The organism is Paraburkholderia sp. GAS32, assembly GCF_050434225.1.
Lineage (GTDB): Bacteria > Pseudomonadota > Gammaproteobacteria > Burkholderiales > Burkholderiaceae > Paraburkholderia > Paraburkholderia madseniana.
Genome location: NZ_JBNPVS010000055.1, coordinates 1 through 55,532 on the forward strand (window position 1 = coordinate 1; position 55,532 = coordinate 55,532).

At 60.7% G+C, this 55,532-nt stretch carries 55 protein-coding genes and 3 pseudogenes (1 of these 58 running past the window's edge); 33 read left to right on the forward strand and 25 right to left on the reverse strand.

Annotated features, from left to right (window positions below):
- The first annotated feature begins 133 nt into the window (after positions 1 to 133).
- Positions 134 to 1,318, forward strand: a complete 1,185-nt coding sequence (prpF, locus tag P3T25_RS40695; protein ID WP_266238662.1) for a 2-methylaconitate cis-trans isomerase PrpF — start codon at positions 134 to 136, stop codon at positions 1,316 to 1,318.
- A 24-nt stretch (positions 1,319 to 1,342) separates the two neighbouring features.
- On the opposite strand, the gene P3T25_RS40700 is transcribed toward prpF, so the two are convergent.
- The gene (locus P3T25_RS40700; RefSeq protein WP_266238663.1) at positions 1,343 to 1,873 is read right to left on the reverse strand and encodes a GFA family protein; all 531 of its coding nucleotides are present in this window, start codon (positions 1,871 to 1,873) and stop codon (positions 1,343 to 1,345) included.
- Positions 1,874 to 2,057: 184 nt separating this feature from the next.
- On the opposite strand from P3T25_RS40700, the gene P3T25_RS40705 reads away from it, so the two are divergent.
- From P3T25_RS40705 to P3T25_RS40720, 4 genes and pseudogenes are all read left to right on the forward strand, one after another.
- Positions 2,058 to 2,951, forward strand: coding sequence for a LysR family transcriptional regulator (locus tag P3T25_RS40705; protein ID WP_429362894.1), 894 nt, complete (start codon positions 2,058 to 2,060; stop codon positions 2,949 to 2,951).
- A 112-nt stretch (positions 2,952 to 3,063) separates the two neighbouring features.
- Positions 3,064 to 3,813: an SDR family NAD(P)-dependent oxidoreductase gene (locus P3T25_RS40710; protein WP_429362896.1), complete on the forward strand. Its 750-nt coding sequence runs from the start codon at positions 3,064 to 3,066 to the stop codon at positions 3,811 to 3,813.
- Positions 3,814 to 3,938: 125 nt separating this feature from the next.
- Positions 3,939 to 4,307, forward strand: a complete 369-nt coding sequence (locus tag P3T25_RS40715) for a VOC family protein (RefSeq protein ID WP_154567158.1) — start codon at positions 3,939 to 3,941, stop codon at positions 4,305 to 4,307.
- Positions 4,308 to 4,517: 210 nt separating this feature from the next.
- Positions 4,518 to 4,733, forward strand: a pseudogene (locus tag P3T25_RS40720) (winged helix-turn-helix transcriptional regulator); the annotation flags it as partial.
- 117 nt (positions 4,734 to 4,850) lie between these two features.
- Here the strand turns inward: P3T25_RS40720 and P3T25_RS40725 are convergent.
- On the reverse strand, positions 4,851 to 5,489 hold the full coding sequence (locus P3T25_RS40725; RefSeq protein ID WP_154567156.1) for a dihydrofolate reductase family protein: 639 nt from the start codon (positions 5,487 to 5,489) through the stop codon (positions 4,851 to 4,853).
- Positions 5,490 to 5,824: 335 nt separating this feature from the next.
- Between P3T25_RS40725 and P3T25_RS40730 the strand changes: the two genes are divergently transcribed.
- Entirely contained in the window at positions 5,825 to 6,481 is a 657-nt protein-coding gene (locus tag P3T25_RS40730; protein WP_429362925.1) for a glutathione S-transferase family protein, read from the forward strand.
- Between the two features lie 208 nt (positions 6,482 to 6,689).
- Here P3T25_RS40730 and P3T25_RS40735 read toward each other — a convergent pair whose 3' ends face one another.
- Positions 6,690 to 7,601 (reverse strand): AraC family transcriptional regulator, encoded by a 912-nt coding sequence (locus tag P3T25_RS40735; RefSeq protein ID WP_266238666.1) that lies wholly within the window; start codon positions 7,599 to 7,601, stop codon positions 6,690 to 6,692.
- A gap of 111 nt (positions 7,602 to 7,712) precedes the next feature.
- Between P3T25_RS40735 and P3T25_RS40740 the strand changes: the two genes are divergently transcribed.
- Entirely contained in the window at positions 7,713 to 8,078 is a 366-nt protein-coding gene (locus P3T25_RS40740) for a nuclear transport factor 2 family protein (protein ID WP_266238667.1), read from the forward strand.
- Between the two features lie 8 nt (positions 8,079 to 8,086).
- Positions 8,087 to 8,317: an alpha/beta fold hydrolase gene (locus P3T25_RS40745; RefSeq protein ID WP_266259464.1), complete on the forward strand. Its 231-nt coding sequence runs from the start codon at positions 8,087 to 8,089 to the stop codon at positions 8,315 to 8,317.
- Positions 8,318 to 8,330: 13 nt separating this feature from the next.
- Here the strand turns inward: P3T25_RS40745 and P3T25_RS40750 are convergent, their stop codons facing one another.
- Complete coding sequence (locus P3T25_RS40750; protein WP_266238669.1) at positions 8,331 to 9,224, reverse strand: LysR family transcriptional regulator; 894 nt, start codon at positions 9,222 to 9,224, stop codon at positions 8,331 to 8,333.
- Between the two features lie 115 nt (positions 9,225 to 9,339).
- Between P3T25_RS40750 and P3T25_RS40755 the strand changes: the two genes are divergently transcribed.
- A complete protein-coding gene (locus P3T25_RS40755; protein ID WP_266238670.1) occupies positions 9,340 to 10,170 on the forward strand; it encodes an SDR family oxidoreductase in 831 nt (276 codons plus the stop codon).
- On the opposite strand, the gene P3T25_RS40760 is transcribed toward P3T25_RS40755, so the two are convergent.
- Entirely contained in the window at positions 10,167 to 10,898 is a 732-nt protein-coding gene (locus tag P3T25_RS40760) for a GntR family transcriptional regulator (RefSeq protein ID WP_266238671.1), read from the reverse strand. The genes P3T25_RS40755 and P3T25_RS40760 overlap by 4 nt on opposite strands.
- Positions 10,899 to 11,058: 160 nt before the next feature.
- Between P3T25_RS40760 and P3T25_RS40765 the strand changes: the two genes are divergently transcribed.
- Together P3T25_RS40765 and P3T25_RS40770 are read left to right on the forward strand one after the other, a co-directional pair.
- The gene (locus P3T25_RS40765) at positions 11,059 to 12,429 is read left to right on the forward strand and encodes a class-II fumarase/aspartase family protein (protein ID WP_266238672.1); all 1,371 of its coding nucleotides are present in this window, start codon (positions 11,059 to 11,061) and stop codon (positions 12,427 to 12,429) included.
- Between the two features lie 26 nt (positions 12,430 to 12,455).
- The gene (locus tag P3T25_RS40770) at positions 12,456 to 13,871 is read left to right on the forward strand and encodes a cation:dicarboxylate symporter family transporter (RefSeq protein ID WP_429362902.1); all 1,416 of its coding nucleotides are present in this window, start codon (positions 12,456 to 12,458) and stop codon (positions 13,869 to 13,871) included.
- Here P3T25_RS40770 and P3T25_RS40775 read toward each other — a convergent pair.
- Positions 13,848 to 14,053: pseudogene (locus tag P3T25_RS40775) on the reverse strand (transcriptional regulator); the annotation flags it as partial. The gene P3T25_RS40770 and the pseudogene P3T25_RS40775 sit on opposite strands and share 24 nt — an antisense overlap.
- 295 nt (positions 14,054 to 14,348) lie before the next feature.
- Positions 14,349 to 15,386, reverse strand: coding sequence for an HAF repeat-containing protein (locus tag P3T25_RS40780; RefSeq protein WP_166618366.1), 1,038 nt, complete (start codon positions 15,384 to 15,386; stop codon positions 14,349 to 14,351).
- Between the two features lie 507 nt (positions 15,387 to 15,893).
- Between P3T25_RS40780 and P3T25_RS40785 the strand changes: the two are divergent.
- A pseudogene (locus P3T25_RS40785) lies at positions 15,894 to 16,187 on the forward strand (GntR family transcriptional regulator); the annotation flags it as partial.
- Positions 16,188 to 16,431: 244 nt separating this feature from the next.
- Here the strand turns inward: P3T25_RS40785 and P3T25_RS40790 are convergent.
- Positions 16,432 to 17,433, reverse strand: coding sequence for an AraC family transcriptional regulator (locus tag P3T25_RS40790; protein ID WP_154567147.1), 1,002 nt, complete (start codon positions 17,431 to 17,433; stop codon positions 16,432 to 16,434).
- A 247-nt stretch (positions 17,434 to 17,680) separates the two neighbouring features.
- On the opposite strand from P3T25_RS40790, the gene P3T25_RS40795 reads away from it, so the two are divergent.
- The 9 genes from P3T25_RS40795 (at position 17,681) to P3T25_RS40835 (ending at position 26,496) form a co-directional block, all read left to right on the forward strand.
- Positions 17,681 to 18,736, forward strand: a complete 1,056-nt coding sequence (locus tag P3T25_RS40795) for a 3-keto-5-aminohexanoate cleavage protein (protein ID WP_266238673.1) — start codon at positions 17,681 to 17,683, stop codon at positions 18,734 to 18,736.
- Between the two features lie 153 nt (positions 18,737 to 18,889).
- Positions 18,890 to 20,209, forward strand: coding sequence for an MFS transporter (locus tag P3T25_RS40800; RefSeq protein ID WP_171926705.1), 1,320 nt, complete (start codon positions 18,890 to 18,892; stop codon positions 20,207 to 20,209).
- Between the two features lie 113 nt (positions 20,210 to 20,322).
- Entirely contained in the window at positions 20,323 to 21,303 is a 981-nt protein-coding gene (locus P3T25_RS40805) for a quinone oxidoreductase family protein (protein ID WP_266238674.1), read from the forward strand.
- A gap of 10 nt (positions 21,304 to 21,313) precedes the next feature.
- The gene (locus P3T25_RS40810) at positions 21,314 to 22,162 is read left to right on the forward strand and encodes a TauD/TfdA dioxygenase family protein (protein ID WP_154566722.1); all 849 of its coding nucleotides are present in this window, start codon (positions 21,314 to 21,316) and stop codon (positions 22,160 to 22,162) included.
- Positions 22,163 to 22,181: 19 nt separating this feature from the next.
- On the forward strand, positions 22,182 to 22,742 hold the full coding sequence (locus tag P3T25_RS40815; RefSeq protein WP_266238675.1) for an RBBP9/YdeN family alpha/beta hydrolase: 561 nt from the start codon (positions 22,182 to 22,184) through the stop codon (positions 22,740 to 22,742).
- 71 nt (positions 22,743 to 22,813) lie between these two features.
- Positions 22,814 to 23,170 carry a Rieske (2Fe-2S) protein gene (locus tag P3T25_RS40820; protein WP_154566724.1) on the forward strand — a complete coding sequence of 119 codons (357 nt, stop codon included), beginning with the start codon at positions 22,814 to 22,816 and terminating at the stop codon, positions 23,168 to 23,170.
- 42 nt (positions 23,171 to 23,212) lie between these two features.
- The gene (locus P3T25_RS40825) at positions 23,213 to 24,841 is read left to right on the forward strand and encodes a 3-(methylthio)propionyl-CoA ligase (protein WP_266238676.1); all 1,629 of its coding nucleotides are present in this window, start codon (positions 23,213 to 23,215) and stop codon (positions 24,839 to 24,841) included.
- A 92-nt stretch (positions 24,842 to 24,933) separates the two neighbouring features.
- Positions 24,934 to 26,079: a porin gene (locus tag P3T25_RS40830; protein WP_266238677.1), complete on the forward strand. Its 1,146-nt coding sequence runs from the start codon at positions 24,934 to 24,936 to the stop codon at positions 26,077 to 26,079.
- Positions 26,080 to 26,109: 30 nt separating this feature from the next.
- Complete coding sequence (locus P3T25_RS40835) at positions 26,110 to 26,496, forward strand: BON domain-containing protein (RefSeq protein ID WP_154566727.1); 387 nt, start codon at positions 26,110 to 26,112, stop codon at positions 26,494 to 26,496.
- 141 nt (positions 26,497 to 26,637) lie between these two features.
- Here P3T25_RS40835 and argE read toward each other — a convergent pair whose 3' ends face one another.
- From argE to P3T25_RS40855, 4 genes are read right to left on the reverse strand one after another with little or no spacing between them, the layout of a single operon-like run.
- Positions 26,638 to 27,801, reverse strand: a complete 1,164-nt coding sequence (gene argE, locus P3T25_RS40840) for an acetylornithine deacetylase (protein ID WP_154566728.1) — start codon at positions 27,799 to 27,801, stop codon at positions 26,638 to 26,640.
- Entirely contained in the window at positions 27,794 to 28,471 is a 678-nt protein-coding gene (locus tag P3T25_RS40845) for a DUF1028 domain-containing protein (RefSeq protein WP_154566729.1), read from the reverse strand. The genes argE and P3T25_RS40845 overlap by 8 nt, the downstream gene beginning before the upstream one ends.
- Positions 28,472 to 28,481: 10 nt before the next feature.
- Positions 28,482 to 28,919, reverse strand: coding sequence for a RidA family protein (locus P3T25_RS40850; protein ID WP_154566730.1), 438 nt, complete (start codon positions 28,917 to 28,919; stop codon positions 28,482 to 28,484).
- Positions 28,920 to 28,972: 53 nt separating this feature from the next.
- On the reverse strand, positions 28,973 to 30,331 hold the full coding sequence (locus P3T25_RS40855) for a flavin-containing monooxygenase (RefSeq protein WP_154566731.1): 1,359 nt from the start codon (positions 30,329 to 30,331) through the stop codon (positions 28,973 to 28,975).
- Between the two features lie 272 nt (positions 30,332 to 30,603).
- Between P3T25_RS40855 and P3T25_RS40860 the strand changes: the two genes are divergently transcribed.
- The 6 genes from P3T25_RS40860 (at position 30,604) to P3T25_RS40885 (ending at position 37,295) form a co-directional block, all read left to right on the forward strand.
- Positions 30,604 to 31,530 carry a LysR family transcriptional regulator gene (locus P3T25_RS40860; protein ID WP_097394262.1) on the forward strand — a complete coding sequence of 309 codons (927 nt, stop codon included), beginning with the start codon at positions 30,604 to 30,606 and terminating at the stop codon, positions 31,528 to 31,530.
- Positions 31,531 to 31,712: 182 nt separating this feature from the next.
- Entirely contained in the window at positions 31,713 to 32,876 is a 1,164-nt protein-coding gene (locus tag P3T25_RS40865) for an SRPBCC family protein (RefSeq protein WP_266238678.1), read from the forward strand.
- Positions 32,877 to 32,908: 32 nt separating this feature from the next.
- The gene (locus P3T25_RS40870) at positions 32,909 to 34,090 is read left to right on the forward strand and encodes an ABC transporter ATP-binding protein (RefSeq protein ID WP_266238679.1); all 1,182 of its coding nucleotides are present in this window, start codon (positions 32,909 to 32,911) and stop codon (positions 34,088 to 34,090) included.
- Between the two features lies 1 nt (position 34,091).
- Entirely contained in the window at positions 34,092 to 35,138 is a 1,047-nt protein-coding gene (locus tag P3T25_RS40875; protein WP_266238680.1) for an ABC transporter substrate-binding protein, read from the forward strand.
- 37 nt (positions 35,139 to 35,175) lie between these two features.
- Positions 35,176 to 36,429, forward strand: coding sequence for an ABC transporter permease (locus tag P3T25_RS40880; RefSeq protein ID WP_429362927.1), 1,254 nt, complete (start codon positions 35,176 to 35,178; stop codon positions 36,427 to 36,429).
- Positions 36,430 to 36,467: 38 nt separating this feature from the next.
- Entirely contained in the window at positions 36,468 to 37,295 is an 828-nt protein-coding gene (locus P3T25_RS40885; RefSeq protein ID WP_154566734.1) for an ABC transporter permease, read from the forward strand.
- Between the two features lie 141 nt (positions 37,296 to 37,436).
- Here the strand turns inward: P3T25_RS40885 and P3T25_RS40890 are convergent, their stop codons facing one another.
- Complete coding sequence (locus P3T25_RS40890; RefSeq protein ID WP_429362911.1) at positions 37,437 to 37,745, reverse strand: hypothetical protein; 309 nt, start codon at positions 37,743 to 37,745, stop codon at positions 37,437 to 37,439.
- Positions 37,746 to 38,211: 466 nt separating this feature from the next.
- Complete coding sequence (locus P3T25_RS40895; protein ID WP_266238682.1) at positions 38,212 to 39,864, reverse strand: FAD-dependent oxidoreductase; 1,653 nt, start codon at positions 39,862 to 39,864, stop codon at positions 38,212 to 38,214.
- 779 nt (positions 39,865 to 40,643) lie between these two features.
- Between P3T25_RS40895 and P3T25_RS40900 the strand changes: the two genes are divergently transcribed.
- Positions 40,644 to 41,363 (forward strand): phosphatase PAP2 family protein, encoded by a 720-nt coding sequence (locus P3T25_RS40900; protein WP_266238683.1) that lies wholly within the window; start codon positions 40,644 to 40,646, stop codon positions 41,361 to 41,363.
- Positions 41,364 to 41,770: 407 nt separating this feature from the next.
- Here the strand turns inward: P3T25_RS40900 and P3T25_RS40905 are convergent, their stop codons facing one another.
- Positions 41,771 to 42,598, reverse strand: a complete 828-nt coding sequence (locus P3T25_RS40905; RefSeq protein ID WP_308112570.1) for a cytochrome P450 — start codon at positions 42,596 to 42,598, stop codon at positions 41,771 to 41,773.
- A 74-nt stretch (positions 42,599 to 42,672) separates the two neighbouring features.
- On the opposite strand from P3T25_RS40905, the gene P3T25_RS40910 reads away from it, so the two are divergent.
- Positions 42,673 to 43,179, forward strand: a complete 507-nt coding sequence (locus P3T25_RS40910; protein ID WP_154566739.1) for a RidA family protein — start codon at positions 42,673 to 42,675, stop codon at positions 43,177 to 43,179.
- An 86-nt stretch (positions 43,180 to 43,265) separates the two neighbouring features.
- Here P3T25_RS40910 and P3T25_RS40915 read toward each other — a convergent pair whose 3' ends face one another.
- From P3T25_RS40915 to P3T25_RS40935, 5 genes are all read right to left on the reverse strand, one after another.
- Entirely contained in the window at positions 43,266 to 44,057 is a 792-nt protein-coding gene (locus P3T25_RS40915; protein ID WP_266238684.1) for a DUF2182 domain-containing protein, read from the reverse strand.
- Positions 44,054 to 44,713, reverse strand: coding sequence for a DUF1326 domain-containing protein (locus P3T25_RS40920; RefSeq protein WP_266238801.1), 660 nt, complete (start codon positions 44,711 to 44,713; stop codon positions 44,054 to 44,056). The genes P3T25_RS40915 and P3T25_RS40920 overlap by 4 nt, the downstream gene beginning before the upstream one ends.
- A gap of 349 nt (positions 44,714 to 45,062) precedes the next feature.
- Positions 45,063 to 45,506: a GNAT family N-acetyltransferase gene (locus tag P3T25_RS40925; protein WP_266238685.1), complete on the reverse strand. Its 444-nt coding sequence runs from the start codon at positions 45,504 to 45,506 to the stop codon at positions 45,063 to 45,065.
- A gap of 320 nt (positions 45,507 to 45,826) precedes the next feature.
- The gene (locus tag P3T25_RS40930; RefSeq protein WP_115109045.1) at positions 45,827 to 46,252 is read right to left on the reverse strand and encodes a GlcG/HbpS family heme-binding protein; all 426 of its coding nucleotides are present in this window, start codon (positions 46,250 to 46,252) and stop codon (positions 45,827 to 45,829) included.
- Positions 46,253 to 46,276: 24 nt separating this feature from the next.
- Positions 46,277 to 47,290 (reverse strand): zinc-binding alcohol dehydrogenase family protein, encoded by a 1,014-nt coding sequence (locus P3T25_RS40935; protein ID WP_154567962.1) that lies wholly within the window; start codon positions 47,288 to 47,290, stop codon positions 46,277 to 46,279.
- A gap of 97 nt (positions 47,291 to 47,387) precedes the next feature.
- Between P3T25_RS40935 and P3T25_RS40940 the strand changes: the two genes are divergently transcribed.
- Positions 47,388 to 48,326 (forward strand): LysR family transcriptional regulator, encoded by a 939-nt coding sequence (locus tag P3T25_RS40940; protein WP_171926709.1) that lies wholly within the window; start codon positions 47,388 to 47,390, stop codon positions 48,324 to 48,326.
- A gap of 248 nt (positions 48,327 to 48,574) precedes the next feature.
- Positions 48,575 to 49,024 carry a hypothetical protein gene (locus tag P3T25_RS40945; protein WP_166618371.1) on the forward strand — a complete coding sequence of 150 codons (450 nt, stop codon included), beginning with the start codon at positions 48,575 to 48,577 and terminating at the stop codon, positions 49,022 to 49,024.
- 234 nt (positions 49,025 to 49,258) lie between these two features.
- Here P3T25_RS40945 and P3T25_RS40950 read toward each other — a convergent pair whose 3' ends face one another.
- Positions 49,259 to 49,831, reverse strand: a complete 573-nt coding sequence (locus P3T25_RS40950; protein ID WP_266238686.1) for a GNAT family N-acetyltransferase — start codon at positions 49,829 to 49,831, stop codon at positions 49,259 to 49,261.
- A gap of 113 nt (positions 49,832 to 49,944) precedes the next feature.
- A complete protein-coding gene (locus P3T25_RS40955; RefSeq protein ID WP_266238687.1) occupies positions 49,945 to 50,433 on the reverse strand; it encodes an NUDIX domain-containing protein in 489 nt (162 codons plus the stop codon).
- Positions 50,434 to 50,898: 465 nt separating this feature from the next.
- On the opposite strand from P3T25_RS40955, the gene P3T25_RS40960 reads away from it, so the two are divergent.
- The gene (locus P3T25_RS40960; RefSeq protein ID WP_266238803.1) at positions 50,899 to 51,852 is read left to right on the forward strand and encodes a carbon-nitrogen hydrolase family protein; all 954 of its coding nucleotides are present in this window, start codon (positions 50,899 to 50,901) and stop codon (positions 51,850 to 51,852) included.
- Between the two features lie 95 nt (positions 51,853 to 51,947).
- Here the strand turns inward: P3T25_RS40960 and P3T25_RS40965 are convergent, their stop codons facing one another.
- The 3 genes from P3T25_RS40965 to P3T25_RS40975 all read right to left on the reverse strand — a co-directional run bounded on the left by P3T25_RS40965 (position 51,948) and on the right by P3T25_RS40975 (position 54,773).
- Positions 51,948 to 52,547: an NADPH-dependent F420 reductase gene (locus tag P3T25_RS40965; RefSeq protein ID WP_266238688.1), complete on the reverse strand. Its 600-nt coding sequence runs from the start codon at positions 52,545 to 52,547 to the stop codon at positions 51,948 to 51,950.
- Positions 52,548 to 52,623: 76 nt separating this feature from the next.
- Positions 52,624 to 53,601, reverse strand: a complete 978-nt coding sequence (locus P3T25_RS40970; RefSeq protein ID WP_266238689.1) for a zinc-dependent alcohol dehydrogenase family protein — start codon at positions 53,599 to 53,601, stop codon at positions 52,624 to 52,626.
- A 155-nt stretch (positions 53,602 to 53,756) separates the two neighbouring features.
- On the reverse strand, positions 53,757 to 54,773 hold the full coding sequence (locus tag P3T25_RS40975) for a zinc-binding dehydrogenase (RefSeq protein ID WP_266238690.1): 1,017 nt from the start codon (positions 54,771 to 54,773) through the stop codon (positions 53,757 to 53,759).
- 96 nt (positions 54,774 to 54,869) lie between these two features.
- Between P3T25_RS40975 and P3T25_RS40980 the strand changes: the two genes are divergently transcribed.
- Positions 54,870 to 55,532 carry the 5' portion of a TetR/AcrR family transcriptional regulator gene (locus tag P3T25_RS40980; protein ID WP_266238691.1) on the forward strand. 6 nt of this gene lie beyond the right edge of the window, so only the first 663 of its 669 coding nucleotides appear in the window; its start codon is at positions 54,870 to 54,872; its stop codon lies beyond the right edge, outside the window.

Genomic DNA, 55,532 nt, shown 5'->3' on the forward strand with positions numbered 1-55,532 from the left:
AGCTGAAATTCACGAAGCATTCTTGAAATTCGGCTGCGCCCTCGTCTGCTGGAACATCTTCAGGCGTACGGAGCAGCCTTTTTGAACTGGCCTCTTAAGGCTTTTGAGCCTCTCTCATCAGGACACTACTTTCATGGCTCACAAACCTCAGATCAAGATTCCGGCGACGTACATGCGCGGCGGCACTAGCAAGGGTGTGTTCTTTCGGCTGCAGGATTTGCCGGAGGCCGCCCAGGTGCCAGGCGCGGCGCGCGATGCGCTGCTGATGCGTGTGATCGGCAGCCCGGACCCGTATGGCAAGCAGATCGACGGTATGGGCGGCGCGACTTCCAGCACGAGCAAGACGGTCATTATCGCGAAGAGCAGCAAGCCGGATCATGACGTGGACTATCTGTTCGGGCAGGTTTCCATCGACAAGGCTTTCGTCGATTGGAGCGGCAATTGCGGGAATCTCTCTGCCGCGGTGGGGCCGTTTGCGATTAGCGCGGGTCTCGTCGATGCGAGCCGGATTCCGCAGAACGGTGTGGCTGTTGTGCGCATCTGGCAGGCGAATATCGGCAAGACGATCATCGGGCATGTGCCTATTACCGATGGCGCTGTGCAGGAAACCGGCGACTTTGAACTCGATGGCGTGACGTTTCCGGCGGCTGAAGTTCAGCTTGAGTTCATGGACCCGGCTGCCGAAGAGAAGGGCGCGGGCGGCGCGATGTTCCCGACGGGGAATCTGGTCGATGACCTCGAGGTGCCGGGTGTCGGCACGCTGAAGGCGACGATGATCAATGCCGGTATCCCGACCATATTCGTGGATGCGGAAGCGATCGGTTATAAGGGCACCGAACTACAGGACGCTATCAATAGCGACGAGAAGGCGCTCGCGATGTTCGAGACCATTCGCGCGCATGGTGCGGTGCGTATGGGCCTGATCAAGAACATCGATGAGATCGCGACGCGGCAGCATACGCCGAAGGTTGCGTTTGTCGCCAAGCCTGCCGACTACGTGGCTTCTAGCGGCAAGCGCGTTGCCGCGAGTGACGTCGATCTGCTGGTGCGGGCGATGTCGATGGGTAAGCTGCATCACGCGATGATGGGGACGGCAGCAGTTGCGATTGGTACGGCGGCGGCGATTTCAGGGACGCTGGTGAATCTTGCCGCGGGAGGTGGCGCGCGGGATGCGGTGCGGTTCGGACATCCGTCGGGGACGCTGCGAGTGGGGGCCGAGGCTCGGGAGGAAGGCGGGGAGTGGACGGTCACCAAAGCAATTATGAGTCGTAGTGCGCGAGTGTTGATGGAGGGGTGGGTGAGGGTGCCGGGGGAATGAGTCCAATGGCATCGAACAATCGCGCTACGGCAAAGCGCCGACCGGCCTGCTGAACAGCATGAACGGCCAGACGGCCAGGATCCGGACCATCATTGCGGGAGGGTATCCGGGATGGCTGGGCAAGCCGTCTTCGGCCTCCACTTCCGAGCGTTTGAATCGGGTGCAGATCCGCATTTCCACCGGCGGCGCATCCGCTCCGAAAGGGGTGCGGAACGCTGACACCCAGGGCCGCTTGTCGTCAAAGGCCATGTACATCGGTGTTGCGCAGCAACTCGCGATCATCCGTCTGGTCTTCGAGGGGGCGGTCAGCCTCATCGCCTGGAGTCGGTCTGCGCCCCGCGTGCAGGCAATGCGATCGCGGCGGAACACCATGAACTCCGTGCCGCCGTCGACGCTGGACGCTCGCCCTGAATTGGCGGATGCGGCGAGACGTTGGGCTGCCGTCTGGCAGTCGTCGCAGTAGCACGCATTGACCATAATGGGCTGACCCCAGGCGCTGATCTCGACCGCGCCACATTGGCAATGCGCCAGGTGTGATGGATTTTTTGTGGCCATAGGCTCCACTCAGTGAGGTTTGACTATCTCACACGCCGAGCTTTCCCAAGGTCACTACCTCATGCTTCGTCACAAGAGCCGCAAAACGGCCCGGAGAGGCCCCCTCAATTCCGGAATAGATTTGCCCATGATCATGCATGATCTATTCCTTAGTAAGATAGCCCATTCCCCGTAGGAGGATCGGATGGATCGGCTCGAAGGCATCAAGATATTCGTGCGCGTCGTAGAAAGCGGGAGCTTTTCAGCGGTTGCGCGTGAGCTTGGGACAGGGCAGCCGGCGATCAGCAAACAGGTTGCCGCGCTCGAAGAACATCTCGGTGCGCAGCTTCTTATGCGCACCTCCCGCAGCCTGAGCCTGACCGAGGCCGGGCGCGACTTCTACGAATCTGCCGTACGACTCATCAGCGATCTCGAGGCAGCGGAATCCCGCATCGGTTCGGGACAGGTCTCGCCGTCCGGCGTGGTGCGTGTCAGCGCCGCGCCCGCCTTCTCTCGACTCTATGTCGTGCCGCAACTCCCTGCGTTCCGCGTTCGCTATCCCAAGGTCGTTGTCGAGTCGCTCGTCTCCGAGCGGACGATCAATCTCGTTGACGAGGGCGTCGACCTCGCCATTCGCAATGGCGCCCTTGCGGACTCGAGCCTTATCGCACGCAAGATCGGCGAGTTCGCCCTCGTCGCCGTAGCGTCTGCGGACTATCTGGAACGCAGAGGAGTGCCGAAGCGACCGAGCGATCTCGACCGCCACGACGGCGTGTTTTTTGTCTCACGGGATGGACCGCGACCCTGGACCTTCGCCAGCCGCGCTGGGGTGGTATCCCATCAGGCGGCGGCATCGTTTCGCACCAATGATGGCGAAGAGCAACGCGCCGCGGTCCTTGCCGGCCTCGGTATCACCCAGGCGCCATACTGGCTTTTTGCGGCCGACATACGCGCCGGAACCGTGCGGCGAATCCTGCGCGATTGTGAGCCGGCCAGAATTCCGATCAGTGCCGTGCGACCCGCGTCCCGCAGTCTGCCCAGCAAAGTCGCCGTGTTTGTTGACTTTCTGGCTGAGCTGCTCGCCGAAATGGACGACTGATCCATTCCTCAATGGGATCGATGCTATCCAAAATTAACGTCTAGTCCGCGCCTGGTGGAATTGATAGATTTGCATCACCGACAAACGAGGTGTTCAAACGAGGTGATGCATCATGAAACGGCTCGACAATAAGGTTGCGATAGTGACAGGCGCTTCAAAAGGAATCGGAGCGGACATTGCAAAAGCCTTCGGCGCGGAAGGCGCGGTGGTGATCGTGAATTACGTGCGCGATCAAGCGGGCGCGGAACGGGTGGTGCGTGAGATCACCGGCAAAGGCGGGCGAGCTATCGCCGTGCAAGGCGACGTGGCGCAGAGGTCCGACGCGCAACGCCTCGTCGCGGAGGCGAAAAATACCTTCGGCCGTCTGGATGTGCTCGTGAACAACGCGGGCGTCTTCTCGTTTGCACCCTTCGAGCAGTTCAGCGAGCAGGAGTTTCACCGTCAGTTCAACACGAATGTGCTTGGCACGTTCCTCATGATCGAAGCCGCTTTGCCGGCCTTCGGTGCGGAAGGCGGCAGCATTATCAACATCGGATCGACGGAGAGTGTCGCTGCCGACCCGACCCTTTCGATCTACGTGGCGTCAAAGAGCGCTGTCGATGGCTTGACGCGCGTGCTCTCAAAAGAGTTCGGCCCCAAGAAAATCCGCGTTAACGCTCTCAGTCCCGGTGGAACCGAAACGGAGGGTGCGCAAGCGGCAGGCGTCATGGGAGCGGAGTTTAAGAAGCAGATAATCGCCAGTACTCCGCTGGGCCGCGTCGGCCAACCCGAGGACATCGCACGTGTGGCCGTATTTCTTGCCTCGGATGATGCGGGCTGGCTCACGGGAGAAATCATCTTCGCGAACGGCGGCAACAAGTAAAACGCCTTCTTGGTTAATAACGCGGGCTACGGCCCAAGGGTCTTCATTGGAATTTCGGTAATCGATTAACAAAGTAGGAGAACGATCGTGTCCGCATACATTGTCTTCACTAGAAGAGGAAAGCCATGATTGACCATATTTATCTCCCCGTCTCTGACCTGGAACGGTCGAGCGAATTTTACAAGAAGCTGCTTGAGCCGCTTGGCATCGACATGCCCTACAAATTCGATCAACTGCACGGTTTCGCGATCAATAGCAATCCGGGTTTCTGGCTGAAGAATGGCGAAGTCGCCAAAGACCTTTACGTCGCATTCACCGCCAGGAGCGCGGACGCTGTCAGGGCCAGCTACAAGGCGGCGATAGACGCGGGAGCTACTTCAAAGAAGGAACCGAGCCTTCGGCCCGAATGGCGTGCCGACTACTTCGCGGCGAACATCGGCGATCCGGACGGATACAACATCGAGATTGCCTATAAGCCTTGGCTCTACAAATAAAAGGTAAGAGATCTATGATCCCGTCATCGCGGCAATCTACAAGCAGCAGATGAGATAGACCGCGATACTGGAATTACCTTCGCTGATATTGCGTTTCGTCGCGGCCAAAGGTCCCGACAAGAACCGCCAACGAACATCGATCCTGCGAGGATTCTTTGGTGCTCTGAGCAGTCTTGATCGCAGCTAAGGCAAGACAGCGAATTCCTGATCCTGCGCGAGTTGAGAATGGGGAATGACCGCTTCGACGGCATTCAGGCACAGACCGGAATGTCGCCCAACCTGCTTACCCAGCGCCTCAAAACAATGGAGGACAACGGGCTCATCGATCGTCGGGTCTATCAGGAGCGACCCAGGCGGCACGCCTACTGCATCACTGACAAGGCGCGTGAGCTTGTCGGAATGATGCTGACCCTTCGTTTGTGGGGAATGCGGCACTGCGGGCTGGACCCGCCGGCTTTCCAGACGTGGAAAGCCGGTGCCCTACGAGGTCTGGCGCGTTTGAGGAAAATCGGACCGTCCGCGCAACCGATTGTCAGGCAGCCCTCACTGACGCACATAGCGCAAGTGTGTGGCGGCTGGACCATCAAGAACCCTGTCAATGCGAAACTGCGGCCCTGGCTCGCCCAGGTTCTCGAAGAGACGCCGCCCACCGCCGAACAACACGGGTGACAAGGCGATTTCCAGCTCGTCAACGACACCCATGGTCAGGTATTGCTGGATCACATCGGCTCCACCCGCGATACGAATATCACGACTGCCTGCGGATTCCCGAGCCAGCTCAAGGGCACGCTCCGGCCCGTCATTGATGAAGTGGAAGATCGTCCCACCCGGGCGCACCCAGGGTTCGCGTTTCTCGTGCGTAAGAACGTATACCGGTGTGTGAAACGGAGCCTCCTCCGGCCATGCGCGCTCGCCTTGCTCGAACATTCGCTTGCCCATAATGTTGGCGCCGATGCGCTCCGTGGTGCTGCGAAGCAGGTCATTGACCGGGCCGGTCTCTCCCCCTGGTCCGAGCTTGAGGTTCTGGCGGAAGTACTGTTGATTGAAGATCCAGGCCATCAGCGCACCCCACTTGGCGCCCCAGTTCTTGTACTCAGGCGTGTCCCAATTCTCCATGGTCATTCCTTCCGGTGCCATGTAGCCATCGAGGCTAAGTCCAATGTTGACGAATACTTTACTCATGATTCTCCTCTCGCTGAAATGCATAAAGCAGCATATCGGAGAATGGTCTGCAAATCATCCCTATGTCCGCTTTGGAGCGATTGATTGAATGTCGCCTGGTGGCCGGCCACGGTCCGATGCTGAATGGATGAGGCAGTCCCGCAGGTCGGCATGTATCAGGCACAAGGCGACCCTGACCCTCCGGCCACGAAGGTCGGCAATTGGGGCGTCTAATAAAATTAGTTCAGCGATGTCGATTTAGCCCGATCTCGAACGTCGAGTAGGTGAGCGCTGGAGTTGCGTATCCGGCACTCAACGAGACATCCAGCAAAGGAGAAATCACCGTGCCCCCTCCACTGACCCCCGTTATCACCGTCTTTGAACGGTCGCCCGATCGCGGCAAAGGACTGGCGCGTGACATGCGTGTTCGCTGGGCGCTTGAAGAAGTCGGCCAAGCTTACGAGGTTCGTCTTGTTTCGTTCGGTGCAATGAAGGAACCCGTGCATCGAGCGCTTCATCCTTTTGGGCAGATTCCGACCTATGAAGAAGGCACGCTTGTCCTGTTCGAGTCGGGGGCGATCGTGTTCTATATCGCAGAGCGCCACGCAGGCCTGCTACCTGACGATGCGAATGCCCGGGCACGCGCGATCGCATGGATGTTTGCCGCGCTCAACTCGGTTGAGCCGCCGATCCTCGATCTCCAGACCACCAAATTCATGGAGCGGGACAAGACCTGGTACGACGAGCGCCTGCTTATCGTCGAGGATCGCATCCGTGACCGGCTCGGCGAGCTGTCCGATCGCCTTGGCAACGCCGACTGGCTCGATGGTGCGTTCAGCGCGGGCGACCTGATTATGGTGTCGGTGCTACTGAGGTTGAAAGCATCGGGGCTGCTGGACGAATATCCGAACCTCTCCGCCTATGTCGCCCGCGGCGAAGCGCGGCCCGCCTACAAACGTGCTTTCGCAGCTCAATTGGCGGTTTTCGTCGCTAGCCAGTCACCGATCGCCTGATGAAGGTCAGCTCCAGGCTCAACGCCATCATCGGGCTTCGCCACGGCCCGCGCTGATACTTCGCTTGAATTGTGTCGTGGACACGCATTTCCACCGCACATCGATCCCTGCGAAGTTGAATGATGATCATGTAGTCGACCTCCTCGCCGCGAATATGCGGGTTCGGCGTCGGACCGGAATCGGCCGATTCTGTTTGCAAGGACTTCCCTCAGCGACAATCGAGTCTCGCGCGCCGATACTGAATCGGCGCGACGCCACGAGTCGATTTGAAGGCGCGGCTGAAGGAAAATTCTGACTCGTATCCAACGCGCGCGGCGATATCGCGAAGTCGCAGATCGGTCTGCTCGAGCAGTTGAGCGGCAATCCCCATGCGCCAGCGCGTTAGATAGCTGTGCGGTGGTTCACCTACTGAATTGCTGAAGTTGCGGGCGAACGCAGCGCGCGACAAACCAGCTTCTTTGGCGAGATCCTCCAGTGTCCACGCACGTTCGGGTGCTTCGTGTATGCGCGCGAGAACCCGTGTGATGTGCGGCGAACGCAGCGCCGAAAACCAATCGTTTGTTGCCGGAGATGCAGCGTCGGCCCAATCGCGCATGAAGTAGACGAACAAGGACGAGAGCAGGTTACGAACCACGATCTGATTCCCGAAGTTCGGCGTCTCCACTTCGTTACGAAGCATCCGCAACGTGTCGCATAGCGGTGAACATCCAGGTTCCATTCCAGCGCGGAGCGACACGGCTTGTGGTAGCGCCCGCAACGCGGGAAGCGCCAAGTGCTGATCTATGTCGAACTGGCCGCAAATCAGCGTGGTGGCCTTTGGGTCGCGGTCGACGACACCATCACGCATAGCCAGGAACGTTTCCAGCGGCATGGCTTTGCCTCGCCCAGAATGCGCCACTTCATGCGCACTGCCACGCGGGAACAAGACTAGTTCACCAGCCTGCAATTCCATCGTTTTCGTCTCGGGTTGGCGCACGAAAGCACGCCCTTCCGCCACGAAGTGGAACACCACGGCGTTGCGAGGTTGCACCTCGAACCCCCATGGGCCTGCCACGCGTGTGCGCACCAGCACCAAGCCGTCGGCACGGACTGCTTTCAACCAACCGTTCAACGCATTCATGTCCGTATCCTAGCAGAATGAGACGAATTGCTATGTTTTAGCACCATATAGGTATGGATCATCTTCCAAAGAACGCTTCCAATGAGGGCTACGAAACACGGAGGCGAAATCATGAACAGGGATCACGTCCTACAAGTGCTTGACACTATCTACGAGAAGATCTTCAACAAGGGCCAGGCGAACCTGTATCCGGATTTCGTGAGCGGGCCATATATTCAACACAATCCGCTTTTTCCAGATGGGCTCGATGGCATCTTGGGCTACATCAAGCAGGCCGGGCGCATTCCATGCGAGGTTAAACGCATTGCGATAGATGGCGATCTTGCTTTTGTGCACGTGCGCTACCTGGAATGGGCCGGTCAGGAAACTGCGGGTGTCGACATTTTCCGCTTCGATGCCGATGGCAAGATATTGGAGCATTGGGACGTATTGCAGCCGGTACCCACCTCTTCCAGGAACGCCAACACAATGTTCTAGGAAATCACATGCCTCCTTCATCACTCGGTCCGATCGACGACGCCGACCTTGTCGCGACGCTGCCAGGTTTCACGAACGCTTACGCCGAAGTCAACGGTATCAGCTACGACTTCCTCGCCGCTTTCCTTGGCACGGCTGCCCCTGACGCGACAGTGTTAAAGCTACCCAATACCGGGCACTGGATTCCAGATGAGCAACCGGAAGAAACCGTGCGGCATCTCAATAAATTCTTCGGATGAACATTCACACGCGCTAGTGATTGACCTCTCTTAGCACGTCTATGAACGCCCGCAGACCAGCAGGCACGTGGCGATGCCCGGGATAGTACAGGCAGAGCCCCGGGATGAACGGGCACCAATCTTCCAGCACGGTAACCAACCGGCCGTCGTCCAGCCAGTCGCGGGCCGTGGACTCCGGTACATACGCGAGGCCCAAACCATCGGACGCGGCCTCGACCATCAGACCGTTGTGATCCAGCGTGAGCACGCCGGGAACATCGATTGCCACCTCCTGCCCGTGCTTGCGGAACTCCCAGCGGTAGCGTTTGCCGCTCGGCAGACGTTGGCGAATGCAGTCGTGGCTACCAAGGTCGTCGGGCGTGATGAGTGGTGTTCGACCTGCGAGATACGAAGGCGCTGCAACGACTACGAAGCGAAGATCACCGCTGATGCGCACCGCCACCATGTCGCGCGGAATCGACTCGCCAAGCCGTACTCCGGCATCGAAACCTTGCTCGACGATATCGACGAGCCGTCCCTCTGCAACCAGATCGAGCGCCATGCCGGGAAAGCGCTTCAGGAAACGCGGCACCACCGTTTTCAATAACAGTCGCGCCGCACTCTCATTGGCATTGATCCTGAGCGTGCCGCTCGGATTGCCGCGCGCATCGGCGACGGCATCCAGTGCTTCGTCGAGATCGCGGAGCACGGGTGCAAGCCGAGCGAGCAATGCTTCGCCGGCTTCTGTCGGCGACACGCTGCGCGTCGTGCGGTTGAGCAGGCGTACGCCCAATTCGCGCTCCAAGGCGAGCATGGCGTGACTTAGCGAGGAGCGCGAAACGCCGAGTGCATCGGCGGCACGGCGGAAACTCCGATGCGTTGCGACAGCGGAAAACGCGGTGAGATCGGCAAGTGTCGGCTTGGTCATTGGTGGCGAATTTTCACGGGGTCATACGTACTATAGAGACTTCTCTGACCAATGACGGGTACCTAGACTGGTGATCAGGCAATGCCATTCCATCCACCCTGTGAAGAGACACATCATGATGAAGACCTGGTTTATCACCGGCACGTCGTCAGGCCTCGGCCGGCTACTCGCGGAGCGCCTGCTGCAACGCGGCGATCGGGTCGTCGCGACGCTGCGGCACGAAGGGGCGCTCGATGAGCTGAAACAACAGTACGACGACCGGTTGCATGTGCTGACACTCGATGTCACCGACATCCGCGAGGTGCACACGAATATCTCCGCCGCATTCGAAGCGATGGGCCGCATCGATGTGGTCGTGAACAACGCGGGCTACGGGCTATTCGGCGCGGCCGAGGAAGTGACCGATGAACAGATTGAGCGGCAGATTGCCACCAATCTCACAGGATCGATTCAGGTCATCCGCGCGGCGCTGCCTCACCTGCGCCGCCAGGGCGGCGGCCGGATCGTTCAGGTCTCGTCCGAAGGTGGACAGATCGCTTATCCGAATTTCAGCCTCTATCACGCTACGAAATGGGGCATCGAAGGTTTCGTCGAGTCAGTAGCGAAGGAGGTGGGGCCATTCGGCATCGACTTCGTGATCGTGGAGCCGGGGCCGACGAGCACGCAGTTCGGTGCCGGTCTCGATCACGCGGTGCCGATGCCCGAGTACGACGATACTCCGGCGGGCGACGTCAGGCGGGCAATCGCGTCCAACAGCTTTGCAATTCGGGGCGATGCCGGCAAGACGGTCACCGCAATGATCGTCGCGGCGGACCTGGCACATCCGCCGTTACGCCTGACGCTTGGCGGCGGTGCCTACGACTCGATCAGGGCTGCGTTGGCTGAGCGTCTGAGGGTGCTCGAAGCACAGAAGGACATAGCGTTTTCAGTCGACGCGATAAGCTAAGCGTCGGAGCGCTTCAGTCGCATCGAAACCGAGAAGCGTTCGGCCGGATGGACGCTAATCGACACCTCGAAGGTTTCCCCCGCGGAGTCGAGATAGCGCCGCACAATCTCAAGCGCCGCAGTCCCCTTCTTGACTTTCAGTCTTTCCGCCATCTCCTGCGAAATCAGAGCGGCGTGCACGTCCTGCTGGATCTCCGCGATGCAGCGACCATAGCGCGCTTCGATTAACGAACTGATCAGCGTATCCGGTTGAGCTCGTGCAGCCTCTGCGACTTCCGTATAAGCCGGGTCGATATATACGTCGGTCCAACCGACTGGCGGACTCTCTATGTCGCCGTCGATGCGCAGGCTCGACACGCGCAGCCATCGCGCACCGTCGGCACATTTCAGCGTCCTGGCGAGCTTGCCGCTTGCGCTGATCTCCTCCGTCGATTGCACGAGACGCAAGTGCTCTGAGCCGAACTGCACGAGATCGTCCACCGATGCGAGCGACGGCCGAAACTCGTTTTTCGGCTGCGCCGATTCGACGCGCGTTCCCGCGTTCTTGCGCCGCGACACGAACCCCAACTGCTGCAATTCATGCAGTGCTGCGCGAACCGTATGCCGGCTCGTCTGATAGTGGTCGCGCAGTTCAAGTTCGGTGGGCAGATACGAGCCCACCGGATAGCGGCCGGACGCAATGCCCTGAGTCAGGTCGCGGGCGATATCGGCGAAGTGCGGTCTGTTCATTTTTCGGTGGCGATGCAGTCGATTTATCAGAGGCCAGGGTAAATCATAGCTTGTTCAACATGTCCGGACATATTAATTTGTTTATGTCCGGACATATCGGTGATTTTTGCGATTGCCCCGGCCCTTTTAAACCGGTTTCCTGCACTTCCAAGAGGTCGTCATGACGAGTCGCACTATCCCTATGGCCAGCACCGTGGTCGATTCAATTCTGTTTCGTGACGCCTTCGGCACGGCGAAGATGCGTGCGCTGTTCTCCGATTACGCGCTCGTGCAGCGCTATATCGACGTGGAAGTGGCGTTGGCCAAGGCTGAAGCGCGCGTCGGCGTGATTCCGGCCGACGCGGCGGAAGTGATCGCCCGTCAATCGACGATCGACCGGATCGATTTCGATCACATGCGCGAGGAGACAGACATCGTGGGTTATCCGATTCTGCCGCTCGTTCACCAGCTCGTGGGCATGTGCGGCGAAGCGGGCCGCTACGTCCATTGGGGCGCGACGACACAGGACATCATGGATACGGCGGTCTCGCTGCAGGTGCGCGATGCGCTCGATGTGATCGACAGCGACATACGCGAACTGCGCGCGATTCTGGTCGATCTTGCAAAGAAACACCGCGATACGCCGATGGCTGGCCGCACACACTTGCAGCAGGCGTTGCCCGTCACGTTTGGCTACAAGGTCGCGATCTGGCTGGCGATGTTCGACCGGCATCAGCAACGCCTCGCCGAGCTGCGTCCGAGGGTGGCTGTCGTCGAATTCGCAGGGGCCGCGGGCACGCTGGCCTCGCTCAGCGACAAGGGTTTCGAGGTTCAGAAGGCGCTCGCCGATGAACTGAAGCTCGGCGTACCCGCAACCACGTGGCACGTGGCGCGCGATGGTTTCGCCGAAGCGGTCAACCTGCTCGCACTCGTAACCGGCTCACTCGGCAAGATCGCGCTCGACATCATGATCATGGCGTCGACGGAGTTCGCTGAAGTGTACGAGCCATTCGTCAAGGGGCGCGGAGCGAGCAGCACCATGCCGCAAAAGCGCAATCCGATTTCCAGCGAACTAATGCTTGCCGCGGCGAAAGCGGTGCGTCAGCACGCGGGTCTTATGGTCGACGCGATGATCCAGGATTTCGAGCGCGCCACGGGCCCGTGGCACGCGGAATGGATTGCGATTCCCGAGAGCTTCATCCTTTCGGCTGGTGCGCTGCATCAGGCGAAGTTCGCGCTCGGGGGATTGATCGTCGACACCGAGCGCATGAAACACAACCTTGGCATCACCAGAGGATTGATCGTCGCGGAGGCGGTCATGATGGGAATGGCGCCGTTCACCGGCCGCCAACAGGCTCACGATATCGTCTACGACGCTTGCCGTACCGTGAACGAGAAAGGCGGCACGCTCGCCGAAGCGCTAGCGGCCCTGCCCGAAGTCACCACGCATTTCGACCGCCGGGCGATCGATCGCATGACCGATCCAGCCAACTATCTCGGCCTCGCGCCGCACATGGTTGATCGCGCCGTCGAATTGTCCAGCGGCATCTGAGTGAAAGGCGTGGAGGAGCACACATCATGAACAACGATATCGCATCAAACGAAACGCCGGACGTTCCGCCACTCAGAAGACTTCCGTGGTACCGCAAGCTGGGCATGCAGGTTCTGGTCGGGCTGATTCTCGGGATTGCCGTCGGTCTGATTTTCCCGAAGGTGGGTGGGCAGCTTAAGGTACTGGGCGACATCTTCCTGTCGCTTATCAAGGCCGGTGTTGCGCCGCTGGTGTTTCTCACCATCGTGCGCGGCATCGCGTCGGCTGGTGACGTCAAGAGCGCGGGCCGCGTGGGATGGCGCTCGATCGTCTATTTCGAAGTGGTGTCGACCATTGCCTTGATAGTCGGCCTGCTGGCGGGCAACCTGCTGCAAACCGGAAAAGGCATGACGGCCGTCGCCGTCGGAGCGGCACCGCCGGTGGTTGCAAAGATGGAGTCACAAGGCTTCGTCGCGTTTGTCATGCACATCGTGCCGGACAACTTTATCGGCGCCTTCGTGAAGGGAGAATTGCTGCAGGTGGTGGTGCTGGCCGTGATGGTCGGTATCGGGATACTCGCGATTCCCGAACGCCGCCGAGTCAGGATCAACGAGGGACTCGATCTTGTTTCCGAAGTCCTGTTCTCGTTCATCAACCTGGTGATGAAGCTGGCGCCGCTCGGCACCTTCGGCGCCGTCGCTTATTCGGTGGGTAGCAACGGCACTGCTGTGCTGATTGCGCTTGCCCAGCTCGTTTTCAGTTTCTATGCGGTCGTGATCCTGTTCATCGCCGTGGTCATGGGAATCATCGCGAAGCTGGCAGGTTTTAGTCTGTGGCGCTTCCTGCGCTATATCAAGGACGAGATCTTCATCGTGCTGGGCACTGCGTCGTCCGAGAGCGCGCTGCCGCGTCTTCTGATCAAACTCGAGCGGCTTGGCTGCGCGAAGCAGACTGTCGGGCTCGTGCTGCCGACGGGTTATGCATTCAACCTTGACGGGACGTCCCTGTTCATGTCGATGGGCGTGCTGTTCATTGCTCACGCGTATGGCGTGCCAATTACGCTGCAGCATCAGGTGGGTCTACTTCTGTTGATGCTGTTGACCTCCAAGGGTGCCGCCACGGTGTCGGGCGGATCGTTTGTGGTGTTTGCTGCGACGGTGGCGTCGACCGGCATTCTGCCTGTCGAAGGGGTCGCGGTGATTTTCGGTGTCTACCGTTTCATGTCAATGGCGATTGCCACCTGCAACACGATCGGTAACAGCCTTGCTACGGTCGTGATTGCAAAGTGGTCGCATACGTTCGATGCGCAGGTTGCCGAGCGTCATTTCTATCCGGAGCGTTACCCGGCCACCGCGCATGCCGACGAAAGTCTTGCTGACGGTAACTTGCTCCCCGAGGACACGAGTGACGCGAATCCGCACCCGAGCGGCATTCCTATGAAAAGTGCAGGCACTGCGCGATGATCTGTGCCGCCTGGCCTCCGGCGCCCCGAGTCGGCCAGCAGCAAGGTCGTCTGATACAAGCGCAGTCGGTCCCATCGCGATGCCTATGCCGTCGTTGGCAGCCTGCAACGTCAGATAGAAGTGATCGAAGGTGAGGGTGCAGCCGGCCGGAGTGCGGAAATCTGTGCCCTCGCCAGCCAGTCCGAGGTTTGGGCTACGGTCAGGCCGGATGGTATCGGTCGCTGTCCGGCCAACTACGATCGCTGGCACCAACTTCCGCGCGGACATTCGAACGGCAGCTTCGCCCGGAAAACGGACCGTCGCACTTCCACGGCAACTGCCGCGTCGTCAGCCAAAGCATGCCGCCTGGATGCGAAAAGTAAGTGGCGGCCACTGACCGCTCCACACACAGCACGTCAGGGCGCAAGCGCTGCGAGACCACGCGCTATGCTCGTCCCGCAATTTCAACATGATTTGTGAACCACTAGAGACCGGCAGTCATTTTTCTCGTGTCCAAAGGATAGCGTGCGACGTGGAGTTACCCGCGATCTGGCCGCTCTCGGTGATCCCGACACCTTCGCTGAAGTTGTCCCCGGGGAGCGTGCCCAGGTCGGTCATCGCCCCGTGTTCAAACAGAAACGCGTGCGGCAAGTACGGGTTGGTTCCGGCATCCGATTCGCCGACCACCTGGCCGCGATTGTTGATCCCAAAAGCGTTACTGTCGTTGCGACCGGGGAGCGTGCCCAGGTCAGTCATCACCCCGTTTTCAAACAGAAAGCCGTGCACGTCCCCGCTTGCGGTAGACGATATGCCGATCACCTGGCCGCGATTGTTGATCGCCTGAGCATGGCTGCTGCCGTTACTACCCTGGAGCGTGCCCAGGTCAGTCATCACTCCGTGTTCATACAGAAAGGCGTGCGCGTACCCACCTGCGATGGACGAATAGCCGACCACCTGGCCGCGATTGTTGATCCCCAAAGCTCCGCTATCGCTGCCACCGGGGAGCGTGCCCAAGTCGGTCACCACGCCGTTTTCAAACAGAGCAGCGTGAACGTACCCGCGTAGGTTGGACGCTAAACCAACCGCCTGGCCGCGCTCGTTGATCCCGGCAGCTCCGCTGACGTCGCCGCCGGGGAGCGTACCCAGGTCGGTCATCACCCCGTGTTCGAACAGAAAGGCGTGCGAGTTCCCGCGTGCGGTGCTGGAGGAACCGACCACCTGGCCTCGATTGTTGACCGCGAAAGCTGTGCTATCGCTGCCACCGGGGAACGTGCCCAGGTCTGTCACCCCCCCTTTTTCAAACAGACAAGCGTGCGTGTTCCCGCCCGCGGTGATCGAATAGCCGACCACCTGGCCGCGCTCGTTGATCCCGAGAGCGTTGCTGTAGTTAAAGCCACCGGGGAGCGCGCCGAGATCCCTGATGATGAAACTTTGGCCTGCGGCAGGCTGGAATGCAGCGACCGCGATCAGAGTGAAAACAATCAGGGCGCGGCGAACATAGCGCACATTGCCAATCACCTTGCATGCGGATTGCATAGTGATCCCCTTTCCTGGAATAAAACCTGGATCGCGATAGATTCATATGCGGCACAACGGGGCACACCTTGCGTCTCGATATAGGCGCAGATCGAAATAAAGTCGAGTCTTTTGCAAATAAAAATCTGCTATATATGCCGTTCGCGCATCTGTATCAGGATAAATTGCGCTGGCTTGCATCGGAAAGCGGCCATGGTTAGTTCGGATTGCTGATCGGCACAACCAAGACGTTAGAGCTGATCCACCATGGGTCGCCGTGATCAATGACGAGATAGCCTGTTATCCGCTTCCCGTGTTGGAGATTAGAATAGGTATGCAGATAGAAGTTACGGACCACTCTAGTCTATGGAGTGCCTTTTTTCAACTTATTAAAGAGCGAGTCAAATTAATGACAATGCAAAATTGCGATGACTTGCCTTTGCTCGATAGCGGGTTAAACGATCGCTCGGGTTTGAGCGGTCGACTCGCTGGACCCATCTCCCAATTCCGGTTCCGACGACGTCGCAGATGAGTCCTCGATTGGCGCGGGTTGCAATGTTTGTGCGCACTCGCGGCATGGCTGCCGAGATCGGCGCGCGCCTGCGCGTGATGATCGATGAAGGCGAGTTGCCGTCGGGTGCCAGGATCGACGAAAAGGAACTGTGCATCACCTTCGACGTATCGAAAACGCCTTTGCGGGAGGCGCTGAAGGTGCTCGTCTCCGAAGGATTGGTCACGCATCGCCAGTACATTGGCTATCGGATCGCGCCGATCGATCTCGCCGATCTCAACGCAACGTTCGAACTGCTGCATGGACTCGAGACGAGTTATTAGCCGTTCGCGACCAGTGAAGGTTTATCCGTCTTGGCTCGCGCACCAGACGCTCGTGGGTGATGAACACGACTGTCTGGGTCGACAGGCCTCGTCGCACTATCTGCGCCGGACGAGTCGACTATTGAGCGGCGAATGTCTGCGCCGGTGTCCAGGCGATTTGTGGTGGCGAGCTTTCGGTGATTTGACGGCTGGCTTGCGACCGAAACCTTCGAAAGCCCAAGGCGCAGCGCGATCATTTCAAATGGCTGTTGCGCCAGTCACGCGGCGTCACGCCAAAGCGTGCGTTAAACCAGTTCGTGAAGGAACCCTGCTGTGAATAGCCTAGCAGTGCGGAGACCCGCCCGATGGGATAGCGTGGGTTGCTCATATAGCGCACGGCAAGTTCGCCCCTGACTTCCTCGACCAGACGCGAGAAGCTGGTATGCGCCAGTTCAAGTTGGCGCTGCATGGTGCGAACGCTCAGACATAAATGGCGGGCAACCCGCTCGACGGTGGCCTGCTCGAGGGGCAGCAACAAGTAGATCGCCTTGCGCACTTCCAGCGCGGTCGAATCGACACCCGTCACGTTGAGTGAATCCGCGAGGCTCTCGGCATATCGCACCAGTTCCGGGTCAGCGGCGGGATTCGGGTAGTCGAGATCGGCGGCTGCGCACACGAAGCCGTTGAAATCGCTGCCGAACTCCAACGGACAGCCGAAGAACCGTCGATGAAACGTCAGGTCTTTCGGTCCCTGATGCACAAAATGGACGGAGCGTGGTTTCCAGTGATCACCAAGCAGGGCGCTGGAGTGGCGCCAGAGGACACCGACCGCGAGTTCGATCGCCTGATTCGTTGGGGTGCCCGGTTCGACGACCAGTTCTTCCCGGATTGTGACCGTTTCGCCCGCGTCCTCGACGTACACCGCCAGGGCTTCGTTTAGCAGATGCCGGTATTCGGCAGTGGCCAGCAACACCTCGCGCAGCGTGCGTTTGTGCGCGAGCAGGACATTGACCACACCGGTACCGAACTTCTGCCGGGTCTCGGCCATTTGCAGCGCGAAAGTTGGGCATGACGCTTTTTCGGCCGTAAGTTCCAGCAGCCGGCACGCGGCGGCTGCCTGAATGCGATCGTCCGGATTCGCAAGCGCCGAGGTATCGATCCCGACCTGCTGCGCAAGCTCGACCGGGTTCAGTCCGACCCGCCGCGTCACATCGAAGTAGCCGTTCATGGCTACCGAGCTCAGCATCGATTCCATCGTTATGCCTCCGCACGCATCTTACGGGCAGCGCCTTACCGTCCGGTAATGCAAATGCCTCCCGCGCGCACATACTGGTGTTAACGCGCAGTGGCATGAAATCCTAAAAGGATGGCGCCCAATCACAAAAGTGTAATGCAGGATTGCCGTATCGTGCGATCTCAACGGTTCATCATGTTCCGACCAGTTTTGATGCGGCCAGCCGTGTCGCGAGCGTCGGAATACCGTCCCCCTATTGGAGAACACGATGCAATTCCTCGACGATTCGCTGCACCCCGAGAACCAGGACAAGGTTGTCATCACGACCGCTCCGTATGGCCCGGAATGGATGCCCGAGGACTTCCCGGAAGACATTCCGGTGACGATGGAGGAGCAGATCCAGAAGGCCGTCGATTGCTACAACGCCGGCGCGACCGTCCTGCACCTGCACGTGCGTGAACTGGATGGCAAGGGCTCCAAGCGCCTGTCGAAATTCAACGAACTCATCGCGGGTGTGCGCGCGGCCGTGCCGGACATGATCATCCAGGTGGGCGGCTCGATCTCGTTTGCACCGGAAGACGACGGCCAGGCCGCGAAGTGGCTGTCCGACGACACGCGTCACATGCTGGCCGATCTCGACCCGAAGCCCGATCAGGTGACGGTCGCGATCAACACCACGCAGATGAACATCATGGAGTTGCTCTATCCGGAATACCTGGAAGGCACGTCGCTGGCCAATCCCGCGCTCATGGCTGCCTACAGTGAAATGACGGTGCCCGCGGGTCCGGGCTGGGTTGAGGAACACCTGCGACGCCTGCAGGCATCGGGCATCCAGCCGCACTTCCAGCTCACCGGTATCCATGCGCTCGAAACGCTCGACCGCCTGGTGCGCAAGGGCGTCTACAAGGGGCCGCTGAACCTGACGTGGATCGGCATCGGCGGCGGCTTTGACGGTCCGAACCCGCACAACTTCTTCAACTTCGTCCACCGTGCGCCGGACGGTGGCACGGTCACGGCCGAGTCGTTGCTGAAGAACGTCCTGCCGTTCAACATGATGGCGATGGCCATGGGCCTGCACCCGCGCTGCGGCATCGAAGACACGATCATCGACCAGCACGGCAACCGCATGACCTCGGTGCAGCAGATCGAGCAGTGCGTGCGCGTGGCCCGCGAACTGGGCCGCGAGATCGCAAGCGGCAAGGAAGCGCGCGAGATCTACAAGATCGGCGTGCAGTACGAGACGGTCGACGAGACACTCGCGGCCAACGGCATGGCACCGAACCGGAAGGCAGGCGTTAAGAACCTGCCGCTGCGCGCGGCCTAAGGGATTGGAGCGCGGCTGACGCTTCGCGGAGGTCGGGTTTCAAAGGTAGGGCTCTCCGGTATGCAGGAGAGGGTTGCACGCTATCCATAAAGGCCGCTTTGCCCTGCAAGGCAAAGGCGGCCGCCAACGAGCTGGACACGAAGGAGACGACTCATGTTCACGCATGCTGAGCCCACGACGGCCGATGTTTCGACGACGCAAAAAGACGTGCGCGCGTATGCGTGGGTGGTATTTGCCCTGACGGTGGGGTTGCTGCTCTCCGACTACATGTCGCGGCAGGTGTTGAATGCGGTGTTCCCGATGCTCAAGGCCGCATGGAACCTTTCCGACACCCGGCTGGGTTCGCTGAGCAGTGTGGTCGCGCTGATGGTCGGCGTGCTCACCTTTCCGCTGTCGGTGCTCGCCGACCGCTGGGGTCGCGTGAAGAGCATTGTCCTGATGGCGGCGATGTGGAGTCTCGCGACGCTCGGGTGTGCGCTCTCGACGAACTATAACGAAATGCTGCTCGCGCGCGCCTTCGTCGGTATTGGTGAAGCCGCCTATGGCAGTGTCGGCATCGCGGTTGTGCTCAGCATCTTTCCGGCGCGGCTGCGCTCCACGCTCACCGCCGCGTTCATGGCGGGAGGGGCGTTCGGTTCAGTGCTGGGCATGGCGCTCGGGGGTACGGTCGCGGCTCACCTGGGCTGGCGCGCGGCGTTCGGCGCAATGGCGGCCTTGGGGATCGTGCTGCTGATTCTCTACCGGTTTGCCGTCACCGAAAAACAGCTGGCGCGGCTTCAGCCTGCAAGTGTGAGCAGGCAAGCGCAGGGCCACGGTGTGCGCATGAGCTTTCGCACGCTGATGAAAGGGCTCTTTTCGACGAAGTCAGTCGTGTGCGCCTACGTCGGCAGCGGTATCCATCTGCTGGTCCCAGCAGCCGTATGGGCATGGATGCCCAGCTTCCTGAACCGCTACTACGGCATGTCCACAGGCAAAGCGGCAATGAGCGCGGCAGTGTTCGTGTTGGCGACCGCGTTCGGCATGGTGGTGTGCGGAGTGCTGACCGACCGGCTCAGCAAGCATGAGCGGGAAAGGAAGTGGAGCACCGCCGTCGCCTTCTGCCTGATCTGCTTCGTGTTGCTTACGATCGGTTTCCGGATGCCGGCGGGTCCGGCACAGCTCGTCGTGATTGGCGCCGGCATGTTCTTCAGCGCAGGCGCGACCGGCCCCTCGGGTGCGATGGTGGCGAACCTCACGCCGCCGTCGATCCATGCGTCGGCGTTTGCCACCCTGACGCTGGCGAACAATCTGCTGGGGCTGGCACCCGCTGCCGTCCTGACGGGCATCGTGGCCGACCGGATCGGGCTGCTCGGCGCGTTGCAACTCGTACCGTTTGCACCTCTCGCCGCGGCAATCGCCTTCTTCATCGGCAAGCGGAACTATGGCGTCGACCTCGATCGTTTGAGTGCCCTTCGTGAACAGGCCGGGGGCTGACCCGACGGTCACCCGCGAGCTTTAGACCTGGCAAGTGCGCCTGAGAGCAGAACGGGCCACCCCTTCACAGGCCAAATAAATTTGCAGTTCGAGTAATGAATAGGAGATTTGACATGGCGAAGGCAGTGCGTTTCCATGAAACCGGCGGTCCCGAAGTTTTGCGCTACGAAAACGTTGAAGTGGGCGACCCCGGCCCCGGACAGGTTCGCTTGCGCCATGAGGCAGTGGGCCTGAATTTCGCCGACACCTACTTCCGCACTGGCCTGTACCCCGTGCCGCTGCCTGCGGGCATGGGTGTCGAGGCTGCAGGTGTGGTCGAGGCAATCGGTTCCGACGTGACCAACGTCGCAGTCGGCGATCGCGTGACCTACACGGGCTTTCTCAACACACTCGGCGCCTACAGCACTGAACGCCTGGTCCCGGCGGCGCCGCTCATCAAGCTGCCGGATGCGATCTCCTGCGAAACGGCTGCCGGCATGACGATGCGAGGCCTGACCTCGTCGTACCTGATGCGCCGCATTCATGACTTCAGGGCGGGCGACACCATCCTGCTGCATGCCGCGGCCGGCGGTGTCGGCCTGATTGTGTCGCAATGGGCGAAGCTGCTGGGTCTCACCGTGATCGGCACGGTATCGAACGAGGTCAAGGGCGAGGTGGCCCGTGCACATGGCTGCGATCACATCGTCTACTACAGCCGGGAGGACGTCGCGAAGCGCGTGCGCGAACTGACCAACGGCGTGGGCGTGGACGTCGTGTTCGACAGCGTCGGCAAGGATACCTTCGAGGCGTCGCTCGATTCGCTCAGGCGCCGTGGGCTGATGGTCTGCGTCGGCACGGCGTCCGGGCCGATCCCGCCGTTCAATCCACAGATTCTGGCCATGAAGGGCTCGCTCTACCTGACGCGCCCCGCGCTGGCGGACTATATCGCCGACCCCGCCGAGAAGGACGAACTCGCCGGCGAACTCTTCGGGCATGTCGCCGCGGGCCGCATCAAGATCGAACTCAACCAGCGTTACGCGCTCGAGGACGCGGCGCAGGCCCACCGCGACCTCGAAACGCGCAAGACGACCGGCTCATCGGTCTTCGTCATCTGAGGAGTGGGCCATGCGAGTCGAACAATTGACGTGTGCCATCGGTGCCGAACTGGTCGGCGTGAATCTCGCCGATGCCATCCACGATGACAGCCTGTTTGCCGGAATCCGGGCGGCGCTGCTTGAGCACAGGGTGCTGTTCCTGCGCGATCAGAATATCTCGCGCGCCGAGCACGTCGCATTCGCTCGCCGTTTCGGCGCGCTCGAAGACCATCCCGTCGCCGGCAGCGATCCCGAACATCCGGGCCTCGTGCGCATCTACAAGAACCCGGATCAGCCCAACGACCGGTATGAAAACGCGTGGCACGCGGATGCCACCTGGCGCGAGGCGCCGCAGTTCGGCGCTGTCCTGCGCTGCGTGGAGTGCCCGCCGGTCGGCGGCGACACGATGTGGGCAAACATGGTCCTCGCCTACGCGAACCTGCCAGACCACATCAAGACCCAGATCGCAGACCTGCGCGCCCGCCACAGCATCGAGGCGAGCTTCGGTGCTGCGATGCCGATCGAAAAACGGCTCGCTCTTAAGGCGCAATTCCCGGACGCGGAGCATCCGGTCGTGCGTACGCACCCGGAGACCGGTGAGAAGGTGTTGTTCGTGAGCGCCTTTACCACCCATTTCACCAATTACCACACGCCGGCGCGCGTGCGCTTCGGGCAGGACGCCAATCCGGGTGCGGGTGACCTGCTGCGCTATCTCATCAGTCAGGCCTACATTCCGGAGTACCAGGTCCGCTGGCGTTGGAAACCCAACAGCATCGCGATCTGGGACAACCGCAGCACGCAGCACTATGCAGTGATGGACTACCCGCCGTGTCACCGCAAGATGGAGCGCGCCGGAATTATTGGTGACAAGCCGTACTGATCAGGATGGAAACCGTTTCATGACTCTCGATATGACACCAACCATCCTGATGGTGCCGGGCTTGCGCGACCACGTCGCAGAGCATTGGCAAACGCTGCTGGAGCAAAAGTTGCCCAAGACGGTCTCGGTGCCGCCGCTCGAGCACGACAAACTCAGTTGCGCGGCACGCGTCGCGGCGCTCGATGCCGCCCTCGAGAAAATCGATGGCCCGGTGATCCTGGTCGCGCATAGCGCGGGCGTGATGATCACGGTGCATTGGGCCCAGCAGCACAGCCGCAAGATTCACGGTGCACTGCTCGCCGCTCCGGCCGACCTCGAGACGCCGCTGCCGCCAGGCTATCCGGCCTTCGATGCGCTCGCTCAGAATGGTTGGCAACCGATTCCACGAGAGCCGCTCCCGTTTCCGAGCATTGTCGGTGCGAGCCGCAACGATCCGCTCGCGCAGTTCGAGCGTACCGCGGCGATGGCGAAAGACTGGGGCAGTCGGTTCGTCGACCTCGGCGAAGTCGGTCACCTGAATCCAGCGGCAGGGTTTGGTGAATGGCCGATGGCGGAGGCGCTGATCCATGAACTTGAATGATCAGAAGCCACTCTCGCCGAGGTGATTGTCAGAGCTATGCTGTTGGCAGTCCGAAGATAAAGGAGCAGGCAATGTCACGTCAGATACCGGTTGGGGTGGTCGATGAACTCGCGCCAGGTCAGCGCAAGCTGGCTTTCGTCGATGGCCGCAGCATTGTTCTGTTCAACATTGATGGCACGATCCACGCAATCGACAACGCGTGTCCCCACAACGGGGCCTCGGTCGCAAGCGGTCAGCTTGAAGGGTGCGTGCTGCGCTGCCCGGCGCACGGTCTGCGTTTCGACCTGCGAACCGGCTGCATGCCGGGCGCAGGCGGGTTGAGCCTGACGACTTTCCCGGTTCGGGTCGTCGACGGGAAGCTGGTCGTGAGTCTTGAGGATCCGGTCACCAGTTCCGTGCAGGCACCGGTGTGCAATTCGGCACCGTGATCCGGGCCGCGCGGGAACATACAGCCATTCAGGGGAACAAGGATGCAAGGTTTGATGATGCAACAGCCGCTACTGGTCGCTTCGCTGCTCACGCATGCTGAACGCCATCATGGCGAACAGGAAATCGTGTCGCGACGGGTCGAAGGTGACATTCACCGGTATCGGTACCGGGATCTTGCGCAACGCGCGCGCCGCATGGCAAACGCCCTGGCAGGCCTCGGCATCAAGCCGGGAGAGCGGGTAGGGACGCTGGCGTGGAATGGCTACCGGCACATGGAGCTGTACTTCGCGGTATCGGGGGCCGGGTCCGTGTTGCATACGCTCAATCCGCGGCTCCACGTCGACCAGCTCGCGTACATCATCGAACATGCGGAAGATCGCGTTGTGTTCTTTGATCTCACGTTTCTACCGCTGATCGAGAGCGTCGCGCCACGGGTCAAGAGCCCGAAGGTCTTCGTTGCAATGACCGATCGCGCGCACATGCCGCGAGACCATGGCCTGTCGGCGATGCCGCTGTGCTACGAAGATCTCGTCGACGGTCAAAGCGACGCTTTCGACTGGCCGCTGCTGGACGAAAACAGCGCGTCATCGCTGTGCTACACGTCCGGGACGACCGGCAATCCGAAGGGAGTGCTATACAGCCACCGCTCGACCCTGTTGCACACTTACGCGGCGGCGCTGCCGGATTCGCTGAACTGTTCGGCGCGCGATGTGATCCTCCCGGTCGTGCCGATGTTCCATGTGAACGCGTGGGGACTGCCGTATATCGCCTGCATGGTGGGTGCAAAGCTGGTGTTTCCGGGGCCGGCGCTGGACGGCAAGTCGCTCCATGAACTGATCGAGGGCGAACAGGTCACGCTGTCGGCCGGCGTACCGACAGTCTGGCAGGGACTGCTTGCGCATGTCGACGCGACCACGGGTTCGTTTTCGTCGATGAAGCGCACGATTATCGGCGGCGCTCCCTGCCCGACAGCGATGACGACGGCGTTCCAGGAGCGCCATCGCGTCGAGGTCGTGCATGCATGGGGCATGACGGAATTGAGCCCGGTTGGCACCGTCTGCAGTTTCAAGGCACATCAGGTTTCTCTGGACGTGGAAGAGCGCTACGCCCTTCAGGCGAAGCAGGGGCGCCCGGTGTTTGGCATCGACATGAAAATCGTCGACCTGGAAGGCAAGGCGCTGCCGTGGGACAGTACTGCAACTGGCGACCTTCTCGTGCGCGGTCATTGGGTCGCGCGGGAGTATTTCGGCAGTGACGACACACCGCCGCTGCGCGACGGCTGGTTCCCGACCGGCGATGTGGCCAGGATCGATCCCGACGGCTTCATGCAGATTACGGATCGCAGCAAGGACGTCATCAAGTCCGGCGGCGAATGGATCAGTTCGACCGATATCGAAAACGTCGCGTACCTGCACCCCGAAGTCACGACGGCGGTATGCATCGCCGCGCGGCATCCGAAGTGGGATGAGCGGCCGCTGCTCCTGATCGTGAAGAAACCCGGTAGCGTGCTCGCCGCGGACGAACTGCTCACGTTCTTTGACGCCCGGGTTGCGAAGTGGTGGAAGCCGGACGCCGTGGTGTTCGTCGACTCGGTGCCGCTCGGTGCAACGGGCAAGGTGCTCAAGAACCAGTTACGGAATCAGTTCGGCGATTACTACCTGTCGGCCTGAGACACCGACGTGGCAGCAACACAGTTTCATTCGAGCAACAAGCGATAAGCTGCCGGGTCCACCCGGCGCACCCAAAACCAGGAGGAGACACAATGAAATTGAAGTCAGGCAGCCTGGCAGTGCTGATAGTTTTTTCAGCATCAGCCCATGCCCAGTCGTCGGTTACGCTCTACGGCGTACTCGACAATGGATTCCTGTATCAGAGCACCTCGACCGCAACGTTCCTGCCGACTGCGCATAACCAGGGGCATGTCTATCAACTCAAGGACGGCGGCATCTATGCCAGCTACTGGGGCCTGAAGGGAAGCGAAGATATTGGCGGCGGCTACAAGATCAACTTCAAGCTGCAAGGCACGTTCAACACCACGAACGGCAAGTTCGGGCTGTCCGATACGCCGGGCACGACCGCAATCTTCAACCAGTATGCAACGATCGGGGCATCCGGGCCGTTTGGCACGTTCGACGCCGGCCGGCAGATCATCCCGATGATCTACGCGATGGCGGAAACCGACGTACGCGGCGCGCAGTATTTCGGCAGTATCCTGACTGCGTGGCTCGGCATCAATCAGGCGGCCGGCTGGCCCGGCACCAGCACGAATGCTCCGATCGGCGCCCTCTATGACAGCAATGCGCTGGTCTACAGTTCGCCAAAATTCTATGGCGCGTCGCTTGCGCTAGAGTATGCGCCGGGTGGCGTCGCGGGACAGTTCCAGGGCGGCACGCGTGAGTCGGCTGTGCTCAAGTATTCGAATTACGGTCTGAACCTGTCCGCTGTGTACTACAACGGACATGACACCAATCCGTTCCCGCTGACCTATCCGGCGGCGCCGGCTGCGCCTGCGACAGGCCAGAGCAATAACCGCTTCTACTATTTCGGCGCGATGTATACGATCAGCGGGTTTTCTATGTCCGCCTCGTACGGCATCGGCAAGAACCCGGCGAAGAGCAGCACCGTTGACTTCGAAATGGTGTCGGGTGGCCTCGGCTACCAATTCAATCCGCGCTTCAAGATCACGTCCGGCTACTACTACCTGAAGGACCGGAATCATTCAGCGAATCACTCGAGCGAAATCGCAGTGGGTGCCGAATACAACCTGTCCCCAAGGACCAAGGCGTACGCGCAAGTCGGCTATGTCGACAACAAGGGGACGATGAACCAGACGATCATCTATGGGGCTCCAGTTGCGCCGGGTGTCTCCACCACTGCGGCCATGGTCGGCATTCGCCATAGTTTCTGATTTCGTCACCTTTATGAACCGGAGTAATCCATGAAAACAATCAAGGCACTCGAGTTGTTGGTCGCTGCATGGTTCGTTGCAGCGTCCACGACGGCGTGGTCCCAGACCGGTGACGCAGCCAGTGCGCCGGCCAGTGCGCAAGGTGCGTCCGTGATGGCGGCATCGGGCGCTGTGGCTCCCGCGGGCAGGAAAGCGAACCGTGCCCTGCGCCGTAGGATTTATGCTGCCATCGGGAAGGACAAGGAAATTAGCGCCGGAGACATCAGTGTCATCGCGAAAGATGGCGCGGTGACACTGAATGGCACGGTCACGGAAGCTGCCCAGATCGGCAAGGCCGAGGCGATCGCCAGGGGCGTTCCTGGAGTGACGTCGGTGACCAACAAGCTGACGGTGAAGAAGCCGTTTGGCGGCATGTAAACTGCTGTAGTCAAGCACGGAGTACGGCGAGGCCGAAGACAACTGGCCACGCCGACATCTAGCCATCCGTGGCGACGCCCGATCAGGCGGCCTCAGGCAGCCACTGCTTCCTTGCGAGACAGTGGCCTCGCTATAAACGTCTCACGACGCGGCCGAAATGTAATCTCCCAAACGAGCCAGCATCGCATCGCACTTGTGCAATTGCTCGACGGTGACGAATTCGTCCGGCTTATGCCCCTGGTCCATGCTGCCGGGTCCGCAAACCACCGTTGGAATGCCCGCCTGATCGAAAAGCCCGCCCTCGGTGCCGAATGCAACCGTGCCGAACTCAATGGAACCGCTAAGCAGCGCCAAAAGACGCGCCGCTTCGCTGTCGGGCGGGGTGGCCAATCCCGGATAGGCGGAGAGCGGCTGAAGGCGGATGTCGGTGTCGGACTGCACTGCGCGCATCTTCGGCAGCAGTTCAGCCTCGGCGTAGGTCAGCAACTCGTCGGCTACCTGGTTTGCGTCGAAGCCTGGCAGCGCGCGCACTTCGAAGTCGAATTCGCATTCGGCCGGCACGATGTTGAGCGCACGGCCGCCTTTGATCACGCCCGTCTGCACGGTAGAGAAGGGCGGATCGAATCGCTCGTCGTGATGCTCGGGCTGCGCCAACTGCTCGCCGATCTCTTCAAGACGGCCGATCATCCGCGCCGCGTATTGAATGGCGTTGACGCCATACGGCGCGTAGGCCGAATGGCAAGGCGCGCCTTTCACCTGACAGCGCATCGCCAGCTTGCCCTTGTGGCCCAGCACCGGCTTAAGTTCGGTCGGCTCGCCGATCAGGCACAGGGCCGGCTTGTGCGCACGCCGCTCCAGTTCTGCCAGCATCGGCCGCACGCCGAGGCAGCCGACTTCCTCGTCGTACGAAAAAGCCAGGTGAACTGGCTGCTTCAGCTCGCGCTGGAGAAACCCGGGCACCGCCGCCAGCACCGAGGCGATGAAGCCCTTCATGTCGGCCGTGCCGCGGCCATACAGCCGCCCGTTGCGTTCGGTGAGACGGAATGGATCGACGGTCCACGCCTGACCATCGACAGGCACCACGTCGGTGTGGCCGGACAGCACGATGCCGCCGTGCTCACGTGGACCGATGGTCGCGAACAGATTCGCCTTGGTGCGCTCGGCGTTGTGGAACAGCTCGCTTTCGACACCGAGTTCCTCCAGGTAGAACCGAATGAATTCGATCATGTCCAGATTGGAGTCCCGGCTGACCGTGGCGAAGTCGATCAGCCGTTCGAGCAGCGCACGGCTGGATCTGTCATTCATTGCCGGGCACTCCGTAGCTGGGCGCGGCCGTCGGATTCAAGGCCCGGGTCAAGTAGTCCTGCATTTGCGGCCGATACGCCTGCCATAGAGTATCGAGCTGGCCGATGGGGTCGTCATCAATCCAATCGACGCGCAAATCGACGATCGGCCAGCTCACGTCACCCACGATCTTGAGCGCCGCCGAATGCACGGGGCCTGCTTCACCGCCGGCAGCTATTGCAGCATGCATGGCCGCGAGCAGGCGATCGGCAAGCGTGCCGGATGCCTGCTCGAACGCCGGAAGCATTGCCTCGATCACTTCGATGCCGGCGAGCATGTTGCCTGCGGCCACACACTGCTTGCCGGCGACAGCGTGATACGTGCCCAACGCTTCCTTGCCGCTGAAGAACGCCGTGCGCCCCTGGCCATCGATCACCGTCACCTGGCGGTACTCGCTCCACTCGCTCGTGCCGAGCACACGGTCCAATGCGGCGGTGGGGTCGAGTTGCCCGTTCTCCAGCAGATCGAGAATCTGTGGGCCGAGCGCGGGCAGGGTGACGTTCTGCGTCGCCACCGCGCCCACGCCTGCGCGCAACCATGGGCATCGAGCGCCCACCGCGATGCTGGACGAACTGATCGCGATGCCAAGCTGCCCGGATGCCGGACAGCGTCCGACGATAGAGAATGTCATGTCCCGCTCCTTAGGCTTTCGGCGGCGTCCATCCATCCGGAATGACCGCGATAACGTCGATTTCCATCAACCACTGCGGCTGACCCAACGCAACCACCACCAGGCCGGTCGAAATAGGAAACACGCCCTTCAACCACTTGCCGACTTCCTGGTAGACCGGCTCGCGGTAGCGGATGTCGGTCAGGAACGTCGTGGTCTTGACGATGTGAGACAGGTCGCTGCCCGCTTCTTCGAGCAACTGCTTGACGTTCTTCATCGCTTGCTCGGCCTGGGCGCGCGGATCGCCGATGCCGATCAGGCGGCCTTCGAAGTCCGTGCCCACCTGGCCGCGTACATAGACCGTGTTGCCGGCGCGCACGGCCTGACAGAGATCGTTGTCGAGCGTCTGGTTCGGATACGTATCCTTCGTGCTGAACATGCGGATACGGGTATGCGTAGGTTGGCTCATCAATGCACCTTAATGTAGGAAGAAATGGATTGCGGATTAAAGAGGCGTACGCATCAATTCACGCCCATCTCGCTGACTTTGTGGATGCGCGAATTGGCTGAGGTGTTTTCAACGCCTTCAACGCTTTCCTCGCGGCGGCTCGGTGCCTGGCCTTGCGAGTCATCGTAGTAGGCCAGGTATTTACGCTGCGTGACGATGTGATCGGCAATGTGCTTGGCGTCGTGCCACACGCCCCAGATGAATGCGGACCCTCGGCGCGATAGCCAGGGCAGACCGAGGAAATAGATGCCAGGCTCCTTCGATACGCCGCGTTGATGTTTCGGCTTGCCCTTTTCATCGAAGGCGTTCACGTTCAACCAACTGAAGTCGACTGCATATCCGGTCGCCCAGACAATCGACGTCACGCCGGCTTTCGCCAGATCGAGATCGTGCAACGGGTGCGTCACGCATTCCGGATCAGCGGGAATGACGCGGGCCTCAGGCTCTTCGGGAAGATCGAGGCCGTTACGCTCGGCGTACGCGTCGGCCGCGTCCAGCAGCGACAGATAGTTTTCGTCGCCACGCGCGATGTTCTCCGCGAGATCTGCTTCGAAGGTCACCACGCCGTCATTGAACGATTTCGTGAGGCCCACGAGCGTGATGCCCTGATTCGCGAGACGCCGGAAGTCCACCGTATGGCCGCCACGCGAACCGCTTACTGCAATGGTGACGTGCTCCCTGCCGGGCTTCATGACCTCCGCATCCCATTCGCCGAGCACGCCGAGCCACCAGCAGAAGTCGCGGCCGCGATAGGCGCGTGGTGGACGATCGTGCGCCCCGACCGAGAGATAGACGCGCTTGCCCGCACGTTGCAACTCGTCCGCGATTTGCACGCCTGACGATCCGGCCCCCACCACCAATACACCCCCTTCGGGCAATTGGGCGGGATTGCGATAGTCAGCGGAATGAATCTGCGTAAGGCTCGAATCTTGCGGCGCGATTGGCGGAATGACGGGGCGCTGAAAGGGCCCCGTGGCGACTACCACGCGATTCGCCTCGATCGTGCCCTCAGAGGTTTCGATGGTGAAACCCTGACGCCCCGCATTGCGCACAACCTTCTTCACTTCCACACCGGTGCGGATCGGCGCTTCAAACTTCTCCGCATAGGCGACGAAATAGTCCGCGACCTGTTCCTTCGACGCGAAGGCGTTGGGGTCAAAGTCGGCGAACTCGAGATTGGGGAAACGATCGTGCCATGCGGGGCCATTGGCAACCAGCGAATCCCAGCGTCCCGTGCGCCAGCGCTCGGCGATACGAGCGCGTTCCAGCACGAGATGCGGCACGCCAAGCTTGCTCAAATGTTCGCTCATGGCGACGCCGGCCTGACCGGCGCCGACTACGAGCGTGTCGATTGACGTTGTTTCCACTGTCATAGCTGTGTCCTTCCGAAAAGGCGGAATGTTTCGATTCGATCGCGGCGTCACGGCATCGCGGCCTTCGAGCGCTCGCGATCGTGGCGGACCCGGTAGTGTTTCCCGACAGCGCGTTACCGCCCAGTCCGTTCGTCTTTCCTGAAAATCTACGCGTCCGTTCAGAATCTGAAAAATATATTTAAAAAATGCATAGCATCGGATTTGCCTATGCAAGCCTTTTTGACAGCTTCACAATGCCGCCAATTGAGGACTTTGAAAACGGAGCGTTGTCGATGGAGAGTCAGCCGTTGCGCTACTCGTTGCGCCAGTTGCGCTATTTCGTGGTCACCGCGGAAGCACTGTCTTTCACTGCCGCCGCGAAGCGTCTGCACATCTCGCAGCCGTCGATCTCGACGGCGCTCGCGGACCTCGAAGTGTCGTTCGGTGTACAACTCTTCATACGGCATCACGCGAGCGGCCTCTCGCTCACGCAAGCCGGTCGCGATCTGCTCGGACAAGCGCGCAATCTGCTGAAGATTGCGGAAGAATTGCAGACGACCGCGAAGGAAATGGACGGCGGCATGACGGGTGTCATCACGCTCGGTTGCCTCGTCTCGCTTGCGCCGCCGCTCATGCCGCGGCTGATCAGCCGATTCGTCGACGAGCACGCAGGTATCTCGTTTCGCACTGTCGAGGCGCATCAGGATGGCCTCTTGCGCGGCCTGCACGACGGCTCGCTCGACATTGCGCTCACCTACAGCCTCGATTTGACAGAGGAGATCGCTTTTACGCCGCTGCTCTCGCTGCCGCCCTATGCAATCCTGCCGAGGACGCATCGTCTGGCACGCGCGCGCAAGGTATCGCTCGCGGACCTCTTGCCCGAGCCCTACGTGATGCTCGACTTGCCGCACAGCCGCGAGTATTTCGCCGCGCTCTTCGATGCGGTGGGCAGCCGCCCCGTGCCTGCGTTCCGCTCGTCGCAGCCGGAAGTCGTGCGCGGCATGGTGGCCAACGGTCTCGGCTATAGCCTCCTGAACTTTCCGCTCAAATCGACTCGCACCGTGGATGGCGAAGAGTTCGTCATTAAGCGTTTCAAAGACAACGTCAACGCAACGATGCTCGGCATCGCGCAATCGCGCACAATGAAGCCGCGCCAGGTCGTCCATCGCTTCACGTCATTCTGCGAAACCTATATACGGCGCCTGCATATCGACGCATGATCAGGAAAGCGCGATCGTCTGCTTTAAGCCTGCGCGCGTTGCATAGGCAAAAGCTTTGCTTTGTATCTAAAAACAATATTTTGCCTTGCAATTTGGCTTGATAGATTGGTGTCCATGTTGAGCGCTACGCCGCAAAGCCTCGCGTTACCGCGCTCTCACCGTGACGAATCAAGGGGGACACCATGGCCAACCCGGCAAGGACGATCGCAGTGCAAGCGCTGGTCGACGAACTTCAGACGGGTTGCGAACGGCCATTCAGCGATGCGCATGCGATGCCGCCCGGTGTCTATACGTCGCCCGAATTCCTCACGCTGGAAGAGCGCGCTATCTTCGAGCGCGAATGGCAATGCGTCGGCCGCGCCAGTGCGCTCAAAGTGCCCGGCGATTACATGACGACTCGACTTGGAGCCCAACCGATCGTCGTATTGCGCGACGAGCAGATGCAGCTCAAGGCGATGTCGAACGTGTGCCTGCATCGCATGTCGGTGCTGCTCGAAGGACGCGGCAACTTGCGCCGCATCGTCTGCCCCTATCACGCCTGGAACTATTCGCTGGACGGCGCGCTGCAAGGCGCGCCGCTCATGGATCGGCAAGAGGGCTTCTGCAAGGAAAGCTACAAACTGCCCGCCGTGCGCTGCGAAGAATGGCAAGGCTGGATCTACGTGACACTCGACGAAAACGCGCCGCCCGTTCACGCGCAGCTCGCCAAACTGAACGAGCTCATCGGTGCGTACGGCATGTCGGACTACATCGAAACTTTCTATGAAGAGCACGTGTGGGACACGAACTGGAAGATCCTCGCGGAAAACTTCATGGAAAGCTATCACCTGCCCATGCTGCATCGCGCAACGGTAGGACCGCATTCGCGGCTCGATGAAATGGAATGCCCGCCGGGCTATCCAGCCTTCAACTATCATTGGATCACGAAGGAAGCGTCCTTGCCCATCGGTAACGCGCATCCGGACAATACGCGCCTCACGGGACATTGGCGCAAGACCACAGCGCTGCTCGCGATCTACCCGACGCATCTCGTCACGCTCACGCCGGGTTACTTCTGGTATCTCGTGCTGCAGCCTCAAGGGGTGGACCGCGTGCATATCCGCTTCGGCGGCGGGCTTGCGCCGGAGTTCGTCGCGGATACCGAGGCCAACGCGCACATGACGACGTTGAAGAAGCTGCTTGACGACGTGAACGCGGAAGATAAACGCGGCGTGGAAGCCGTCTTTCGCGGCGTACACGCGCCGCTCGCGAAACCCGGCCACTTGAGCTATCTCGAACGTCCCAACTACGACTTCGCACGCTACGTCGCTAGCAAAATCGTCGCGACGCAAATCGGCACGCATTGATCAAGACGCACCATCGACAGGACGCGATTACGATGTCAAACCCTTCCTTCATTTCGTTCTCGGGCGTGAGCAAGTCGTATGACGGCGCGCAATACGTCGTCGATGACTTGAACCTCGACGTGAGCAAGGGAGAATTCCTGTCGCTGCTGGGGCCGTCCGGTTCGGGCAAGACGACGACGCTCATGATGCTTGCGGGATTCGAATCGCCCACGCGCGGCGAGATACGCCTCGACGGACGGCGGCTCGACGACAAGCCTCCGCATCAGCGCGACATCGGCATGGTGTTTCAGAACTACGCGCTCTTTCCCCATCTGACGATTGCGGAGAATGTCGCGTTTCCGCTTTCCGTGCGGCGCGTAAGCCGCGCCGAGCAGAAGACGCGCGTGAAGCGCGCGCTCGAGATGGTCGAACTGCCGCATCTGGCGAACCGGCGTCCCGCGCAGCTCTCCGGCGGACAGCAGCAGCGCGTGGCGCTCGCGCGCGCGCTCGTGTTCGAGCCGAGCGTCGTGCTGATGGATGAGCCGCTCGGTGCGCTCGACAAGCGCCTGCGCGAAACCATGCAGTACGAAATCATGCGCCTGCATCGCGAGCTGTCGCTCACGATCGTCTACGTGACGCACGATCAGGCCGAAGCGCTGACCATGTCGGATCGCGTCGCCGTGTTCTCCGATGGCCGTATTCAGCAAGCCGCCACGCCTAGCGAACTCTACGAGAACGCGCAGAACGCCTTCGTCGCCAATTTCGTCGGCGAAAACAACGGGCTGACCGGGCGCGTCGTCAATGCGAACGAGGAGTGGGCGACGCTCGCGCTCTCGGACGGCAGCGTCATTCGTGGCCGTTGCGAACCCGGTCTGAGCACGGGCGACGAAGCGATGCTCGCGCTGCGCCCCGAGCGCGCACATATCCCGAGCGCCGAAGGCGTGCACGTCGATGAACACAGCAACGTGGTGCGCGCACGCGTCGAGGAACTGGTGTATTGCGGCGATCATCATCGCGTGCACCTCGCGCTCGGTTCGCGCGATTCGTTTGTCGTGAAAGTGCCCAATACGCAGCGCCATGCGCTGCCTTCGCCCGGCAGCACGATCGAGATCGCATGGCGCCACGACGACTGCAAGATTCTCGCGATGAGCGTGCCACGCAGCGCGCCCGTGATCCCCGCATCCACCCCGCTCTCACCTTCCATCATCACGACCGCACCAGCAGGAGCCAACTGACATGCGCACTCTCATCAAAGCACAAAGCGCCGCACTCGCCGTACTCGCATTCGCTACAATGACCGTCCAGGCGGCGGAGACGCTTTCCGTCGTGACCTTCGGCGGCGCGTACGAAGCGGCGGCCAAGAAGGCCTATTTCGAACCGTTCACGCAAGCCACCGGCATTGGCTTCTCGACCGAATCGTATGACGGCGGCCTCGCGAAGCTCTCCGCGATGGAGCAGGCGAAGAACACCACGTGGGACCTGATCGACCTCGAAACGAACGATGCGATCACCGCCTGCGACGAAGGACTGCTGCAGAAGTTCGACAAGAAGACGCTCGGCAAGACGAGCGACTTCATCCCCGGCACGATCAGCGATTGCGCGGTTGCGAGCATGGTCTGGTCCACGGTCTATGCGTACGACACGAGCAAGCTGAAGACCGCGCCGACCACCGTCAACGACTTTTTCGATCTGCAGAAATTCCCCGGTAAGCGCGGCCTGCGCAAGTCGCCGAAGGTAACGATGGAATGGGCGCTGATTGCGGACGGCGTCGATCCGAAGGATGTCTACAAGGTGCTCGCTACGCCCGCCGGCGTGGATCGCGCCTTCAAAAAGCTCGACACGATCAAGCAGAACATCGTGTGGTGGGAATCGGGTGCCCAGGCGCCGCAGTTGCTCGCAGACGGCGCGGTCGTGATGACGCAGGCCTACAACGGCCGCATTTCCGACGCCGCGAAGAAGGACAACAAGCCATTCAAGACCGTCTGGGACGCACAAGTTTACGACTTCGACTGGTGGGCCGTTCCGACGGGTGCGAAGCACGCCGACGCCGCCGCGAAATTCATCGTCTCCGCTTCGCAGCCGAAGGCGTATGCGGATCTGTCGAAGTACATCGCGTATGCGCCGCCGCGCAAGGATGCAATCGCGCTTGTCGACAAGCAACGCCTTGCCGATCTGCCGACCGCACCCGAGAACTTCAAGCGCGCCTTGCAGATCAACGCGAACTTCTGGGCCGACAACGCGGACCAGATCAATAAGCGCTTCCAGGTGTGGCTGACGCAGTAACACGATCGTCCAACGAGAGCCCAACGTGACTACCCACATGCCCGCTTCGGCCCGAGCCACGGCCCCGGGCTCTCCGACGAGAGCCGACGGCCGCGCGTCGTTTCAAAAGGCGCGCCGCCGTGCGTCGGTGCAGGCGCTTTTGCTCGCGCTCCCGCTGATCGTGTTTCTGCTTTCGACGTTCATCGCGCCGATCGCGCTCCTGCTCGCGCGCAGCGTGGAGAACCACGAAGTGCCCGACAGCATGCCCGCGCTCACGCGCGCGCTCGATGCATGGGACGGGCAGGGCGTGCCGGACGAGCGCACGTTCGCGCTGCTCGCTGCGGGGCTCAGGGAGGCGCAGCAAAGCGGACAGCTCGGCACTGTCGCGCGGCGGCTGAACTTCGATCAGGCCGAGTTCCGTAGCCTGTTGATGCGCACCGCGCGCCAGTTGCCCCCTGATGCGCCGCCGGCGTGGAAACCGGCGCTCGTCGAACTCGACGCACGCTGGAATTCGCCGGAGATCTGGCGCTTGCTGAAGCGCGCCGCCACGTCGCCGACGCCGGACTATCTGCTCGCGGCCGTCGATGCGCAAGTGACGCCGCAAGGTTCAGTTGCGTTCGTGCCGGACAACGCTTCGATCTATCGACAAGCGTTCGTGCGCACGATCTCGATCAGCGCCACGGTCACGCTGCTGTGCCTCGTGCTCGGCTATCCGGTCGCATGGCTGCTCGCGAATTTGCCCGCGAAAAGCAGCAACCGCCTGATGCTCTTTGTGATCGTACCGTTCTGGACCTCGGTGCTCGTTCGCACAACCGCCTGGTACGTTTTGCTGCAACCGGGTGGTGTCATCAACAGCCTGCTGATGGGGCTCGGTCTCACCACCCATCCACTGCCGCTCATCTTCAACCGCGCGGGTGTGCTCATCGGTATGACGCATGTGCTTTTGCCCTACATGATTCTCGCGATCTACTCGGTGATGAAGAGCGTATCGCCCGTGTATGTGCGGGCCGCTCAATCGCTAGGGGCGCACCCGTTCGTCGCGTTTGTGCGAATCTACATGCCGCAGACGCTGCCGGGCGTGGGGGCGGGCTGCTTCCTCGTGTTCGTGCTCGCGCTTGGCTACTACATCACGCCCGCGCTGCTCGGCGGCGCAGGCGACGAGATGATCAGTCAGCTCATCGCGATCCAGACCAACACGCAACTCAACTGGGGCCTTGCCGGTGCGCTCTCGGCCTATCTCGTGATCTTTACGGCGGTCTTCTATTTCCTGTTCAACCGCATTGTCGGCATCGACCGTTTGCGCTTTGGTTGAGACTCGGTTGACACATGCGGATACGACGAGGGAACGATATGCCAGATAAACGCAACACGGTGCTGACGGAACGCGTCGCCGGGCGCTGGGTGCGGCTGCATACAGCGCTTGTGCTGTTCTTCCTGATTGCGCCGATTCTCGCGATCATCCCGCTTTCGTTCAACTCGGGCTCGTACTTCTCCTACCCGTTGCAGGGCTTTTCGCTGCGCTGGTATGAGCAGGCGCTCACGAGCGCGGCCTGGCAACGATCGCTCCTGAACAGCATCGGCATCGGCGCGGCGTCGACGCTGATCGCCACGTGTCTCGGCACGCTCGCCGCGCTGGGCATTTCGCGCGCGCAGTTTCCGCTGCGCTCGCTGATCATGCCGATCATCATCTCGCCGATGATCGTGCCGATTGTCGTCGTCGCGGCTGGCTTCTATCTGATCTTCGCGCCGCTCGGCCTGGTGAACTCGTATCCCGGCGTGGTGCTGGCGCATGCGGCGCTCGGCACGCCATTCGTCGTGATCACCGTGACGGCGTCACTGCTTTCGTTCGATCAGAGTCTGTTGCGCGCCGCTTCCGGGCTCGGCGCGACGCCTTGGATCACATTCAGACGAGTAACCTTGCCGCTCATCACACCGGCGGTCGCGACCGGCAGCGTCTTCGCTTTCGCGACCTCGTTCGACGAAGTCATCGTCATTCTGTTCATCGGCGGCCCGGATCAAACAACCGTGCCTCGGCAGATGTGGAGCGGGATTCGCGACTCGATCGACCCGTCGATTCTCGCCGTGGCGACGATGCTGATCGTGTTTGCCGTGCTGCTCTTCGCGAGTATTAACTGGCTGCGTGGCCGTGCGGCCGCCGCCAGTAACGCTCTTATTTGACGCATCGAGGCCACCTGGGGCATGCAACCCGTCGGTGTGCCGCAAGCCGCTGCCTGGAAGAGGGCAGGGAGAAAAACAAAAGACCGCTGTCCGTGAGGGCAGCGGTCTTTCTTACGATGGGTGGCGAACGAGGGACTCGAACTATTGGCCGGCCGGCGACACTACGCTCGGAGTCGCCAGCGTGTTGTGACTCCCAGGAAGGTTGGTGCGGGACGTCGAGCTATTGCTCGTGCTATTCGGCATGCCCGAGTTCGGCGACGCGGCGCTCATGCCGCTGTCCGAATTGGTGGCGCCAGGCGTGCCGTAGCCGCTCGTTGTATTGGCTGGCGACGCGGCGGCCGGCGACACTACACTCGGGGTTGCCAGCGTGTTGTTGGCCTGTGCATAAGCGCCTCCCGACAGCGTGAGTGCGGCGACGGCCGCGATTAATGTGCTGGTTGTCTTCTTCATGACCGGTTCCTCCTTGTTTTGGCTGGAATTCCGACGCAAACGATCCATTCGTATTTTTCCATAGCGGTCGTTGCACGCCTGGCTCGTGGCGATCAAACAAACTCGCGCGACCGTTCGCAGTGGCGCACGTGACGCGAACCACAGATCGCCGCTCAGGGCCATAGCAGGTGGTACGAAGTTTAGGAAAGCGGCCGCTGATAATTAAGCGCATTATTCGCAAGGATGAATTTCGATTTTTGGAATTGCCTCTAATGGGTCCTGCCCCTCAATCTGCTCGCTAATGCCTTACTGCCTTACGTCAGAGGGCGTGATCGTTGAGCCGTGACAGCCCGCAATCGCGCGCTTGGTACCCGAATCCGTTGAAGGCCGGCTCCCTGGCGCAACGGATCGACTTCGTTGCTGGGCGGCATGAAACTCCGCGCCTGTCCAAGTCAATACCACATACGTTTCACTGCCGCACCCAATGCTAACTCCCGTCGTGCTGCAAATATTTGTGGGCGAACGCGATCGCCATGCTGCCTTCGCCGACCGCTGAAGCGACGCGCTTGACCGGGCTCAATCTCACATCCCCACAGGCAAACACGCCAGGAACACTCGATTCGAGGAGGTAGGGATCCCGGCTATAGGACCAGCGTCCCGCCTTGACGACGTCGTCGCCAGTGAGAACGTATCCGCGCACATCGCGTGCGATTTCTTCCGGCAACCACTCCGTCTCAGCATCGGCGCCAATGAAAACGAACAATGCGCCACAGTCGTGTCGACGCACCTCTGCGCTCAACCCATCGCGTACGTCAATCGCTGTCAGATGGGTATCGCCGTGTGCACCGACTACTTCCGATCGCAGTTGCACCCCTACGTTTGATTTCCCTCGAAGCTGCTCGACGAGGTAGCGAGACATGCTCTTCTCCAGCGAATCGCCTCGCAGGACAAGCGTTACCATGCGCGCATGATTGGCAAAGTACAACGCTGCCTGGCCGGCCGAGTTTCCACCACCGATCAGATAGACGTCGAGGCCGTGAGTAGCGTTCGCTTCGCTGCGTGACGCGCCGTAGTAAATACCTTTACCGATAAACCGGTCGAAGCCGTCAATCACGAGGCGGCGCCACGTGACGCCAGTCGCGAGAATGATCGTTCGCGCCCGGATGACGTCGCCTCCGTCGAGGTGAACGCTACGGCCGGCGACATCGATTCGAGCGACCGACCGTGTCACCAGAATCTCTGCACCGAGCCGCCTTGCCTGCTGCAGTGCACGGCTCGCCAGTTCGTCGCCCGACACGCCGTTGGGGAAGCCGAGGTAATTCTCAATACGCGAGGAGGTCCCGGCCTGCCCACCTGGCGCTTCGCGCTCCAGCACCACAGTACGCAAGCCTTCCGACGCACCGTACACTGCCGCAGCGAGACCGGCCGGCCCGCCACCAATGATCATCGTGTCGTATTCGGCGAGGCGAGGCTGTGTCTGCAGACCCAGCAACTCCGCAAGCTCTCGTGTCGTAGGTCGGCTCAGCACCGTCCCGTCGACCAGTCGCAATGCCGGGCAATCCTGCTCTGGCGGACAGGTTCCAGGCCAGCGCGTGGTCACTTCGGGCGCATCCGGTGTCATCCAGTCGTAGCTGATCTGGTTGCGGGCGAGGAACTGGCGCAATGCGGTACAAGCGGTGTCCCAGCGACTTCCAATCATGGTCACGCGGATCTTGGGCGGCTCGGCGGAGAGGCCCTGCAGTCCACCAATGCGCTCGCGCGCAAGGGCGCCCATCTTGACCGCAATTTCCGGCGACGCGGCAGCGAGTGTGTAGTAACGCTGGGCGTCCACGCGCATGACACGCGACGGCTCCGCGGCCCGATAGGCACCAGGAAACGGCGAACTCAGCGCGAGCGGCACTTCGCCAAAGATGGTTCCGGGCAGACGCCAGCCCAGCGTGCGTTCGATACCGTCGAACGTCTTGATGACTTCCATCTTGCCGGACACAACGGCGTACAGTGCGCGCTCTCCACCTTCATGGACCGCGAACTCACCCGCGCACAGATGCAGGTCTGCGCACGTGTGCGCGAGATGCTCCAGTTCGTTGTCGGGGAGTGTTGAGAACAGTGGAATCGCCCGGATGTCGTCGATTGTCAGCATGGCTTCGTCCAAACAGGCAATTGAGGTGAAGCTCGGTCCACTTGGTTTCACGTCGCCTGCCTGGCCAAAAGAACATGCGCAAGCAGACGGCTCAGCCCTGGCGTTCGATCCGAGGCGGGCACAACGCCGTTAGTCTCCCGCACCGAGCGCACCAAAACCGTTCGAATAGTTATGCGAACGCATACCACAGCTACGCGATAGACAGCAGGCAGACCAAGCCAGTATATGACTTTCGGATGCGAACGTTTATTCGCTGGAGCCAGTTCCCCGGTCGCACATCTTCAACCTCGCGAGGCCTCGACCGGCAGCAGGCGACCCGTTTGAGACACCCGGACGCGATTGGCGACGGACTGCAATCGGGTCGATATGGATCATCTACCCACATCGCTTCAACTGCTGTTCGTCGACCATTGCGGCCAGCAGCCGGTGCGCTGGCCGTCGACGGTCGATGGCTGCACCAGTGAGTCAACCCGGTATTTGAATGCCCATTAACGTTACACCGGAGGCGGGAAACGACGGTGCTGGTGGCTGTGGCGGGGTCATAACAGCGGTTGTTGGCACTGGAAGAGGCTTGAGCGAGGGATCCGGCAATTAGCTGGGACACTACACGCGCCAGCGCACATACCACATCTTCATGTCAATACGATGATTGTCGTTACCGGCCGTCGAGCGCTTCGCCGCGTAGCCGGGCACTAGCGATGCTTGCGATGCGGCGGCGTGATAGCGGCTGCGGCCGAATGAAGTTATGTCGATTGCCGCACGTAGGGGAGCAAAGACAAATGAACGTCATCGATACGTGGGCCATCGCGTCCATAAATAAACTGGCCATTCATTCTCAAGGCTTCACCCATGTAGTCGAAGCAGTCGTGAACGCGTACTTGCCGAAGGGCGTCGTGTTGGTTGCACTGCTGTGGTGGGTCTGGTTCAGGCGCGAACGTGCGGAAGGAGCTGACGGCGAGGCCGTCCGGCGACGCCAGCGCGAACTCGTCGTGATCGCCATCGTGAGCGGCCTCATCGCGCTGGCGGCCGGCCGCCTGCTTGCGCACTACCTGCCGTTTCGCCTGCGGCCGATGTATGAACCGGCATTGCGCGCGTTCTTTCCTGAGGCCAACGTGGACGAGCCGGTGCTTCGCACGTGGAGTTCGTTTCCGAGCGATCACGCCATGCTCTGGTGCGCGGTCGCTATGGGTATTTTCTTGGCCTCGCGGCCCGTGGGGATCTACGCGCTGTTGCACGCGGTGGTGCTGATCGGCCTGCCGCGTATTTATCTCGGCGTGCACTACCCGACGGACGTGCTGGCCGGTGCAGCGCTCGGCATCGGCATCACATACGTGATGAGCGCCAGGGCGATACGCACGCGCATCGCAGCACCGATGCTGGCGTTCGCGCAGCGCTATCCCGGCTTGTTTTGTGGCGCCGCGTTCGTGCTTAGTTTCGAGTTGGCGACCCAGTTCCAGGAGCTGCGCGTGTTGGCGCACGGCCTGATACATGGGATGTAGTTGGTCGGAAGGTGTGGAGAGGGAGCGCTCATCGCCCCCTACTGGATACGCTCGCACGCATGGCGTGGCATCTGATCGGTGGAGGACGGCGTTCAAAGCTGGATCGCCTGCTCGCGGCTTGTAGGGCCGCAACGGCCGCCGAGCGGGTGTCCTTTTGCCGATGGAGAACGTCCGAATTGCGGTAGAACCGCGGACATTCGTTGCCAGCAAGCGAATGTCGGTAACTGGCCGAGGCCGTGTGAAAACGCCCATTTGGTTCTGCGTCTGGTCTGCGCTCCTGGTGTAGACGAACCATTCGCCCGTACGAGGATCGAGAGCGAGCAAGTTTCATCCCTGAGGTTCACAAAGGATTCTGGTTCAGGCCAATACGCATTGGTGTTTCGAGTGCGCGCGCGAACCGAGGAAATTCACGTGGCCCGTGCCGACAGATGCACCGGCATGGCACTCGGGATCATAGTGAAGGCAGTGACCTCTCGAATCGTACGTGGATTGACAGCCATTCGGATCGAGAAATTGGCCATCAGCATTGACAATACCAGGCGCATTTCCACAGCGGCCAGGTAACGTCCCGGACACACACGTGGCCCGGCGCCGAATTGCAGGTACGCACGTGAGTCGTGTGCGGTGCGCGCGCGGCTCCCGTCATGCAGCCAGCGATCAGGGTCGAACCGCAAAGGATTAGGGAAATTGCGCGCGTCGAGTGTGGCCGGCCGATTCAGGAAAAACATTTTCGTGCCAGCCGGTAGCATGATGTCGGCAAGACACACGTCTTCCAACGGCTCAAACGAATTGATCGCAACGACAGGACGCAGCCTTCCGGTTTCCGTACAAACCGCCTCGAGCAGATCCAGTTGCTTCAACGACGTAAAGTCCGGGCAAACGGGAGCTGAGCCGAGCACACCGCGTGACGAGTCAAAGAGTCGCTGTTGCAAGGCGGAATCGGCAGCAACGTATAGCAGCGTCCACGCTATCGAATTCGCCGTCGTGTCTTCGCCTGCAAGCAGTAGCGTGAGAACATTTGCAGCGACCTGGTCGTCGGTTACATCGGACTCCGGCGCGTCGCGCATGACCAGCATCGCTTCAAGGAGATGACGTGGCAACTCCGACGGGTCATCGCGCATTCGTTCACGTGCCCGGCTCATCATATTTCGCACGTATCGGTGCACTTCGATCAGAGAGCGGTCGAGTTCGCGGTTCCTTGATCGAGACGCCCGGAGCCAGGCGCTGACGATCAGTCATTCAGCATAGATCATCCTGCGCCCGCAGGACCGGAAGAATGCCGGCTTTCAAAAACGCTGAGGAGGCAATCATGGCGCGAATCGAAGCGAAGTTGGCGGAATTAGGCTTGACGTTGCCTCAGCCGCTACAGATGCCGCAAAACGTACGCATGTCCTTGCCTTTTGCATGGATTCGAGTACGAGGGGCACGAGCGTTTGTTTCGGGACACGTTCCGCTCAACCTCGACGGAACAATTGCGCAACCGGTCGGCAGAGTGGGCGTTGAAGTTTCAGTGGACGAAGGCTACGCAGCGGCACGCCTTGTGGCGCTCGCTCAGTTGGCAAGCCTGAAGAAAGAGCTTGGAGACCTGGATCGCATTACGGCATGGCTGCGCGTCTTTGCGATGATTAATGTCGCGCCTGGCTTCGATCAGATGCCAAAGATCGCGAACGGCTATTCTGACCTTATTCTTGAAGTGTTTGGACCCGACATTGGCGCGCATTCTCGCTCGGCAGTCGGCGTGGCGCTTCCTCTAAACGTGCCGGTCGAGTGCGAGGCCGAGCTCGAGATCGACGGCGGGGTGCGCAGCCTCGTGTAATGAGCCCCTGTGTTACGGGACGCACATCTATTGACAGATTTAGCTGTTCGGTCATTTGAATGACCGTGTGAGAAGAGAGAATCCAATCACACCAACAGGGTGACGCCGGCCCAGGTGATCAGCACGACGCCCAGCGCGCGGCCGACACGCTCACCGCCGGGCAGGATTTTTTCCACGAAAACGATAAGCGACAGCGCGGCGATCCAGACGAGATTCATGATGCCGCCGACAAACAACAACGCCATCAGCAGCCAACAGCAGCCCACGCAGTAAATGCCATGACGCATCCCGAGCAGGAAGCTGCCTGCGACGCCAGGACGCCAGTGCGCGGTGAGGAAATTCACTGGTGAACGGCACTGCGTCAGGCAGGCGCGCTTGAGCGGCGAGAACTGATAGACGCCCGCCGCAGCCAGAACGATCGCGGAAAGGGGCGCGCTCTTCGACCACAACATCATTTCCGAAATGAGGCCGGTCGGTTGCAGCACCTTCTGCAGCGATGCCGCGCAGATCGAGAATGCCAGCCATGCGATCAGGTAACCGGCCAGGAGAAACAACGACGGGATGGCCGACCTGGCCTCGATCGCGGAGTGGTGCCGCAATACGCGTCGATACAACAGGACGAGCGGCGCCGCGCTGGGCGTCATCATCGCGATCATCATCACCCACCACATGAGGATCACGGTGGGCAGCGACGGATCCATTCCCCCGCCGCCATCTGCCAGTCGATGCGGGAACAGTGCGACGGCCGTCATCTCGAGCGCGGACATGCCGATTCCGGCGCCCGTCCACAAGTAGGCCCACGACAACGCGACGACGGCGACGATGCCGAGCGCGGTGATGACGCGCTCGCGTCCGAGGATATTTTCGACGCTGCTCATGCGGCAGCGCGATGCCGGATCGGTCCTTTGTTATTCAAGTGCAGTCGCGCGAACTGGGCGTAAGTCCCCTTGAGATCCAGTGCGATGTTTCCGTGCGAGCGGCTGGTGCCGGAGCCGATCTCGGCAAGCTCGTATTCGAAGCCGTGAGGCAAGTCGATTCGGACACGATGCTCGTCGCCCGTTACGGGATTGCGGACCGGTTCGCCGACAACGTCGAATACGCCCTCGACATGAATCCGGCCGCGTCTGGTATCGACATCAACATCGAAATCGATCTTCGTAAAGATCGGATCGAATGCTTGCTCGAGCGTCGATGCGAATACGGAGAACATCGTGGCGAACGGCTCGGTGTCCTGCCCCGTCATGATTTTCAGAATGGCTTCGCGTTGTTCCGGGCTGGCCCGTTCGTCGACGATCGGCTGGCATTTTCCCTTGCCTTCGTGGATCGGTCCCGGCCACTGAAACACGACCGCGATGTTGAGGCCGTCGAGTCGCACGTCGCCGTAGTAACCGTTGCTGATCGAGATGGCGCCCATCGCTTCGCAGAAGCCGTTGTTCGGCAGTGCGTTGAATTGGCACGGGCAACCGTATGAGCAATTGCAGTTGATCAGTTCGGTGCCTTGGATTTCCCAGGGAGTCGTGGTTGTTCTCCTTATGCTCCGTGACGAGTAGCGTGCTTCGAATCTAGTGTATGGCAGGGGGGAGGGAAGTCAAAGTTTGGGTTGACTGGGCGCGCGGGCGATTGTGATGGGCGTTACATATGATGTTTTGACGGAGGAGCCTGCGGTCAGAACGGCCGCCACCTGATCCACATCGCAGGAGAAAAGCGGCTCGTCAGCTATCACGACCGTATCTGGGAACGGTGGTGGATGCGCTCGAAAGATTGACGGAGGTGGGCGACGTTCGTTATCTCGCGCGCCGCAATTCAGGCATGGGCCACAATGATGTTGGACACCATCTCCCCGGTCACCTTTCCATCCACGACGAGGGGCGGCAATTCGCTTTTCAAACGGTAGGAGCAAGCACCAAAGTGGAGACCTTGCCGTCGTTTTCGATTTCGACAAAACCGATTCTGCTGTACCAGTCGTAGGCAGCTCGGTTGCATACGAAGACATTCAAGTACACCGGCTTTTGTAAGTCACTGGACAACGACATCACCTTGGCAATCGCTGCACTGCCGATCGACTTGTTTTGCATCTCCGGCACGATACAAAGCATTCTCAGCCATACGAGATCCGGTTCGACGTCCCAGTGCACAAATCCGCATCGGTTGCCTTCCCATGTAACTATTTGACAAGCGCCTTGGCGAAGGCTTTTGGCAAACCCCGCCTGTTGCAAGTCGTCGTCCCAGCCATACGCTGAGGCAACGAAACCTTTCATCGTTCGCCGGTACGTGTCAAATAGCCATTCCGAGTCTTCAGGTGCGGCCTGTCGAAAATCCAGATTCATTACAACCGCCGATCGCGATAAGCACGTCTTCGCCAGAATATCGGATACAGGGGATCGGCATCAATCGGTTGGGCCAGCTAATGTCGACGGACGCGGAATGCCATTCACCGGATAGCTGAGTTAGCCGATCTGCTGCTGGCGAACCTGGGCTCCCGACGAACCGCCGAAATCGACCCGGAGCCGCCGTTCGAGCCGCCAGGGCTTCAATGGCAGTTATCGGAGTGATCCGGCCGTCCGCGCCGGTCCCTCACGAGCAATGGTTCCACCTCTTTGTGGACGTTTGTCGATTGACGGCAAGGCGATCGTTCAACGGCCCAGGCTTACTGCTTAAACCCTGCGTGACGCAGCGCTTCCTCAGCGGCCTCGTGGTCTTGAACCGATGTTCCGCCAGAAACACCGATGCCACCCACCAGACGCCCTTCGTGGAAGATCGGTACGCCACCGCCGACCGGCGTCAGCCGCGGATGGTGCGCCAGTGGGGCAACGGTGGGCTCGGCCATGTACTGATTCCATTGGTGCGTGGCCATGCCGAACGACGCGGCGGTCCATGCCTTGTCGATGGCGACATCAACGGTAAGGAACGGGGCGGTATCCGCTCGCTCGAAAGCGCGCAGGTGGCCTCCTGCATCGGTAATTGCGATGGTCGCGGCGAATCCGCGCGCGGCGCACGCGCGGCGCGCTTCTGCCAGCAATGCTTGTGCAGCTTCCAGGCTGATCGTTGTCGTGCTGATGATTTGCGATGTCATGTTGATGCTCATTGTCAGAAGAGTTCAGCGGTTGGCGACGACGACCTTGCCGATCATATTGCCTGCCTCGACCAGCGCATGCGCCTCGATCAGACCTGCGGCGTTGATGCCGTCAATGCGTCGGGTCAGCGTGTGCTTGAGGCGGCCCAGATCGACCAGCTCCGCCGCGCGGCGCAGCAACGCGTATTGCCGTGCGAGGGTGTCGGTGGTGAACATCGCGCGGGTGAACATCAGCTCCCAGTGAATCGAGATGGATTTCCCCTTGAACGGCCCGATGTCCAGACCCACCGGGTCGTCGATGAGTGCGAACTGGCCTTCCGGGCGCAGCACGGAGGCGATTTGCGGCACATAGGCGGCGCTGTTGTTCAGCCCGGCAACGTGGGTAACGTGCTCGATGCCGAGCGCGGCCAACTGGGGTGCCCAGGCCTGATGATGATCGAGGACGTAATGTGCGCCATGGGCCAGCACCCACTCGCGGGTTTCCGGCCGCGAGGCCGTGCCGATGACGGTCATGCCAGTCAACTCGCGCGCCAGTTGGGTCAGAATCGAACCGACGCCGCCAGCCGCTCCAATGACGAGCAGCACGTTGTTGTCGGTCGGGTCCGCTGCGTGAACACGCAGACGGTCGAACAGCAGCTCCCACGCAGTGATCGTCGTCAGCGGCAACGACGCGGCCGCGGCGAAGTCCAGTGAGGTCGGCATAGGTCCGACGATGCGCTCGTCCACGGCGTGCAGTTCGCTGTTGCTGCCGGGCCGCTTGATGTCACCCGCGTACCAGACACGGTCGCCTGCCTTGAAGCGGGTTGCCAGCGGACCGGTCGCGCGGACGATTCCCGCCGCGTCCCAGCCGGCGATGCGCGCACCGCCTTCCGGAATATCTCCACCGCGCCGGATTTTGGTATCGACCGGGTTGACCGATACCGCTTTCACTTCCACCAGCAGATCGTGGTCGCGCAGCTCCGGCGTCGGCAGCTCGATATCCTGCAGCGCCTGCGGGTGGCTGATGGGATGGTTCTGATAGAAGCCAATTGCTTTCATACACATGGTCTCCAAGGGTGATTGAGACCATGTTATCTTTCGTCGATATGCGGATAAATACCCGCCGAGCCCAAACAATTTCGGCATTTCGATGAAAATGATCCGACTCGATGACGTTCAGATCTTCGTACACACGGTGGACTACGGCAGCTTCTCGGAGGCGGCGCGCCAGTTGAATATCGCGCCCGCACATGCGAGTGCGTCAGTGCAGCGACTCGAAAAGGCGCTGGACACGCGCCTGTTCACCCGTTCGACGCGAAGCATGCAACTTTCGGACGCCGGGGAGCGATACCTGCCGCATGCGCGGGTCATGATTGGCGCGCTGGAGCAAGGCCAGCATGCCCTGGCCGACGGCCGGGGGGCGCTGTCCGGGCCGCTGCGGCTGTCCGCTCCGTCTGACTTTGGTCGAAACCTGTTGTTACCGTGGCTGGATGAATTTCAGCACCGGCACCCTGGTTTGTCGCTGCACGTGAAAATAAGCGACCGTGCGGCCGACCTCATCCGCCAGCCGCTGGATGCGCTCGTGCGCTACGGAGCGCTGCCAGATTCGTCTCTTCTGGCCATGAAACTGGTCGACAACAATCGACGCGCATTGTGTGCCGCGCCGTCATACCTCGAACGGCATGGCGCACCGGCCAAAGTTGAGGATCTGCGGCGACACAACTGCCTTCGGTACGTCTGGAGCGAGCAGATACATGAACGCTGGCACTTTACCCCGCCTGGCGGCGAGCGCACCGTGGCCGTCACAGGCAATCGCATCAGCGACGATGCCGATGCAGTTCGTCGCTGGGCGATAGCCGGGGAAGGCCTTGTCTACAAGTCGCGGCTGGACCTCATTGACGATCTGAAGGCAGGTCGGCTGGTGGAGTTATTTCCCCCGGAGTATTGCGAGCTCGCGCCGCTGCACTTGATTTGTGCTCACCGTGCGCAACTGTCGCCGGCGATTAACGCGTTGCATGCTTTCTTGCGGGAGCGCTGCACTGCATTGCTTGCCAGCCATCCATCCGGAGGCACTCAGGCTGTACTCGCGATTTAATTGGCCGCCTACAGGGCGCAACGGACGTCTGAATGTCCGAACCCCGTTGCCCGCGAAGGTTGTCTGTTGGCCGAACCCGGAAGTACACGGTCAGTCCGAACATCCAGTGTCTCGGCCCGATGCCGAGCTTCCGTACCCGACCCTGAGGGGACCTTCAGATTTGTCGAAAGCGGCCGTTCACCATGTAGCCGGGTCTCGCAAACGCGCAGGACTGGCAACGCACACAATCCCGATCCGACTGGTTCATCATGTCCGACAACTGGTTGCAATATGTTCCCCTCGACCCTGAGTTCAGGCCAACCGAGCTGGCCGCTGAAACTGCACTTGCGCTGTTTTCTCGGCTGGTCCCCAATGCGGATGAGGTCGTATTCTCGTTCAAGCAGGAAATCGAATTTTTCCATCCCGGTGCGAATTGGGAAGGCGTAATTTGCCCCGTGTGCGGCACGAACGTCGAACCTTGGTGGGCAAACAGGATGGACGATTTCGCTGCTGGCCGCCTCTCTGACCTCGTTGTCGTGACCGCATGCTGCCAGTCAAGTGTTTCCTTGAACGACCTCGGATATGTGTGGCCGGCAGCATTCGGACGATTCGTACTTGAGGCGATGAATCCGAACACACGTGGTCTATCGGTCGCCCAAGAGTCCCAGGTCGAGGACGCGCTTGGCTGCAAACTCAGAGCAATTTGGGTCCACATTTAGCGAGCTCGCCGTTCCGTCCGAGCCCAGTTTGTGTCGATAAGCGCTGTGCGCGTCCGGGACTCAATGGCGAGTGTCCGTTATGGAGCGACATCGACGACCGACCGGAATTGGCCGGTCACTGTCCAACGCGAAAGGCATAAATCAGTGGCCAGGGCGGTCGCTGGGGTACGGCCCGTAAGCCGGCCCTCAGGTAGTAACTGAGGACGTTCCTGTGCGATCAAACGTTCCACCATTTCATTCTGCTGCCGACCCTGACTGCAACGGCATCCATTCCCGCCTGAGAAGCCCATACACCCAGGTATCAGATACCTCGCCATCCACAATGCAATCTTCTCGCAGCGAGCCTTCGCGGACAAACCGGAGCTTCTCCAGCACGCGGCTCGATGCCGTGTTGCGCGTGTCGGCCTCGGCCTGAACACGGTTCAGGTCCAGCGTGTCGAAGGCCCATTGCAACAAAGCGCCTGCCGCTTCGGTGGCGAAGCCTTGGCCCCATGCCGCCTCATCGAAGCAGTAGCCCATCCTCGCGCTGCGATAGTCTGGATCCCATTTGATCAAACAGCACCAGCCGATGAACACACCGTCGGCGGCACGCTCGATGGCCAGCCGCGCGCCGGTGCCTTCCTGCTCAATTTGCCTGCAAACCGCGATAAAGCGCTCTGCTTGCGCGCGCTCCTTCCATGGCGGCGCGTCCCAGTAACGCAACACGCGTGGGTTGCTCTGCAGTGTGTAGATGGAGTCCGTATCGGCTTCCGTGAAAGGGCGCAATAGCAGGCGAGCGGTATGCAGTGTCGGGGTTGGCAAGGTCATGAGCGCATGTGTGTATTAGTCAAGCTCGGTGTGAACTGGCCGCTGGGCGGGACCGGCTGGCTGCTTTCCCGGCACCAGGACCCGTCGAAATTTCCCGAAAGGAAAAGGGCCAACTAACAGCAGAGATCTTTGCGGAGATACGCGGCGACCGCCCCTGTCAGCGCGATGCCGTGCAATTCCTCCGGCGATGCCAGATGCGTGGCGATAATCTCACGATTATCAAGCCGCAGCTCGGGTATGCAATCGAGGTGCAGCTCAAAGAAATGCACCCGGTCTCTTCGTCCGTCCCAAGTGCCACAGGCGCTGCCCGCGGGGAGTAATGTGTACGACGACAGACCAATCTCCTCCTCCATTTCGCGCTGCGCCGCTGCATCAGGGGTCTCACCGGGCCGGAGACTACCGCCAGGAAAATTCCACTCGGTCCGGTACGATGACTTCACAAGCAACAGTGCCCGCCCGACGTAGATTGCTACTAGCGCGCCCTCATGGCGAGGCCGTCGAAGATGCCACCATGCGCGAGCGAGCCGGAAGCCGAGGCGAAGCACCATGCGCCAGGCAGAGTCGATAAGCGTAGCCGGTCGCACCCATTCAAGGCTCGGCATGAGTTCTCTCCTTTCCTTTCATGGTCAGAGGATCTTCCGGGTCGCCGCGTTAGTGCGGCTTAGGTCATTCAGCGTCTGTCACACCACTGCTTGGAAACCGTAGTTTAGCGAGTAGCTGCTCTCGCTCGGGATAGCGATTGTCAACAATTCAAGGGCGTATGTCGATCGGTCGTTCATGGCCGCGTGGAGTCTCATGGGACCGGCATAACCTGACTCGAAACGGCCGGCCGTTTGAGGGCTGCCGTTGCCGCCTATATCCAGGCAGCAAGCTTGCCTGCTAGGAACCTATACTGGTAGCGGCTTGTATTCCACCCTGGCCGTGCTCGCAATCAACGAATTTTCCACCTCACATTAGTTGCGACTGACGGACTCCGCCGGCTCACATGGGTTGCGACTGAGCTTCCAATGAGCGAGCAAGCCGGAGCGTTCCCGATTGCAAACCCTTACGTTCAGTGGAGCATTCTGATGCAACAGAAATTACGTGCTGCGGTAGTGCAATCGGGATCCGTCGTCTTCGATGCGGACAGAACCCTCGATAAAGTCGCGACGTTTACCGCAGACGCCGCGCGACAAGGAACTCAACTTGTCGTATTTCCTGAAGCATTCGTCTCAGCCTATCCAAAGGGGCTCGATTTCGGCTCGACAATTGGTGGAAGGACCGCTGCCGGCCGCAACGACTATCGTCGTTACTATGACAGCGCGATAGAAGTGCCAGGTCCCGGCACCCGCCGGTTGGGCGAGGTTGCTGCCGACCACAAACAATACATCGTGATCGGCGTAATCGAGCGGGACCATGGCACGTTGTATTGCACGGCGTTGTTTTTTGGCCCGGACGGTACGATGCTCGGCAAGCATCGCAAGCTGATGCCAACCGCCGGCGAGAGGCTGATCTGGGGCTATGGCGATGGGTCGACCCTCCCGGTTTTCGACACGCCGTTCGGCAGGCTCGGCGCAGTCATTTGCTGGGAAAACTACATGCCATTGATGCGTATGGCGATGTACGCCAAGGGTGTCCAGATTTACTGCGCCCCCACCGCTGACAGCCGGCCAACATGGGCTTCCTCCATGCAGCATGTTGCCTTGGAGGGGCGTTGCTTTGTATTGTCAGCCTGCCAGCACCTGCGCCGATCGGATTGCCCAACCGACTATGCGGCAATCCAGGGTAACGATCCGTCCACTGTGCTGATGAGCGGCGGAAGCTGCATCGTCAGCCCGCTTGGCGAGCTGATTGCCGGTCCGATCTTTGAGCAGGATGCATTGCTCGTGGCCGATCTTGACCTCAACGACCTTGCCCGGGCGAAATATGACTTTGACGTCACGGGTCACTACTCGCGTCCGGACGTCTTCCGTTTGCATGTCAACGAAGCGGCAACGCCTCCGGTCGTGTTTGAGAAAAATGGATTCGGCAGTGGCTCCTGAAGGTCAGCGCGGAAGCCGTCATTTGCAATGTGATGCGACAGAATGCGGGCCGGAAACTGCGCAACTCATTTCATTGGTTTGCATACCTTGCGGTCCTATGCGACGACCCAGTCGTGGCCGGCAATCGGACCACCCGCTTGCTGCATGCGACCGCCCGAAACCAGACCGCCAAGATCCACCGGTGCGTAGCCAAAATCGTTGACGAGTCCGATCACCACCGCCTTTGCGTCCTTGTCGTCACCGGAGACGAAGATGACGCGCTTTCCGTCATGAAACTTCGGGCCCTTGTCGTAGTGCTCCATGCGGATAGCATTGAACGCCTTGACGACGCGAGCCTCTGGCGCGTGTGCCGCGACGATCTCGCTGGCGCCCGTGCCCCCCAGGTCCGCCAGAACGAGCTCAGGCTCGAGTTGCGTAAAAGGATTGGTGGTATCCACCAGAATGCGACCTGCCCAATTGGGCAGCCCATCCAGGGCCGACGGGACTTGAAGCCATGGAACGGCGAGCATGACCAGCTCGAGCCGGGCCACCTCCTGGACCGTATCTGCCGACGCGTTCGGACCGAGTCCGGCCACGATATCGCCCAAAGCCTGCGGCCCGCGACGAGCGCTCAAGACAACCTCATGTCCTGCTTGAATGGCACTCCTGGCGATGGACTGCGCTACAGCACCGGCTCCAATAAAACCAATCTTCATTTCGACACCTCAGCGGCAACGTAAGTTAGCGAAGCCATGCTCGTCCAGGAGCACGGCACGTGGGAGAACAGCCTGGTCAGTTCGATGAACGCAAGTCGAGCAGCACCTTGCCACCCCTGATTGCGTGAGCGACGGCCTTTGGGTAGTCCGCAAGCGGATAGACGGCGGCCACAGGCAGGTCAAGCTCGCCGCGAGCCATCAGTTCGGCAGACTCGTTGATTGCGTCCACGATGTGCGGCAGGTATTCGGGAAGGTCGATGTATATGCCGCGCACGACGATGCCGCGCAGATGCAGATCCACGACCTTAAGCGGCATGACCAGCTCGCCGCTTGTGAACGCATAGCTCACCAGCGTACCGTTTTGCGACAGCACGTCGATCAGGCGCACCGCAGCCGAACCGCTCAGGCCGTCGATGGCCAGACGGACGTTGCCCGGACCGACTGCGGCCTTGGCTTTGTCGATGGCGCCCGGCTCATCGACGAGAACGACGTCTCCACCAGCTTCCTCCAGTTCCTTGACCAGTTCCGGACGACGTACGAAGTTGATGGTCCGCAGGCCACGCTTCTTCGCCAACGCGATCACCGTGCGGCCGATGCCGGAGTTGGCCGCGTTTTGCACGATCCAGTCGCCTTCCTTGAGGTCAACGAAGCGCCCGAGCAGTAGTACGGCCGTGGGAGGATTGATGCGCAGCATGGCCAGTTGACGTGGATCGACGTTTGCAGGCAGCGCAATCAGCCCCTTGGCGGGGACCACCAGGCGCTCGCGCCAGGTCAACGCATAAAGCGGCGGTAACACGCGGTCGCCGACCTTCACGTTGGAGACATTCGAGCCTGCCTGCAGAACTCGCCCGACGCCTTCGTTGCCCACGACAGAGGGCAGTGGAGTCGAGTAGGCGAAGCGATTGGTGATGACGGCCAGGTCATTGCCGTTGATGGGGGCATACTCCATCTCGATCAGGACTTCATCCGGGCCGGGGTTGGCCGGCTCCGGAAGGTCAACGAGTTTCAGAGTCTCGACGGGGTCGCCGAAAGCGGTGTTGTGGATAGCACGCATGGCTTACGTCCTTTCATAAGATGCTTGGCTGGAAAGCCGGGAGGCAATACTTCGGCACTCGGGGTTCATTTCGAAATCGTGCAAAGACCGGGGTGAACGCTATCAAGCCGCCCCTCATGACGAGGAGTGCTTCACATTGCTCAGGACGCGTAGCGCTAGAACGCGAGCAGCACCATGCCGGTCCTTCCCCTGCGGTACGTATGTTCGAGCGCTCCCTGGTAGTCGCTCGCCTGATATCGTTCCGCTACGGGAAAAAGGCTCGGGAAGTTGCGTGCGAGCTCGAGCGCCTTGGCCACGTCTGCATCGTGCACCGCCGCAGCTTCGAATTGCCAACTGAACAACGACACCCCCTTAATGGTCAGCGCTCGAGGGGCGATGGAACGAATGTCCGCCGCAGCGCCGCCGAGGGAGCCGTAGCTAACGATCGTTCCACCGCGAGCGAGGAAGCTCGCTACGTCGGGCAATAGCGCGCCGCCGACGCCATCGAACGCCACGTAGACGGGCTTGTTCGCAAGCGCATCGCGAAGCTCGTCCTTCCAGCCCTGGTTCTCCGTGCCGATGACAGAAAGGTTGGGGCGAGCAGCTTTAAGTGCTTGCGCGCTCGCCGCGGAGCCGACGAGCAGGATCGGATTGACGCCCACTTCGACGAGCAGATGAGTGAGCAGCTTTCCGACGGCGGAATTGGCAGCCGTCTGAATAACGGTGACATCTTCGCGCTTGTCTTCGGGCAACGCGTTGTGACCAGCTCGCATCGCAAGGCGTGCAGTCAACGTGTTGACCAACATCTGCGCTGCGACCTCGTCGCTCACTTCATCGGGCACGGGTATCAGCGACTGGACAGGCGCGGCGATCCTGGAGCTCCAGGCGCCGTTGACGGGAAAGAAGGCCACACGTGTGCCGACCTGAATCCGGTGTGAAGGGTCGATGTCAGCGGCTAGCGCTTCCACCACCCCTACACCTTCGACGCCGGGCACTCGACCTCCCCTCGGGATGAGGGGAGCCGCCCCGAAGGCGGGGGAAGCGGAGACGCCCAGCAAGTCGCCCGGATGAACCGGTGTGGCGGACACACGCACAAGCGCCGCTCCGCTCGCAAGAGAAGGGACATCGGAAAGCGCTTCCAGCCTGAGCACCTCGGCAGGCTCGCCGTGGCTAGTGTGAATAATTCGCTGCATCGCAGACTCCTTCTGCAAGGATTTGATTATTGGAGCGATCGCTCCGTTATGGCAGAATAGGTTCATCTCTACAGCATGTCAATTAATTTTGGAGCCATGACTACAAAAAACGATACGCAACCCCGGCGCAGCCGCGGCAGGCCCTCGACCTTTGATCGTACGGAAGCGCTGAACCGAGCCATGAAGCTCTTCTGGGAGCACGGATACGAAGGAGCCTCCTTCGACCAGTTGATCCAGGCCATGGGGATCAGCCCCTCGAGCTTCTACAACTCGTTCGGCAGCAAGGAGCAGCTCTACAAGGAAGCGACGGACGCATACCTGAGCATGTCCGAAGTCTGGTTCGCTGGCAGACTGTTCGGCACGGCCGACACGCGAGAAGCATTCAAGAAGCTTCTCGATGCTACCGTCGCGGAATTCACTCGAGACAGCCACCCATCGGGCTGCATGATCTCTCTGGCCGGCACTCACGTGCCCCCCGAACTCGCTTCTATTCGTGAGACGATGGCCGAGCACCGCGCAAACGCTGAAGAGATGATGGCGCAGCGGTTGCGCAAGGGGGTCGAAGACGGCGACTTACCGCCTGACACCGACGTGCCCGCACTTGCTGCCTTCTACAGCGCCGTGACCCGCGGAATGGCTGTCCAGGCAAGAGACGGAGGCGGCCCGCAAAAGCTGAAGGCGATCGCAGATGTCGCCATGCAAGCATGGCCGGCTCAAAGCGGTCGGGTGAGATCTGCAAGGCCCCGGGGGACGCGCGTT

What these genes read in the sequence shown, in the direction of transcription:
- P3T25_RS40855 (WP_154566731.1), bottom strand. Translation starts at nt 30,331, where the DNA reads ATGACAGTGGAAACAACGTCAATCGACACGCTCGTAGTCGGCGCCGGT.
- P3T25_RS40970 (WP_266238689.1), bottom strand. Translation starts at nt 53,601, where the DNA reads ATGCGTGCTATCCACAACACCGCTTTCGGCGACCCCGTCGAGACTCTG.
- P3T25_RS40845 (WP_154566729.1), bottom strand. Translation starts at nt 28,471, where the DNA reads ATGACATTCTCTATCGTCGGACGCTGTCCGGCATCCGGGCAGCTTGGC.
- P3T25_RS40870 (WP_266238679.1), top strand. Translation starts at nt 32,909, where the DNA reads ATGTCAAACCCTTCCTTCATTTCGTTCTCGGGCGTGAGCAAGTCGTAT.
- P3T25_RS40700 (WP_266238663.1), bottom strand. Translation starts at nt 1,873, where the DNA reads ATGGCCACAAAAAATCCATCACACCTGGCGCATTGCCAATGTGGCGCG.
- P3T25_RS40815 (WP_266238675.1), top strand. Translation starts at nt 22,182, where the DNA reads ATGACTCTCGATATGACACCAACCATCCTGATGGTGCCGGGCTTGCGC.
- P3T25_RS40925 (WP_266238685.1), bottom strand. Translation starts at nt 45,506, where the DNA reads ATGAATCTGGATTTTCGACAGGCCGCACCTGAAGACTCGGAATGGCTA.
- P3T25_RS40830 (WP_266238677.1), top strand. Translation starts at nt 24,934, where the DNA reads ATGAAATTGAAGTCAGGCAGCCTGGCAGTGCTGATAGTTTTTTCAGCA.
- P3T25_RS40800 (WP_171926705.1), top strand. Translation starts at nt 18,890, where the DNA reads ATGTTCACGCATGCTGAGCCCACGACGGCCGATGTTTCGACGACGCAA.
- P3T25_RS40900 (WP_266238683.1), top strand. Translation starts at nt 40,644, where the DNA reads ATGAACGTCATCGATACGTGGGCCATCGCGTCCATAAATAAACTGGCC.
- P3T25_RS40755 (WP_266238670.1), top strand. Translation starts at nt 9,340, where the DNA reads ATGATGAAGACCTGGTTTATCACCGGCACGTCGTCAGGCCTCGGCCGG.
- P3T25_RS40835 (WP_154566727.1), top strand. Translation starts at nt 26,110, where the DNA reads ATGAAAACAATCAAGGCACTCGAGTTGTTGGTCGCTGCATGGTTCGTT.
- P3T25_RS40850 (WP_154566730.1), bottom strand. Translation starts at nt 28,919, where the DNA reads ATGAGCCAACCTACGCATACCCGTATCCGCATGTTCAGCACGAAGGAT.
- P3T25_RS40710 (WP_429362896.1), top strand. Translation starts at nt 3,064, where the DNA reads ATGAAACGGCTCGACAATAAGGTTGCGATAGTGACAGGCGCTTCAAAA.
- P3T25_RS40965 (WP_266238688.1), bottom strand. Translation starts at nt 52,547, where the DNA reads ATGAAGATTGGTTTTATTGGAGCCGGTGCTGTAGCGCAGTCCATCGCC.
- P3T25_RS40725 (WP_154567156.1), bottom strand. Translation starts at nt 5,489, where the DNA reads ATGAGTAAAGTATTCGTCAACATTGGACTTAGCCTCGATGGCTACATG.
- P3T25_RS40740 (WP_266238667.1), top strand. Translation starts at nt 7,713, where the DNA reads ATGAACAGGGATCACGTCCTACAAGTGCTTGACACTATCTACGAGAAG.
- prpF (WP_266238662.1), top strand. Translation starts at nt 134, where the DNA reads ATGGCTCACAAACCTCAGATCAAGATTCCGGCGACGTACATGCGCGGC.
- P3T25_RS40940 (WP_171926709.1), top strand. Translation starts at nt 47,388, where the DNA reads ATGATCCGACTCGATGACGTTCAGATCTTCGTACACACGGTGGACTAC.
- P3T25_RS40875 (WP_266238680.1), top strand. Translation starts at nt 34,092, where the DNA reads ATGCGCACTCTCATCAAAGCACAAAGCGCCGCACTCGCCGTACTCGCA.
- P3T25_RS40915 (WP_266238684.1), bottom strand. Translation starts at nt 44,057, where the DNA reads ATGAGCAGCGTCGAAAATATCCTCGGACGCGAGCGCGTCATCACCGCG.
- P3T25_RS40880 (WP_429362927.1), top strand. Translation starts at nt 35,176, where the DNA reads ATGCCCGCTTCGGCCCGAGCCACGGCCCCGGGCTCTCCGACGAGAGCC.
- P3T25_RS40885 (WP_154566734.1), top strand. Translation starts at nt 36,468, where the DNA reads ATGCCAGATAAACGCAACACGGTGCTGACGGAACGCGTCGCCGGGCGC.
- P3T25_RS40860 (WP_097394262.1), top strand. Translation starts at nt 30,604, where the DNA reads ATGGAGAGTCAGCCGTTGCGCTACTCGTTGCGCCAGTTGCGCTATTTC.
- P3T25_RS40765 (WP_266238672.1), top strand. Translation starts at nt 11,059, where the DNA reads ATGACGAGTCGCACTATCCCTATGGCCAGCACCGTGGTCGATTCAATT.
- P3T25_RS40930 (WP_115109045.1), bottom strand. Translation starts at nt 46,252, where the DNA reads ATGACATCGCAAATCATCAGCACGACAACGATCAGCCTGGAAGCTGCA.
- P3T25_RS40705 (WP_429362894.1), top strand. Translation starts at nt 2,058, where the DNA reads ATGGATCGGCTCGAAGGCATCAAGATATTCGTGCGCGTCGTAGAAAGC.
- P3T25_RS40960 (WP_266238803.1), top strand. Translation starts at nt 50,899, where the DNA reads ATGCAACAGAAATTACGTGCTGCGGTAGTGCAATCGGGATCCGTCGTC.
- P3T25_RS40865 (WP_266238678.1), top strand. Translation starts at nt 31,713, where the DNA reads ATGGCCAACCCGGCAAGGACGATCGCAGTGCAAGCGCTGGTCGACGAA.
- P3T25_RS40790 (WP_154567147.1), bottom strand. Translation starts at nt 17,433, where the DNA reads ATGGAATCGATGCTGAGCTCGGTAGCCATGAACGGCTACTTCGATGTG.
- P3T25_RS40975 (WP_266238690.1), bottom strand. Translation starts at nt 54,773, where the DNA reads ATGCAGCGAATTATTCACACTAGCCACGGCGAGCCTGCCGAGGTGCTC.
- P3T25_RS40910 (WP_154566739.1), top strand. Translation starts at nt 42,673, where the DNA reads ATGGCGCGAATCGAAGCGAAGTTGGCGGAATTAGGCTTGACGTTGCCT.
- P3T25_RS40760 (WP_266238671.1), bottom strand. Translation starts at nt 10,898, where the DNA reads ATGAACAGACCGCACTTCGCCGATATCGCCCGCGACCTGACTCAGGGC.
- P3T25_RS40810 (WP_154566722.1), top strand. Translation starts at nt 21,314, where the DNA reads ATGCGAGTCGAACAATTGACGTGTGCCATCGGTGCCGAACTGGTCGGC.
- P3T25_RS40735 (WP_266238666.1), bottom strand. Translation starts at nt 7,601, where the DNA reads ATGAATGCGTTGAACGGTTGGTTGAAAGCAGTCCGTGCCGACGGCTTG.
- P3T25_RS40890 (WP_429362911.1), bottom strand. Translation starts at nt 37,745, where the DNA reads ATGAAGAAGACAACCAGCACATTAATCGCGGCCGTCGCCGCACTCACG.
- P3T25_RS40935 (WP_154567962.1), bottom strand. Translation starts at nt 47,290, where the DNA reads ATGAAAGCAATTGGCTTCTATCAGAACCATCCCATCAGCCACCCGCAG.
- P3T25_RS40895 (WP_266238682.1), bottom strand. Translation starts at nt 39,864, where the DNA reads ATGCTGACAATCGACGACATCCGGGCGATTCCACTGTTCTCAACACTC.
- P3T25_RS40795 (WP_266238673.1), top strand. Translation starts at nt 17,681, where the DNA reads ATGCAATTCCTCGACGATTCGCTGCACCCCGAGAACCAGGACAAGGTT.
- P3T25_RS40715 (WP_154567158.1), top strand. Translation starts at nt 3,939, where the DNA reads ATGATTGACCATATTTATCTCCCCGTCTCTGACCTGGAACGGTCGAGC.
- P3T25_RS40770 (WP_429362902.1), top strand. Translation starts at nt 12,456, where the DNA reads ATGAACAACGATATCGCATCAAACGAAACGCCGGACGTTCCGCCACTC.
- argE (WP_154566728.1), bottom strand. Translation starts at nt 27,801, where the DNA reads ATGAATGACAGATCCAGCCGTGCGCTGCTCGAACGGCTGATCGACTTC.
- P3T25_RS40780 (WP_166618366.1), bottom strand. Translation starts at nt 15,386, where the DNA reads ATGCAATCCGCATGCAAGGTGATTGGCAATGTGCGCTATGTTCGCCGC.
- P3T25_RS40820 (WP_154566724.1), top strand. Translation starts at nt 22,814, where the DNA reads ATGTCACGTCAGATACCGGTTGGGGTGGTCGATGAACTCGCGCCAGGT.
- P3T25_RS40945 (WP_166618371.1), top strand. Translation starts at nt 48,575, where the DNA reads ATGTCCGACAACTGGTTGCAATATGTTCCCCTCGACCCTGAGTTCAGG.
- P3T25_RS40825 (WP_266238676.1), top strand. Translation starts at nt 23,213, where the DNA reads ATGCAAGGTTTGATGATGCAACAGCCGCTACTGGTCGCTTCGCTGCTC.
- P3T25_RS40750 (WP_266238669.1), bottom strand. Translation starts at nt 9,224, where the DNA reads ATGACCAAGCCGACACTTGCCGATCTCACCGCGTTTTCCGCTGTCGCA.
- P3T25_RS40955 (WP_266238687.1), bottom strand. Translation starts at nt 50,433, where the DNA reads ATGCCGAGCCTTGAATGGGTGCGACCGGCTACGCTTATCGACTCTGCC.
- P3T25_RS40805 (WP_266238674.1), top strand. Translation starts at nt 20,323, where the DNA reads ATGGCGAAGGCAGTGCGTTTCCATGAAACCGGCGGTCCCGAAGTTTTG.
- P3T25_RS40745 (WP_266259464.1), top strand. Translation starts at nt 8,087, where the DNA reads ATGCCTCCTTCATCACTCGGTCCGATCGACGACGCCGACCTTGTCGCG.
- P3T25_RS40950 (WP_266238686.1), bottom strand. Translation starts at nt 49,831, where the DNA reads ATGACCTTGCCAACCCCGACACTGCATACCGCTCGCCTGCTATTGCGC.